Source organism: Ruegeria sp. BB7, from assembly GCF_056539365.1.
Genome location: NZ_JBQFUV010000017.1, coordinates 1 through 57,671, shown reverse-complemented (window position 1 = coordinate 57,671; position 57,671 = coordinate 1). Strand labels below are relative to the sequence as shown.

Sequence of the window (57,671 nt, the reverse complement as noted above, 5' to 3'; positions counted from 1 at the left end):
AGGAATAGTTCGAGCGGGCTTGATTCAAGTCATCACGATCTAACACAATGTATTTAAAAGCTTCTTCATGCTGGGGAAAGGTAACGGGGCCTTTGTTTTCGTCCATCCAGGGCCAGCAGAACAGGGAATTGCCATATTGTTCCCCGGCACGGTTGAGAGATAGCAGGAATACTTGGTTCTCAAGCGCTCTTGTGGTCGCGAAAGAGTGCCACGTGTGGAAGGATTCGTCTCGGTAGTAGGCGCCGCAATGCGTGATGAGATCAACACCCTTTTCAACGGCCAGAGTACGGCAAAGCTCGGGAATGCGGATATCATAGCAAATGATCGGGGCGATCCTAAAACCGCGGACTTCATATGTCAGCAGATGCGTTCCGCGTTCAAAATACTCTTTTTCCATCGAAGCGCCATATTGGGCTAGATGAAGCTTGTCGTAATGCCCGACAAGATTGCCGTCCGGTCCTACAACGGCAACAGAGATGTAGTTGCCGTCCGCGCCTCGACGCGCAAAGCTGTACGACAAAAAAACGCGGAATTCTTGTGCCACACTTCGCCACGCCTGGAATGACGCGCCGTCCAGAGGTTCGGCAATTTCGTCCAGGCGCGAAAACGCCGCGCGGGAATAATCGATACTCGATAATTCTGGTAACACAACAAGGTCCGCTGGCCGGGCCGCAAGTTCGTCGCTCACCCATTTCGTGGACTGCGACAGATGTTCGTCTCGTTCCTGTGCCGAGTTTGTTTGCGGAATTTGAATCTGACATGCGAGAATTGTCAGTGTTTCTTTATTCGACATTGCCAGATTTCCTTGTGGTTCCGGTATTCGCCCAACGATTCATCCCACACCGTCATACCGACAATTGAGCCAAAGAAAAGCAGAGCCTGACTCCGCGGCAAAAATGTGTGATTGGCCAAAACATAGCCGGAGGTCTGAACCACCGGGGTTTGCCCCGCGTTATTCCCGCCACAACCGAAGTTATTTAGCACAGTGTTTTAGATGCTCAATGAGGTCTCGGCCTTCAATGATGCAGGCCGAGATGCAGTTTTGCAGATTTGGCTTGATCAGCCGAGAATGCCAGGAAGGCGTAGACCATGCTCGCGGGCGCAGTCCTTGGCGCTTTCGTATCCCGCGTCGGCATGGCGCCAGACGCCCGAAGCGGGATCGTTCCACAGCACGCGTTCAAGGCGTTTGGCCGCATCGTCGGTGCCATCTGCGCATATCACAACGCCTGCGTGCTGTGAGAAGCCCATACCGACCCCGCCGCCGTGGTGCAGCGATACCCAGGTGGCGCCCGAGGCAGTGTTTACCAACGCATTCAACAGCGGCCAGTCGGATACGGCGTCCGAACCGTCCATCATGGCTTCGGTTTCTCGGTTGGGTGAGGCGACAGACCCTGAATCCAGATGGTCCCGCCCAATTACGACAGGCGCGCTCAACTCACCATTTTTGACCATTTCGTTGAAGGCAAGACCCAGGCGATGACGATCACCCAAACCGACCCAGCAGATACGTGCGGGCAGCCCTTGGAATTCGATACGCTCGCGCGCCATATCCAGCCAATTGTGCAGGTGTTTGTTGTCTGGCAGCAGTTCTTTGACCTTCTGGTCTGTCTTGTAGATGTCTTCCGGATCACCTGACAGTGCTGCCCAGCGGAACGGCCCGATACCACGGCAGAACAGCGGGCGGATGTAGGCCGGAACAAACCCGGGAAAGGCAAACGCGTCTTCCAGACCTTCCTCCAGCGCCATCTGGCGAATGTTGTTGCCATAGTCGACGGTGGGCACGCCATCATTGTGGAATGCAACCATTGCTTCGACCTGTACTTTCATCGAAGCGCGCGCGGCGCGTTCAACTTCTTTCGGGGCGGTTTCAGCCTTGGAGCGCCACTCGGCAACTGTCCAGCCTTGCGGCAAATAGCCGTTAACTGGGTCGTGGGCCGAGGTCTGGTCGGTCACGATATCTGGCTTAATGCCGCGCTTGTAGATTTCCGGGAAAATGTCGGCGGCGTTGCCGATTAGCGCCACGGACTTGGCTTCGCCCGCTTTGGTCCAGCGGTCGATCATCTCTAGCGCTTCGTCCAGGCTATGGGTTTTCTCGTCAACATAACGGGTGCGCAGGCGGAAGTCGGCGCTTTTCTCATCACACTCGACGGCCAGACAGCAAGCACCAGCCATTACGGCGGCCAGAGGCTGCGCGCCGCCCATGCCACCCAGGCCGCCAGTCAGAATCCAGCGCCCTTTCAGATTGCCGCCATAGTGCTGGCGACCGGCTTCCATGAAGGTTTCATACGTGCCCTGAACGATGCCCTGGCTGCCGATATAAATCCAAGACCCGGCAGTCATCTGGCCATACATGGCCAAGCCTTTCTTATCCAACTCGTTGAAATGATCCCAGTTGGCCCAGTGCGGCACCAAGTTTGAGTTGGCGATCAAAACGCGAGGCGCATCCTTGTGGGTCTTTACGATGGCAACCGGCTTGCCCGATTGCACCACCAGCGTTTCGTCCTCTTCCAGGTCCTTGAGGCTGTCGACGATCATGTCGAAGTCTTTCCAGGTCCGCGCCGCACGGCCAATACCGCCATAAACTACCAACTCGTGCGGGTTCTCAGCAACGTCCGGATGCAGGTTGTTCATCAGCATCCGCATCGGAGCTTCGGTCAACCAGCTTTTTGCATTCAGTTTCGTCCCGGTTGGTGGGTACACGTCGCGGCTATTCTTTCGAGGATCGCTCATTGTTTACTCCCTTCGGGAAAAATGACGCCTGAGAGGGCGAGGTTGTTGAGGGTCTCAAGCATCTTTTGCAGATGCGGTCGGGATACTGCGGCTCGGGCGTCATCCCACGCCCACGGAGGGGCTTCGTGCATGTAAGCCCGTTGCGAGATTTCCATCTGGATGGCGTGAATGCCGGTATCGGGCTGGCCATAGTGGCGCGTTGTCCAGCCCCCCTTGAAGCGCCCGTTCAGCACAGCGCCCAAGCCAGATGACTGCGCAATTGAATCCACTGCGGTCTCAATTTCTGGTGCGCAGGTTGTGCCCAGGTTTGTGCCGGTGTTGAAAATCGGCAGTTCACCTTCGAACAGGAACGGGATGTTTGATTGGATTGAGTGGCAATCAAACAGGATCGCCACCCCATGTTTGGCCCGAACCCGCTCTAGCTCGGCCTGCAGCGCATTGTGGTAAGGCGCGTGGTATGCGACGCGACGTGCCTCGATTTCGTCTACAGAAGGTTCCTGCCCCTTGGTCCAGATCGCCTGCCCATCGAAATCCGTCAGGGGAACCAGCGTCGTGGTATTCTGACCCGGGTACAACGACACACCAGCCGGATCGCGATTGGCATCAATCACATAGCGATGCACGTTGGACGCCACTACTGTGGCACCCGGTAGCAGGCCATCATAGAGCCGTGCGATATGCCAGTCCGTGTCAGCCAGACCGCCGCCCGTCGCATTGAACCGCGCAGCGATAGCGTCGGGTACATGGGTTCCGCCATGCGGCTGGCCCAAAACAATGGGGCTATCACCTTGTATTACGTCAAAAACTTGCATTATGCGAGTTCCGGTAGAGTGGCGCTCAACGCCTCCAGCAATGCACCCGATGCGACCAGCTCTTTCGCGGCCTTCAGGTCATGAGCCATATACCGGTCTTCCTGCAGGCTTGAGACATCCTCGCGAAGACGCGCAATGGACTTTTGCAGGAGCGGGCTGGTTTTCAGCGGAGCCCTGAATTCAACGCCGCGCGCCGAGCAGAGAAGTTCAACGCCAAGGATATTATTCAGGTTCTCAACCATACGTGTCAGGCGCCGCGCGCCATGGGCCGCCATCGAAACGTGGTCTTCCTGATTGGCCGAAGTGGGTGTGCTGTCTGTTACGCAAGGGTTGGCCAGATGTTTGTTTTCACTCATCAGCGCGGCGGTAGTGACCTCGGCGATCATCAGTCCGGAGTTCAAACCCGGATTGGGTGTCAGGAACGGTGGCAGGTCGAAGCTGAGCGTTGGGTCGACCATCAGTGCGATACGCCGCTGCGAGATCGCGCCAATTTCGGACAGTGCTAAAGCAATCATATCAGCGGCAAAGCCGACTGGCTCTGCATGGAAGTTGCCACCAGAAACAATCATGCCCGTCTCGGTCAGAACCAGCGGATTGTCCGTAGCCGCGTTGGCTTCGGTCAGTAGTGTTGCGGCGGCCTGACGCAGCACGTCCATCGCCGCGCCGGTCACTTGTGGTTGGCACCGGATACAATAGGGATCCTGAACGCGCGTATCCCCTTCGCGGTGACTTTCGCGGATCTCGGATTGGGCCAGGATCGCGCGCATCGCATTTGCTGCCTCAATCTGTCCGCGGTGTCCGCGCAGCGTATGAATTTCGGGCTGCAACGGAGCGGTGGATCCCATGATGGCGTCTGTCGACAATGCCGAGATCACCAGCGCGTTTTGTGATGAACGCCATACTTCAAACAAGCCTGCAAGTGCATAGGCCGTCGAAAACTGCGTGCCGTTTATAAAGGCCAATCCTTCTTTGGGACCCAATTCGATTGGGGACAGCCCCGCCTTTGACAGCGCTTCGGACCCCGGCAGAATCTCACCTTTGTATTCTGCCTCGCCCTCGCCGATCACGACGGCGGTCATATGTGACAACGGTGCCAGATCGCCTGACGCGCCAACCGACCCTTGGGCGGGAACAACTGGAGTAACCCCTTTTTCCAGCATGCCCTGCAAAAGCTCGACAAGCTCCCAGCGTACGCCCGACGCGCCACGGCCAAAGCTCAGAAGCTTCAGGGACATCATCAATCGGACCAGCCGGCGCGGCATCGCTTCGCCGACACCACAGCAATGGCTCAGGATCAGATTGCGTTGCAGGGTGGCAGTATCTTCTGCCTCGATCTTCAGGCTGGCCAGTTTGCCGAACCCGGTATTCACACCATAAACAGGCATCGTACCGGCAGCGGCAGCGGCAATGCGGTCCGCTGCCATTTCAACTGCTGGGCGGCAAGACGCATCGAGCTTTGCAGAAGCTTCATTCCAGTAGATATTTTCAAGCTGCGGCAGAATGGTCTGCCCGGGAACCAATGTGAGAGTGCTCACGCTTGACCTCCAAAAATGCGTTTGTGAAGGGGGTTGAATCCGATCCGGTAAGAAAGCTCAGCAGGATGTTTGACATCCCAGATTGCCAAATCAGCCCGCTGACCAGCGGCGATGACACCACGGTCTTTCAGACCAAGGGCGCGGGCGGCATTGCGGGTGACACCCGCATGTGCTTCTTCGGGGGTCATACGAAATAGTGTGCAGCCCATATTCATGGTCAATAGAAGAGACGTCAATGGCGACGAACCCGGATTGCAATCGGTCGCCAACGCCATCGGCACCTGATGATTGCGCAAAAGATCCACCGGCGGATGTTGCGTTTCGCGTAATGTGTAGAAGGCGCCTGGCAGGATCACGCCTGTAGTGCCAGCCAGAGCCATCGCGGCTACGCCATCTTCGTCGAGATATTCGATGTGATCCGCAGACAGTGCATCGTAGGACGCTGCCAGCTTGGCGCCACCCAGATTTGAGAGCTGCTCGGCATGTAGCTTTACCGGTAGGTTCAGCGCCTTTGCGGCGTCAAAGACCCGTGCGATCTGCTTGGGTTGAAAGGCGATGCCCTCGCAAAACCCGTCGACTGCATCCACCAATCCTTCTGAATGGGCGGCATGCAAGGTCGGAATAACCACTTCATCGATATAGGCGTCATCGCGAACTTTGTATTCCGGCGGCGTTGCATGGGCACCAAGATAGGTGGTGAGAACTGTAACCGAGCGCCGCTTGCCGATCTCTCGTGCGGCGCGCAGCATGTTCAGCTCGGTTTCCCGCTCTAGCCCATAACCGGATTTGATTTCGATTGTCGTCAAACCCTCGGCTATTAGCGCGTCAACACGAGGCAAGGCACTTTCGATCAATTGTTCCAGGCTGGAATCCCGCGTGGCGTGAACCGTAGAATTGATGCCTCCTCCGGCGCGGGCGATTTCCTCATATCCCGCCCCATTCAGGCGCATTTCGAATTCCTGGGCCCGATCCCCGCCAAAAATGACATGCGTATGGCAGTCGATCAAACCCGGTGTCACAAGGCGGCCGTCCAGATCTTCTGCGTCGAAGGCCGAATACTCGTCGGGAAGGTCGTTCTTTGACCCGACCCATTCAATCCGCTCGCCTGACATCACAAGGGTGCCATCATCAATCAACCCATAAGGCGTTTGTTCGTCCGCCTGGGTCGCAATCCTCGCGCCGCAAAGAATCGTTTTCCCTGTCATGAGGTTCTTTTCCGAAGTTGCATTTTTTGAAATCTAGTATACCCTTTAAGTTAAAAAGTCTACACATAATGAGATGGAAATGAAAATTCACGCTAAACACGCGTTCTCGGGGCAAACCTGGCTGAAAAATTGCCGTGTTACGTCCGTCGATGGGAGGATTGCCGAAATCGAAGAGGGTGTTTCACAAGATTCGGCTGACTATTCCGTTAATGTCCTGCTGCCATCCCTTGCAAACCTGCACAGCCATAGTTTTCAGCGGGCCATGGCTGGAATGACTGAATTTCGGAAGGCAGGAAAAGAAAGTTTCTGGACCTGGCGCGAACTGATGTATCGGTTCCTGGATCACCTAACGCCGGAGCATTTTGAAGCCATCGCCGCAATGGTTTTCATGGAAATGCAGGAAGCCGGATACGCCTCGGTAGGCGAGTTTCACTATGTCCACCATCAACCGGGTGGCAGCCCCTATGCCAAATTGTCCGAGTTGAGCGATCGTGTTTTCGCAGCTTCGCGCCAAACTGGCATCGGCCTGACCCATCTGCCTGTCCTCTACACCTATGGAGGCGTGAATCAGGAGCCGTTGACGGGTGGCCAACTTCGGTTTTCCAATGACGTGGATCGTTTCTTGTCATTGGTGGATGCGTGTAAAACCAATCTGCCTTACCTGCCTGACGATGCGCAGGTCGGTATAGCTCCGCATTCACTGCGTGGCACCTCACCGGATGATCTGGCGCAGGCGCTGCTGGCAGTGCCGCAAGGGCCGGTTCATATCCACATCTCAGAGCAGCTCAAGGAAGTGGCCGATGTCGAAGCCAAGCTTGGCCAGCGCCCAGTGGCCTGGTTGTTGGACAATGTGGGCGTTGACTCGCGTTGGTGTCTGATCCACGCGACACACATGACCGAGGCTGAAACTATTGCCATGGCTAAAAGCGGTGCAATCGCAGGGCTATGCCCGATCACCGAAGCCAATCTGGGCGATGGTCCATTCAACGGGCCGACCTATCTGAAACATAACGGAGCCTTTGGATTGGGATCGGACTCGAATGTCCGTATCTCTCTGACCGAAGAATTGCGCACCTTGGAGTATTCCCAGCGTCTACGTGACATGGGGCGCAATGTTCTGGTGGCGGGAGAGGGCTCTACCGGGCAAACGCTCTATGCTGGTGCGGCCTTGGGTGGGGCGCAGGCGCTTGGTCGCGATGCGGGCACAATTGAAGTTGGCAAATTCGCCGATCTCGTCGCCATTGATCGCAACCACCCCGCCCTTTGCGCCCTAATGGATGCCCAACTACTTGATGGGCTGTGTTTTGTCGCACCGGACGATGTTGTAACAGACACGTGGTCGGCGGGTCGCCATGTAGTGCAGGGTGGGCGCCATAAGGACCACGATGCAATTGTGACGCGCTACAAATCAGCGATTTCAGAGCTGCTTGAGGCTGCGTGATGCTTTGCGGTACGCCGATGAAACAGTTGCGCACCGCGTATTTTTTTCGATGCGCTGGCCAGGGGTGATGTAGTTGGTTTCACCGTTGCAAGTTTATGTGTATATTTAAGCTTGTTAATTCCAATTTAATACATCGGGACACGCCATGGGAAGAACTCATGAAAACATGAGCTACCGGGACATCAAGCAGGTGGTTCTGGACAGAATTCAAACCGGCGTTTGGTCCCCGGACTCGATCCTGCCAAGTGAGACAGATCTGGCGACTGAGTTCTCCAGCACCCGGACAACCGTCAACAGAGCATTGAGGGAGCTTGCCGAGGAAGGTTACCTTGAAAGAAAGCGCAAGGCAGGAACAAGAGTACTGAATTCGCCGATCAGAAAGGCCCAGTTTTCAATCCCCTTGGTCCGGGATGAGATTGCAGCGACCGGTGCGGCCTATCGATATACCTTGGTGGATAAACAAGTGCAGGCGGCGCCTTCCTGGCTTGCCGCCCGTCTGGATTTGAAACGAGGTCAAGACGTTCTGCACCTGCGCTGTATGCATTACGCAGACAACGCTCCTTTTCAGTTCGAAGTTAGATGGATCGTCACAGATGTAGTGCCAGAAGTTTTGGATGAGTCCTTCGAGCAATCGGGACCCAATGACTGGTTGGTCAAGAGAGTGCCTTTTACCAATCTGGAGTTGAGTTTTTTGGCGACCAAAGCGAACGGCGAAATTGCCGAGTTTTTGGACGCGCCATTAGGGGACCCGATTTTTACCGCTGAACGCATAACATGGCTGCGCGGCGCGCCGGTTACATATGCCAAGCTATATTTTGCCCCGGGATATCGCATGACGACGCATCTCTGATCGGATTTACCATCAGAGTTGTTGGATCTTGGCGCGCTGAGATGGTCAATAAAGCGGAAGCCCGTAACTGTATGCCCGGATATTCAGACCAACTTGCTATTCAAGATAAAGTTGCTGCACGCATCTGTCAGGTCTTTGAATCGTGATCTGTCTTTGACGTACAAAAAAACCTGGCGTTTGTCGGGCAGATCCGCCAGCTCTCGAAACGCAGTGCTTTCGGGGATGAAGCGTGCAACCGTTTGGGGTAGGATTGTAACCCACTTTCCAGTTCTAACCATGGTCACGAGAGAATGCGTGTTGTGAATAGTGACATCGGCATCTTCAACTGCTTGCACGAAACTGGGTGTCTGGATCAGATCACAAAGTGCATTTCGGACAAATGAGGACGCGATCACATCCTTTACGGTCGGTGGCTCGGTTCTTGTTATGAGCGGGTGGTCAGAAGCGCAAACGAGCCCAAACCTATCTTCGAACAATGGGATTGCCTTGATGCCTTTCATCGGGTGAAGCCCTGAGGCGATTCCAATGTCGGCCTTTCCCTCGGCAAGGGCATCCAGCACTTGTTGGGAATCCGTGTCCCTTAGCTCAACCTTGAGCCCGGGAAATCGCTGGGTCATGTGCTCGAGCACCGAAGGAAAAATCAACGCAGCTACTGAAGGAACTGATGCAATTCGGATTTGGCCATTGGAAGCATCGGCAGCCGTTTCGATGGATTGCACAGTCTGATCAAACTGACGCACCTGTTTTAAGGCCATTTCAAACACTTGCTCTCCCAAGGCGGACAGGTGGTTCTTGCGTTCTCCTACAAACAGCTTTTTCCCCAATTGGCTCTCGAACTGTTTTAGGGTCATTGAAACCGCTGATTGAGTGCGTCCCAAACGGTCAGCCGCCTCAGACAGATTTCCCGTTTGTGCAACAGCGCAAAAGCAGCGCAGCATTTCGATCTTGATGGCCATATTTCAATTTTACTGAAGTAAAGTTAAGTTGTTTGAGTTTGACTGATATTGGTTGCAAAGTCCATTCTGCCCCCAACTTTCTTTGAACTGGGGCTTATCGTGACCAACCTGAACCTGATCGCCGGCGAATGGCTGGCTGGCGAAAGCGAAATTGAAAACCGCAATCCTTCAGATCTGAGCGACCTGATCGGCAACTTTGCGCAGGCCAGTGCGGACCAGCTTGAGGCGACGCTGGATCAGGCACGTGTGGCGCAGGCCGAATGGGCAGCGTATGGGCTAGAGCGCAAGCAGGCGGTGCTGATGAACATCGGCAATGAACTGATGGCCCGCGCCGAGGAACTGGGTACCCTGCTCAGCCGCGAAGAGGGCAAGCCGCTGGCGGAAGGTAAAGGCGAGGTCTTCCGCGCCGGGCAGTTCTTCACATATTACGCCGCCGAGTGTCTCCGCCAGATCGGTGAGAACGCCGATTCCGTACGCCCAGATATTGAAGTTGATGTACGGCGTGAGGCTGTTGGCGTTGTCGCCGTGATCAGCCCGTGGAATTTTCCGACCGCCACCGCTTCTTGGAAGATTGCCCCGGCGCTATGCTATGGCAATGCGGTGGTTTGGAAGCCTGCCAATATAACTCCGGCCTCGGCCGTGGCCCTGACCGAAATTATCAACCGTCAAGACATTCCCAAGGGCTTATTCAGCCTTGTCATGGGGTCAGGCCGTTCCATCGGACAGCGATTGGTGGAAAGCCCCAAGGTCAACGCCATCTCATTTACTGGGTCGGTTCCGGTTGGCAAGGGTATCGCCGCTGCTGCCATTCAGAACCTGACAAAAGTGCAGATGGAAATGGGATCAAAAAACGCTCTGGCTGTTATGGACGACGCCGATCTCGATCTTGCGGTCTCACTTGCACTTGGTGGTGCCTTCGGAGGTACCGGCCAGAAATGCACCGCATCTTCCCGGCTCGTGATTCATGAAGCTGTTCATGATGCATTCGTGGAAAAACTGGTGGCCGGTGCGCAGGCGATGAAAGTGGGCCATGCACTGGAGGAGGGGACTCAGATGGGCCCCGTTGTCAGCGCTCAGCAACTGGCCGAGAACCTTGCATATGTCGATCAGGGCAAGTCCGAGGGCGCAGAACTGGCTTGCGGCGGACAGCGTTTGGACATGCCCCAAGACGGCTATTACATGAGCCCCGGCGTGTTCCTGAACACCACCAACGACATGCGCATCAACCGTGAAGAGATGTTTGCGCCGTTGACTTCGGTCATCAAAGTTGGCAGCTATGATGAGGCACTTGCCACCGTCAACGACACCAATTTCGGCCTGACTTCGGGTATCGTCACGCAAAGCCTGGCCCGCGCCACCCATTTCCGCCGCAACGCGCGTACCGGCGTTGTGACCGTGAACCTGCCCACCGCTGGCACAGATTACCATGTCCCGTTCGGTGGTCGTGGCGACAGCTCTTACGGGCCACGTGAACAGGGCAAAGCTGCAGCCGAGTTCTACACGACAGTAAAAACTGCATATATCAGTGCCGGAAAGCCGATCTGATGCGGATCGACGGGCTGCAATACGCCAATTGGTCCGAGAAGATCTTTCGGCAGTTGCGGGAAGGTGGCGTGGACGCAATCCATGTCACCATCTCCTATCATGAAAATTTCCGCGAAACCGTTCTGAACTTCGAAAAGTGGAACAGGTGGTTCGAGCAATACCCGGATCTGATCATGAAGGGCCAATGGGCCAGCGACATCGACAAGGCGCGGGAAACCGGTCGCACGGCGGTGTTCTTTGGTTTTCAGAACCCGTCGCCCATCGAGGACGACATCGGGTTGGTCGAAATCGTGCACACGCTAGGTGCGCGGTTCATGCAGCTGACTTACAACAATCAGTCCCTGCTGGCCACGGGCTGCTATGAATCCGAAGACACCGGCATTACTCGTATGGGTCGGCAAGTGATCAAAGAGATGAACCGTGTTGGGCTTGTTGTTGATATGAGCCACTCGGCGGATCGTTCTACCATCGAAGCGGCTGAATTGTCCGAGCGCCCGATCGCAATCACGCACGCAAACCCGCACGAGTGGGCCCCTGCCTTGCGTAACAAGCGCGAAGCGGTGATCCAGGCAGTGACTGAAAACGGTGGGATGCTGGGATTTTCGGTCTATCCTCATCACTTAAAGGACAAGTCGGCCTGCACGCTGGCCAGCTTTTGCGAGATGATCGCCCGAGCGGCCGAGAAATACGGCGTGGAACATCTCGGGATCGGCACCGATTTGTGTCAGGATCAGCCTGACAGCGTGGTCGAATGGATGCGGGTCGGACGCTGGACCAAGGAAATTGACTATGGCGAGGGGTCGGCCAGCAACCCAGGCTTCCCCCCGATGCCAGCCTGGTTTCGGGATAACCGGGACTTTGGAAATATCGAAACGGGATTACGTGCAACCGGCCTCAGCGATGACGAGGTGGCCGGTATCATGGGGGGAAACTGGTACAGGTTCTTTGACGAAAACTTCGTTGCTCAAGGGTAGCCAAATGGATTTAAAGGCGCAGACACAGATCGAAAGGCGAGACCCAGCCACTGTAATGCGGCTTTCTCGGCTAGGGTCATTGCACCAGTGTCGGCTTAGTTTCATGCGACAGTTGACGCGTCGGATGGCCCGGGAAAACTGGTCGTTCTCACGTCCCAAGTTTGACATCGATGCCAAGGGAGTCGGTTGCGCGGTCTACACAGCTCATGGGCCGGAACGGGCCTATTCGCTTGTGGCTTTTGCGCATGATTTGCCACCGGAGAAGCGTTCGGATCGGGTTATCGCTGATGCGTGGGATGCCACCTTCGCTTTGTTCGATGGCATCCCGGCTGAGGCCGATATCGAGCGTCTTTCGAAAAATGTGCCCCTGCAAGAGGCGGGGCGCATCAGCGAAAGCGAGCTGTCTTTGTCGCGCGCAAACCGCTCTGTGCGGCTTTGGACGCATGTCGTGGATGCACTGGCCGCGGGGCAGCAGCCGGATTTAGAGCAGATTTATCAAGTCGGTTACCTGATGCGCACAACAGCCGTCTATGGCTCGGGCAAGTTCGGCGCGGCAGATCGCGAGAAAGTCGCGGATCGTCCAGAGGTAAATGCACCTTTTCAGGTTGAGATGCTGTCGGTCTTTCTGACCCGAACCTTTGTGCGAGATTTAGTGCAACATATGGCGGACGCCAAAGGCGGGAGCAGGACTGTAAAACTGGACCCTGATATTGCTCGCTGGCTTGGGATTGGTAATTCCACAGGTCTTGGTATGGCGCCATTCATCGTCAACCACCCTGTTCTGTTCAACAACTGGATCATGGCGCGGGAAGAAGCAATTGCGCGTGTCAGGTCATTGGAAACCGCCAGCGAATCCGAGGTTGACCAGTTCCGAGAGCTGTTCCAACGCAGCCAATTGTCGATTTCATGGTGGCGATCGCAACATCCCATTCAGGTCGAAAAACTGGCGGCACTGACGGCTGACTTGGACACGCTTTCAGACTACCTGGATACACATGCCCAGCCTGATGCCTTTCCGTGGAACCGGTTGATGACCTGGTCGGAAACCGCACTCAGCACGGAGGGGCAGGAATTTCTGGCCTCACTGATACTGGAACCCTACGGAGAGCTCGTCGACGGGTTGGCGACATGTATGGCGGACAGCCAAGCGCAGGCATTTGTGATCGACGGGACGATGTCGATCGGACAGGCGCGTGAATTGATCCGAAACACACATGGTTGGGCACTGGAATTGGACTGGGAGGCCCGCGAAAACTGCGCCCGGGCCTGGTATGTGTCCGAAGAAAAGCTTGAACCCCGAATGGGTGAGCGGTTCGAAGAACCCATTGCTGAGTATGAACAGCCTTTGGCCCCCGCACGGGATGCAATCGCAGCCTATACCCTGATGGGTGAGTGGGACGATTCCCGGACCGTGGCCGAATTCCTGTTACTTTGTCCTGAACACCGCCACACCCTCCGCCGCGTGCAAATGAGCCGCAATGCGCCTTATGGTGAAATCCGTGACAACACGATTGGGTCTGCGGTGTTGCCGATCGACATGTTACGGGCAAAGCTGTCCTTCTTTGGCGCGACCCATTTCGATCCGCGTTCGGATCGCTGGGTGCGGATCTGCATGTATTCCGGTGCGCCCTATCCCGAAGAGCTGACCTCTGAAAATGCAGATTTCTGGGTCTATCCGCAGGTTCCGGTATGAGTTTTTCACTGAATGAAATGGAAGCAACCGCCAAGCGGGCCACCCGCGGCGCGGGCTATTCCTGGGGGCAGGCCGAAGAGGCGTCGAAAGCGACCCGCTGGCTTTGTATGCAAGGGTTGGATGGTGCCGGAACCCTGGCTCGCTTATTAGAGCGTGGTTTGACGTTGAACCTAGCCACTCATCGTCCCTCGCAAATCGAATGTCCGTGGAATGCCGAGGATGATCTGTGCCCCTTGTCCGCAGGATCGTTGTTGTCCGACAGCGTTCACTTACTGAAGACAAATCCGATCGAGATGCAGAACGTCACAATGCCCGCGCTATTGTTGCCGTTTGTGTCCAATGCGGCGCGCTTTTTGCAAGAGGCACTGACGGTTGAAATCGACGGCGTACAGGTAGTGACGGATGGCGATCGCCTGATGGCCCCCGACACTTTGCCAGATACAGCCCAAAGGGTCGTCGTATCACGAAGCGCCTCGCCGGAAGGGTCTCGCACGCGGCACACGCGCGCGTATCCCGCGCTTGAAGACTGGGATGTGCTGAACCATTTCGCCCATCGCACCTATGCCCCCGCAACTGAGGAATCCCGCCTGCTGGGTGCAGGGGCAGGGCTTTCCGACAATGACTGAGAGACATTCAAGTGACTGATACACGTACCCTGACCCTCGCCGAAATCGAAGATCTGTCCTTCCGCGCGCTGGTGGCGGCTGGCACATCCGAAGCCAACGCGCGTCCGCTGGCTCAGGCTACGGCGGCAACCGAGGCGGACGGCGTCGCAAGCCACGGGCTCGCTTATATTCCGATCTATTGTGAACACGTGCAGTGCGGCAAGGTTGATGGTCTGGCAGAGCCCATTCTGTCACGTCCAAAACCAGGCGTTGTTGCCGTGGACGCCGCAACCGGATTTGCGCATTCTGCCATTGATAAAGGGTTCGACGCCTTGATCCCTGCAGCCCGCGAACAGGGTGTGGCGGTTTTGGCGATCCGGAACAGTTATAATTGCGGTGTTTTGGGCTACCATACTTACCGACTGGCTCAGGCCGGACTGGTTGGTCTGGGGTTTACCAATGCGCCCGCCTCGATCGCGCCGTCCGGGGGGTCAAATCCTGTCGTTGGCACCAACCCGTTTTCGATCGCCACACCCGGCGTTGATGGTGAACCTGCTCTGCTGATCGACCAAAGTGCCAGCACCATCGCCAAAAGCGAAGTTATGAAGCATGCGCGCGAAGGCAAACCGATCCCTGTTGGCTGGGCACTGGATGCCGACGGCAATCCAACCACTGATCCAGAGGTTGGCCTTAAGGGCTCAATGGCGCCATCTGGCGGATACAAGGGTGTCGGTGTCGCAGTGTTGGTCGAGCTTTTGGCTGCGGCCCTGACCGGTGCCACGCTGGGTATCAATGCCTCGCCGTTTTCCGGAACTGCAGGGGGGCCGCCGAAAACCGGCCAGTTCTTTATCGCGATTGATCCCGGTGCAACCGCGCCCAATGCGTTTGAGGCCGGAGTCTCTGGTCTGGTAGATGCGATCCGAGCGCAGGAAGGCGCTCATTTGCCTGGGGACGGGCGTCGCGCCAAGCGAGTGAGAGCCCGTACAGATGGAGTCCCTGTAAGTACGGCGACACTCACCAGAATCGAGGCAATGGTTTCGTAGCGCCAGAGACTAGCACAATGTCGTTCACAGGTAGCCATTTCCAAAAGGAGGTGATCATTTGCCTGTGCTGACCACTTGTCGTGCAGAGGTTATGAGAAGAATTTAACGCACTTGCCCCTCGGAAATCACTATAAACAGTAGAGAATGCGAAGGCCGAGGGGCTGCGTTAATTGTAGTCAGAGTTGGTTAGTCGTAGGCGGCCGTCACGATCATTTCGACCTTCAAAACGTCACGGGCGAGCTTGGATTCTCCGCAGGCGCGGGCAGGTGCGTGGCCTTCGGGCACCCAGGCGTCCCAAACGGCGTTCATCTCGGCAAAGTCTGCCATTTCGGCCAGCCAGATTTCACATTTCAAAATACGTGTCTTGTCGCTGCCTGCTTTGGTCAGCAGATCTTCTACCTTGGCAAGGATATCGCTTGTTTGTTCTGCCACTGTAGGTGCGTCTGATGTCTGACCGCAGAGGTAGGCAACGCCGTTGTGCTTGACGATCCGGCTCATGCGTTGGCCGGTTTCGATACGGGTGATAGTCATGTTTCGAGTCTTTTCTGTTAGTGGATATTACGGTGGTTTTGGGTGGTTTTATGGTAGGTCGCTTGCCAACTCGTTTTGGTACCCGAAAAGTGCAGGCAGTCCACCTGTGTGCAGCATTACAACTTTTTGCCCGGGTTGGATTTCTCCTGTGTTTACAAGATGCAACAACCCCGCGAAGGTTTTCGCGGAATAGACGGGATCAAGGAATATTCCCTCGGTGCGGGCCATTTTTTCCAAAGCAGCACGGGTCATTTCACTGAGTTTGCCATATCCGGGGGGCAGTGCTTCATCCAAAACGTTGATCCTGTTCAGCAAGGGTGCTGCGTCGATGCCCAGTAAATCCGCCAGTTTCTGCAGAACGGTGGTCATGCGGGCCCGTTGCTTGTCGCGATCGCGGCGCACGCAGACCCCAAAAACAGACGAGTCACTTTCTGCCAGTGCTACCCCGGTCAATAATCCTCCATGCGTGGCGCCACTACCCGAAGGGACGATGACCGCATCGAAATCTGGCATTTGATGGCACAGTTCTTGTCCGCCGACGACATAGCCCAAGGCACCCAAAGGGGGGTGGTTTAATCCCAGGTGAATGACGTAGGGCGTACGTCCTTGAGATTTCAGTTCCTCGGCGCGCGCGTGCAACGCGGCATCTGCGCCGGTTTCGTCCTCGCCCTCGGGATAGCTCATGTGCTCGGCGCCCAGGATTTTTGCCAACAATACGTTGCCGGAACTGTAATACGCCTCGCCCATATCCGGCACGCGCTCTTCAAGTTGCAACACGGATTGCATTCCCAGTTTGGCCGCTGCGGCGGCGGCAGAGCGAACAAAATTGGACTGGACTGCGCCAGTGATCAGTATCGTGTCTGCACCTTGCTGAAGCGCATCTCCAAAGTAGAACTCAAGCTGACGTGTTTTGTTCCCACCAAACCCAAGCCCGGTGAGATCGTCGCGTTTCAGCCAGAGATCTATACCCAACTCTGCAGACAGCCTGTCCAGTCTCTCCAATGGAGTTGGGCCCGACATGAGTTGGGCACGTGGAAATCTGTCCAAATTGTCTTTTCGTGCCATCTTGTGACCTTCGAGGTTATGCCATCGTAAATGCGCGGTGAAAGAGAACGAAGCAGGCGATCAAAGACACCACGCGGATGGCTGTTTTGACGAGTGACTGTGGCAGGCAGGGGCCTATGGCGCGTCCGAGTAAGCTGCCAATCAGTGTGAGCGCGACGAAGACCCATAGTTGCGGACCATATGAGAAAGCCTGCGCCTCTGACAGGCTGTGCAACAAAAATGCGATACCGTAGGCTACCAAAGCAATGGGTTGGACCAGCTTTGCAACGTCCTTGACCGAGCGACCCTTCGCAATCAGCCCAAATACCATCAGGGGGCCGGGTGTTGCCGCCCAAACGGTTGCCAGTCCGGACAATCCCGAAACAGTTGAAAACCCCACCGTTCCAATTGAGCGGTGCAAAGGCAGTAAGGTCGTAATCACACCGATCATCAGCAGGCTAGCTGTCAGCATAAGGACGAACGCCTCGCTCAACAAAGGATAGACGGCGAGGCCCGCAACAACGCCGACAAGGCATCCAATGATCGCGGTGCGTATTGTCTGACTTTCTGTTTTCAATACGTGCCGGTCGGTCGCGACTGCTGAAACAAGGGTGTTCAACAAAAGCAGCACGGGAACTGCGGTCGAGGTGCCAAGCAGGATCATCATCGGCGGCCCGGCGATAATGCTGAACCCTATACCAACGCCGACTTGCAGCGTTGCGCCGAGGCCGATGGCAACCATCAGGATGGAAAGGTCAACGGACACTTCTATCCCCCATGGCCGCAGTTCCCTATTGCAAGGTTATCAGTATTCCGAGTTTCAGGTTGGCGTCCATGCAAATTCGACACTGAATATCTTGTCCCGCGCTGTCCTTTTTAGGCCCAAGGCATAATTCCGTCATAAGCCTTACGCGTTGCAACGGAATGCGCCATCTGCGCCAGCGTCGTCAGGTCAAAGATTGGGAGTTGCAATTCTTCTTGAAGTCGCCCGGCATATGGTGGCAAATCGGTGCACTCCAGCACCAGAGAGCGAATGTCCGGTGCCTTGTGTTTTAGTTGGCGCGCGGCCTCCAGAACTTCGGCTTCGATCAAATCGGTGTCCATGCGGGTCCGTGTGTTTCGCAAGATTACGTCAGCGAACTCACTGGTGTCCTCCAATCCTTGCACCGCGACGGGTATACCGGCCGCTCCGACACCTTCGAAATGTTTTGGCGTTAGTGCTGAAGCATTAGCGGTCAGGATACCCACCGGAGCATTGGCGCCAGTCATATGGAAGGCGAGGGGAACTTGGATCAGGCTGGATGCGAAGACCGGGACAGAAACAGCCGCCGACAATTCCTTTTGAAACAGGGCCAGAAAACCGCAGCTTCCGGTAATGGCGCGCACACCCTCAGCCTCAAGCCGCTGCGCGCCTTTGATAAATGGGGCCAGCAATTCCAGCGTAGGATTGTTCAAAAGCTTAGGGATGGTGACGCCGTCGATCATCTCGTAAAGCACCGGAAACGGCAGGCTGGACGGGTTCTTGATGTGCCCCGGAGGTTTCGGGAAATAACTTTCAAGGCACAATACCCCGATCGAAGCTCCGCAGATATTTTGGCCGCCATTGTAAACCGGCATTGTGTCAGGTCCTTTCGGGTTGGAGGTTCAAAACCGAGCCAGCGAAAACGGGGCCAGATCGATGTTTGGTCTGCGATCGGACACAAGATCCGCGACAAGCTCGCCAGTTTTCGGAGCCATCATCAACCCGTAATGAGAATGCCCAAAAGCCGTGAACAGCCCGTCTTGGCCACTAACTGGTCCGATTGCGGGCAAACTGTCGGGAAATGAAGGGCGCCTTCCCATCCAGAACTGAACTCCGTCTGTATCAAGGTCGGGCACCAGCGATTTGGCCTGATCCGTCAGTATCTTTTCCTTGCGCGGATCAGGTGGCGCGTCGATGCCACCAAATTCTGCCGTGCCAGCCACCCTCAGGCCACATTGCATCGAACTTGCAACCACCTTAGCGTCCACATCCATGATTGAGTTGTTCAGCACGGCAGAGGGGGTCGGGAATTCAACATGATAACCACGCTCGGCCACAAGCGGCACGGGCAGTCCCAGCGGTTTAAGCAAGTCAGCGGACCACACCCCGGCGGCAAGCACGACATGGTGCGCATGCAGCGTCTCTTGCGACGTGCCAATCTGCCATCCACCATCTTCAGCGCGGGTCAGCTTGGTGACTTCAGTCCGAACGACTTCGGCCCCTTGCGCGCGTACTTTTTCGGCCAGAACGGCACCCAATCGCCCCGGTGAGGTAGCCCTTGCCTGACCTTTGATCACAATTGCGGCCTTAAAGTCTTTTGACAGTGCCGGCTCAAGACGCCGTAACTCAGCGCTGTCTATACGCTCCAGCTCGCCGCCCTTTTCCCGGCGGATCAGATAACCAAGCTCGTCTAGATCGGCATGTTCCGGGTTGCGGAACGCGTGGATATAGTAGCTGTCAGTTATCAGGTTTTCGTGTTCAGTACCTTGCAGATGCCGACGGTACAGGTCGATGGATGGGCGACATAAAAGTTCCATCGCATCTGAAACTTCGCGAACAGTTTTTTCGCCGGACTTACCCAAAAAGCGCAGCCCCCACGGGATCATTTTTGGCCAGAAGGACGCCCGGACTGAAAGCGCGCTTTTGGGGTCCAACAACATTTGTGGAAGTTTCTTCCAAATGCCCGGAACCGCCTGCGGAATGATTGACCAGGGGGACACCACGCCTGCATTCCCGAACGATGTTTCCTGCCCCGGTTCACCCCGGTCCACTAGTCGGACCGGGATGCCTCGCTCTTGCAGGGACAGTGCGCAACAGATGCCGACGATCCCTGCGCCGATGATGGTAACTTGCTCGGTCATCCTGTCAGGCCGGGGAGTGGCTGCGATTGCGGGCGATCAACTGGGTTACAATAACCGGTGAGGCCACAGCCAGCGCGATCAGATCGGCCGTCAGGCTTGGCGCCACAAAGATTATGCCTGCGACAGCCATCAGGATGCGGGACACAATGTTCAGCGGCTTCAGCCAATATCCGACCACTGCGGCGGATAGTGCGATAACCCCTGCAATGCAGCTGGTTGCGGTATATGTGAACTCCCACAGATTGAACCCGGTGGACGACACGAACAGCAGGACCGGCGCATAGACAAAGGCCATCGGTGCGATCACCTTGCCCAAGCCCAGTGTAAAGGCCGACAATCCGGTTCGGAACGGGTTCGAGTTGGCAATCGCCGCCGCAGCATAGGCCGAGGTACAGACTGGTGGCGTAATCTCGGACACCACACCATAGTAGAGCACGAACAGGTGGCTTGCGATCGGCGGAACACCCAGTTGCGCCAGCGCGGGCTGCGCCACTGAGACCAGCATGATGTAAAGTGCGGTTGTCGGAATGCCCGCGCCCATCAGGATGCAGACGATGGCAATGAAGACCAGCGAGATGAACAGCTGCAGATCTTCCATCGCAAACAGCTGGAAGCTGCCGAACGAGATCATGTTGTAAAGATCCGATGCCAGATTACCTGCGCCCTGCGTCACCATGAATCCGATGCGGAAGCCGATGCCGGTGGTGTTGATCACGCCGACCACGATGCCCACTGCAGCAGCTGCGGCACCAACGGCCAGCGAGTATTTCACACCCAGTTCAACCGCTTGCAGCATCTCGGGCACTTCGATCCGTTTTTGCGGATTCAACGTCGCAACTACCGATAAGGCACAGAGAATCGCGGTCATGGTTAGGTCGAACCCGCCATCCGAGAATTTCCAAAGGACAAAGGTCAGGAATGCCGCTGCGTAAATCAAAGTCGGTGGCTGTTTGATACGAGACATACCCGCAATCACCGCCAGCGAGATACCGCAGAAGGCCGACATGAATGGTGTATAACCGGTGAACAGAACCACCAGCAGACCAATCAAAGGTACAATGTTGGCCCACCCCTCAGCCCAGACGGCCTTGAGTTGCGGCAGTTGGTCTTTGGTCAGACCCTTCAGGTCCAGTTTGCGCGCCATCAGGTGTACGACGGCAAAGACACCGACGTAGTGCAGAAGTGCCGGAAAGATAGCCGCGATCACGATTGTGGTGTACGGGACCTCAAGGAACTCGGCCATGATAAACGCCGCAGCGCCCATGATCGGCGGCGTGATCTGGCCACCAGCCGAGGACGCGGCCTCGACCCCGCCCGCAAAATGGCCGGGATATCCAAGGCGCTTCATGTTGGGAATTGTCAGCGCGCCGGTCGAAACGGTGTTGGCCACCGAAGAGCCCGAGATCGTGCCGAAGAAGGCCGAGGATACCACCGACACTTTTGCCGGACCGCCAGTATAGCGCCCCGCCAAAATCGTTGCGTTGTCGATGAACAGTTGCCCCAGTCCGGTGCGTTGAGCGATGACGCCGAACAGGACGAAATGAAAGACGATGGTGGAAACAACCCAGAGCGTGACGCCATAGATGCCTTCCTGCGGGAAATACATAGACGACACGAAGGTTTTGAAGTTCACACCCGGATGTTGCAGCAAGCCGGGGAAATACGGCCCCAGCAGTGCGTAAGAGATAAACACACAGATGATCAGCGGCAGTACCCAGCCCAGTGTTCGGCGCGCGATGTCCAGCACCAGAAGGATGATGATCACGCCTAGAAAGACGTCATAGCCATTGGGGTTGCCCATACGGAACGTCTGTTCCTCAATCCCCAGGAACGGGATGCCCCGCCAGGCGACGCCGACGTACAACGCAGCGATGATGCCAAGCGCCATGAACACCAGATCGTAAAGAGGGATATTGCCGATCCGGAACCGGCTGACCTTGAGAGCATAAAGGCTTTTGGAGCCTATGATCGGTATGGTGGCATAGACCAGAATAAACAGCAGGGCCAGATAGATGCCCATGTGCCAGTGGTCGGCAGGCAGGCCAAATCCGGCGGTAAAGAATTCATAGAATGCAAAGATCAGAGCGACAACGCGCAGAACCTTGCCGGTGGTTGGAGTGACCTGCCGGACAGCGGCACCTTCGTCGAACTGTTCTTCGATGGCCGCAAGTTCTTCGGCCGTCAGTTCGTGGTCATCAAGTTTCTGGGTCTCGGACATGATGGCCCCCTGATTTCGCAAAGTTCAAGTGTGCGGTGCCCCAATAGGGGCACCGGACGATAAGTTACGGTGAGATACGATTACTGCAGAAGACCAGCTTCTTTGTAGAACTTCTCGGCGCCCGGATGCAGCGGAACACCCAGCGCTTCAACGCCGTTCAAGGCCGTGTCGGCCGTGATTTGCTTGCCTTTAGCGTGGCCGTTATCCAGCAGCTTGCGGGTGTTGTCGTTCCACAGGGCCTTGGTCAACTGATAGACCAGATCATCCGACAAGTCGGAAGAGACAACCAGCATCGCGCTGACCGCAGGTGTTTTGGTTTCGCCGTCGATGCCTTCATACACTCCGCCCGGAATGACCGAAGGGATATAGGCCGGAATGATCTCGTTGATCTTGGCCAGATCTTCGTCGCTGAAGGAATGCAGGTTCATGCCCTTGGTCGAGGACAGCTGCACCATAGCGGCAACCGGCCAGCCTGCGGCATAGAAATAGGCATCCAACTGACCGTCGGCCAGGCGCTCGGCGCTTTGGCTATTGTTCAGTTCGGCTTCGTCCATGTTGTCACGGTTGACGCCCCAGGCGTCCAGCATTTGCAGCACGGCAACTTGTGTGCCCGACCCCGCCTGCGCGATGCCTACGCGCTTGCCTTCCAGATCACCCAGATCGTTGATCGTAGCGTCGGCAGGCAGAACAAGGTGCAGGTCTTCGGGGAACAGGTTTGCCACGATACGCAGTTTCGGGTGCGGTTTACCCTCAAACTTGCCTTCGCCCAGATACATCGAGCGGGTAACGTCGGCAGCGGCCAGTCCGGCCTCAAGTTCTCCATTTTGCACGGCGGCGTTGTTGAAAACCGATGCGGTGGTGGATTGTGCAATCGCAATCAGACCCGGAACGCCGCACTGGCCACCTTCTTCACATGGGCGCGAGCCCGGAGGGGCGGAAATACCGTTTGCAATGGTCCCGCCAATGGGGAAGTAGGTGCCGCCGGCGCCGCCTGTTCCGATGCGGAAAAAGGTCGGGTCCTGCGCCAATGCAGGCGCTGCAAGCACGCTTGCCAATGCCAGACCAGTCAAGCATTTCACAAAATTCATCATCGTCTCCCTTGTTGGATCGTCAGATTCGGTTTGGCCGAATTTAGATCATGCAAGCCTAGTGGTAATTTGCATAAATACAAATTTGTTATATTTAACTAAACTAAAGCATAGCTTATGTAGAGATCATGAACCTTACTCAACTTACCGTTTTTCGCGAGGTGATGGAGACAGGCTCCATCTCTCAAACCGCGAGGAAACTGAACCGCACACAGCCGGCGATCAGTTTGGCATTGAAGAACCTGGAAAAGTCGTTGGGCCTGACGCTTTTCGAGCGTAAAGGGCGCCGGTTGGTCCCCGTTCCCGAAGCGCATTATCTTTTGGCCGAAACCACAGGTATACTGGATCGTCTCTCGACGATTTCAAACACGATGGAGGGGTTGATCAAGGGCCATTCCGGCAGTCTTAACATTGCCACAATGCCCGGACCATCCGCCTTTTTATTCCCGCGTTTTATTAGTCAATCGGTCGGTGAAAACCCCGAGATTCGCATTACGCTGTCCACGCGCAGTTCACCTCAAATCATGGAGCTTGCGGGGACGCAGAACATCGATTTCGGTTTTGCAGATTTTGAGTACTCGGTAGGAAGAGAGCCGCAGTATTCAGCCGAATTGATCCGGGCAGACTGTTTTTGTGCTGTGGATCGTGAAAGCCCGCTTGCCTCTTGCACAAGCTTGACAATTTCCGACTTGGACGGGGTGCCAATGGGGGGATTGCATGCAACGCATCCATTCCAAAAAAAAATTCGGCGAGAGTTTCAGGATGCATGCGCTGACTACAACCCTACGGTAACCTGCCAGTACTTTCTCCCGCTTATTCCATTTGTAAGCTCTGGTCAGTGCTGTTCGATTGTGGATCCTCTAACTGTGGCAACCGAACACGAAATGAATCTGTCCAACGGAAAGGTTGCGTTTGTACCCTTCAAAGAACCACTCAGATATGAATATGCGCTTCTCGAACCTAATCACCGACCGCCGTCTCAATTGGCGCTGAAGATCAAGGCGGGCTGGAAGGCCGAAGTTTTGAAGATGCTGGAAGGCGTGAATGCCAATCCTCGCGCCAAATATATTGCTGAGGCAGAAGGCAAGCAAAGTTAGATCCCTGCAATTTTGTGGTCTTTACATCGAGTATTGCAAGGGGCTGGTATGTTTACTCATGGCGATTGTTCAATTGCAGGGTTTGGCGTGGCGCCCAAGCCGGCCTGAGTTCAATGGTTAACCACCTAATTTTCGTCGCGGTCGCGCAGTATTGTGTTTTTCCTGGAAAAGTGTGCCGTGCTCATCAAAATGCAATCGGAGCGCGACAGCTTCGTGCACAGTGAATTCGGTCCTTAGTGCCTTTTCATGACTGTGCTTCAGCTTTGTCGGAGAAGCTCAATGCACCTGGCTCCCGAAGTTTAATGCTCGACCCAAAACGCATCTGTCGCTACTGATTGTATCTCTGGTCGAAGTAAGTCGGTCGCTTAGGAAATTTTCAGTGGCCACTGACTTTCTTGTAAAGCGAAGACTTATAGCCGAAGGGGATGCCCAGAACGCCGACGAGCCATCCTGCGGTACGGGCTATCTCGATCAGTCTTTTCTGTGGCTGGAAGGGAAGCAAAATGACCAAGGCTGCCAGTACGATTATTCGTAGGGGCGCAGTGGCGATATGTATCAACGCTTTGACCGGTCGCTGTTCCATCTTTCTGCGCATATGTGTGTTGGCCTGATCTCGGCCACGCGCCGCCTGATACCAGAAAGACAGTCGTTCGGCTGGTATGTATTCATAAACAAACGCGTCGTTTACCCAGCCGGTCGCTAGTCCTGCGGCGACTGTTTCGGCGTAAAACTTGGCATCAGTTCCACCTGTCATCCGCATCGTTTCGTCGAACCAGATGTCGTGATCGGTGAACAGCCGAGTTTCCCCCAGCCAGTTGTTGGTAACGATTGTCACTCCTCCAGTATCTTCCAGCGTGGCCCGCTTGGACGCTGCCTTCTCTTTTGTCAGATACCGATGTTTGATGTTGCTCAGCATCAACCGCTGCAGTGCGGTTTCTTTTCCCGAAGGCGGTGCGGCCCGCAATGGCGCGCCCAAAAGAACGGCCGAGCTGGCCCTGTATCCCGCTATCAAGCGATCCAGCCAATCCGAAGCCACAGTTTCGTCATCATCGATAAAGCAGAGCAGATCAGACTCTTGAGCGATCGCTATGCGGGCGGCACAATTTCGGCCAAATGGGATGCCGGGCTCCGTCTCTAGCGCATAGGAAAGAAGCGCACCATTCGGCAGGGTATCTCCATATGCACGAACCGCAGCTTCGCTGTTCGGCGCGGAGTCATTTTCGACCACAAGGCAACGGACAGAACAGTTTTCTGGAAGAATCATTTCGCCCCAGCTTTTCAGTAAGCTCGATAGCATGTCCGGACGCTGCCTGGTCAGGACCGCGACTGTGATCTTTAAATGAGATGAACGACGATCCATGGGGATTGCAAAAACCTCTCGTTTTAATACGGCTGCGCCGGTGTTTTGTGGCATCCGCTAAAATACTGGCGTTTGAGAAGAATTCTAGGGTTCTAAGGTGCGATCAGCGCCCAATGCCAACATAAGTTTCAAACCCGGCTTTTTGAGCACTGCCTTGAGAGTTGATGTTCCTGAGATCTACCATCATTGGGCGATCCATGGTTTTGGTCAAATCACTAAGGTTAAGGGCACGGAACTCGTTCCACTCGGTTAGCAACACGACGGCATCTGCGCCCTGAGCTGCCAGATAGGGATCGTCGCACCATTTCACGCCGGTTAACAGTTCCTCACCCTCGGTCCGACGCTGCGGGTCGACTACCCTTACTTTGGCTCCGCCATCGACCAGCGCGGGGACGATTGTCAGGGAAGGTGCCTCACGCATGTCGTCAGTGTTGGGTTTGAAGGTTACTCCCAGCACTGACACTGTCTTGCCGTTGAAACTGTCTTCGCTGGCTTCTCTGATTTTCTCGATCATCCGCTTCTTCACACTGTCATTTAAGCGAATAACCGTTTCGGTGATCTGCATTGGAAACGCATTTTCCTGTGCGATCCGGGCCGGGGCGGCGGTATCTTTAGGGAAACACGAACCGACGTAACCGGGTCCTGCGTGCAAAACCTTGTTGCCGACAAGGCCGTCAACACATCCAGGCCAGGCTCCTAGATCAGTAGATTGTCAACTTGAAGCTTTCGAACCGTTCTGAATTTTCGACGCAGACCACGTCATGGCCAAAATCCGAAAAATACACCCATGAAACCAATCCGACATAGCCTGTGCCGATAATTGCAAAGCGCAAAATTCAATGCCTTTCCCTAAATGTGACCAAGGTCACTTGCGCGTTCGTAGTATCTGGTGCCGGTACAATTGAAGACGTGTAAAACAGATCCCGTAGGTCTAGGCTGCTCCGATACTCAGGTCGCGCAATCAGTTCCGCAAATGTACAAGAAGCTCTTGAGAAATAACGCTTCTTAAAGCTTTTGCCCCAAACGACGTATTCGGCTAGCCCTGTTGCTTTAACAACGCCTGAATTGGCCGATAAGGAATTGTTCAAACTGTTCAGAAGGGGCGGATCGGAACCGATTTATCTATCGTGCTCGGTGCATTCCACTAGCGAAAAAAGCTGTGCGGCTGTTGAAACTGTACATCCGAACCCCAAATAGCCACGGATCTGGCAGATAGTCTCATTGCCGATAAAGCTGCGGTGAGCACCTGAATAGCCAAATCAGGTTACAGATAATGAGAAAAAACTTTGAGCGTCGTCCAGCTAAGGGCATGCGCAAGTAAACCGGGTTGCATCGTAGCCTGAATTCAATCAGGTATACGGCACTTCAGACAGGTTGGAATTTTGCTTTGCAAAAAACAAAACTGAAAATCGCGGCGACGCTGAACGATTCCATCTTATGGCGGCTGCTGAGGGAAAACCTACGATCTCAGATGCCTCTTTACATCATTGCGATCATTGCAATGGTTTTAGTTGCAGGTACGACCGCCGCTGTCGCGTGGATCATGAGAGATGTCGTGGATTCATTGTTCGAAGCGGATAATGCGTCACAGGTCTTGGGCGTTTCGATTGCAGTTTTTGTGATATTCTTAGTCAAAGGGGTTGCAACCTATGTACAGGTTGTGGCGTTGACGCGTGCAGGTAACCGGATTGTTTCGCGTCAACAGATAAAGCTCTATGATAAATTGCTGCGTCAGGGCGTGTCTTTTTTTAACCTTACTGAAAGCTCAAACCTTCTGACGAGGGTTACCCAATCCGCCCAAGCAGCTCGCCAGGTTATTGAGATTATCGTTACCACAGCGGTTCGCGACACGCTCAGCTTAGTCGGGCTGCTGGCAGTTATGTTTTATCAGCAACCGCTTTTGTCGCTTTTTACTTTGGTGATTGGTCCGCTTGCGATCTGGGGTGTTCGTAAGTTGTTGCGAAGAGTGCGTGAGATTGCCGACATGGAGATGCAATCTCTTGGGGCGATCATGCAAGTGATCCAGGAAACGTCCGCGGGTATCCGGGTCATCAAGTCATTTGGGCTGGAAGAGCGGATGGCCAATCGCATGAACGAGTCGGTCAAAAGTGTTGAGAAGCGCCGAAATAAACTAGCGCGTCTGCAAGCTGCAACCAGCCCACTGATGGATATCCTCGCGGGCTTTGCCATTGCGTCGGTCATCGGGCTGAGCGCGGCCAACATATTCGGTTCCGGTGGCTCTACACCCGGTGAGTTGATGTCTTTTGTGACTGCATTGATGATGGCGTATGAGCCGGCCAAAAGACTGTCTCGTGTTCGCGTTAAACTTGAGCTTGGATTGCGGCGGGTGAGAATGCTGTTCAATCTACTGGATCAACCTGAAACCTTGGCAGAAGAGGAAGATCCGCAAGTGCTGCCTCTTGGTCCAAGGGAGGTCAAGTTTGACAATGTCACATTCGGCTATCGTAACAGCGAGCCCATACTTAAAAACCTTTCTTTGACTTTCGAAGCCGGGAAAACCACAGCGTTGGTCGGTTTGTCCGGAGGGGGCAAGTCAACCATTCTAAACCTTGCGCTTCGGCTATACGATCCGCAAAGCGGGCAGGTTACAATTGATGGCCAGGACGTTAAGTATGCTTCATTTAAAAGCTTACGCGCGAACACGTCGTTTGTTGGCCAGGAAACGTTTTTGTTCTCAGCATCTATTGCCGACAACATCCGGCTTGGCAGGGAAGGGGCTTCACTAGAGGAAGTCATCGAGGTGGCAAAAGCGGCCAATGCTTACGACTTCATCACAAATCTGGAAAATGGGTTTGACACGCTCGTAGGTGAAAACGGAGCATTCTTGTCTGGTGGGCAAAAGCAACGCCTGGCAATTGCACGCGCCTTGTTGCGGGACAGTCCTATTTTGTTGCTGGACGAGCCGACAAGCGCACTTGATTCCAAGTCTGAACACCTTGTGCAAGAGGCCTTCCAGAGGCTGACTGCCGGGCGGACGACGATTATTGTTGCGCATCGTCTATCCACAATCCTTCACGCTGACCAGATCGCGGTGATTGAGGCTGGCGAGGTTGTCGAAAAAGGAAGCGCCAGCGAGTTGCTTGAAAATGACGGTGCATTTCGTGCCTTGTACGATCACCAGTATTCCAATTCAGCTCATTCTGAGTGAACACTTATCTATCAAGAGAATGTGTGGCCACTTCTAGGTTCACAATCGACGGCGACGCATCTTCTCGCAATATTAGAACTCCTCTGCGGAACCTTGATTGCAGGAACGGATATGGACGCATCAATTATCATTCCAACTTACTATAGCTGGGACAAATTGCAGTCCTGTCTGGATTGCCTCGCTTCTCAAACTGTTGGGGCGGAAAGGTTTGAGATCATTGTGGTGAACAATGCGCCCTCGGATCCCACGCCGGAAGACTTTCGACTTCCTTCAAATGCTCAGGTACTTACAGAAGATAAGCCTGGCTCATATGCCGCTCGAAACAGAGGGATCGCCGCAGCGCAGGCCAAGCTATTGTTTTTCACAGATTCAGATTGTCTTCCTGTTCCGGAATACGTGGAAAGCGGCTTGCGTATCGCACAGGACCATCCAGATATCGGCCGATTTGGCGGCGACGTCGTGCTTGTACCCAATGGCCCCGAATGGACATCGGTTGAATTGTACGACTACCATTTCTGCCTTGAGCAAAAGAAATGGGTAGAACGTGGTCGCGCCGTTACGGCCAATCTCATTGCACGTCGTTACATGTTTGATCGGATCGGTTTGTTCAATGGTGAAGTGTTGTCGGGTGGCGATATGGAATGGAATGACCGCGCAACAGCTGCTGGCGAGCCGATAGTTTTTGCCGCCGACGCGATTGTCCAACATCCTGCCCGGGGTAATTTGCAGGAATTTGCTACAAAAGTGCGCCGCATCGAGGGCGCAAGAATTCGCCGAAATGCCCGACGCGGAGCATTAAACTATGTTCCTCCAATTCAGAAACTGATTCCTTCGTTTCGGATCTTCAAGAAGATGCGGAAGGATCCTGACCTAAATCTCCGCCAGGCTTTGGGGATTTGGCGCGTTCAATATATTTTGCGGTTGGTTATGATCTCTGAAACAGTCCGGTTGCTTTGGTTTAAGCAGTCGGATGTCAGGAAGTAGGTTTGACGCGCGTCAGACGCGCGTCTTCCCTAATTGCTTTTGGGTAAGTGCCTTGAAGGGTCCGATTCCGGCAAGATGAGCCCGACACTAACGGGGCGGTTCTGTCAAGGCGAAGCCAGTCCGCTGGCTCCGGTCTCTCAAAGATTAAAGCTTACTTCTTGCGAACTGGCACTGCATTACCACCTTTTTTCGACATGGCCGCACGAGCGCGATTTTTCTTGCTATTTGGCTTGCCTTTTGGTGGTGGTGGACCTTTTGGACGGTCGCTGGCGTTTTTTCGATTTGGTTTCTTGGCCTGTCCAGTGCGATTGGTGTCATCACGGTTAGGCTTGGCATTTTTTTCCGTTTTTTCGGGCCGCGCTACAGCTTTCTTCTGTCGCGGTTTGGCAGGTTGCGGCTCAACAAGGCGAGGCGGTTTTCCCTCGGCTTTTGCCGGGCTTCTTTTGCCTTTTGTGCCGCGCTTTGGACCCGACTTACCAGATTTTGAAAGATCGGGTGCTGTCTCCAACCTTACGATGTCTTTCGTGCGTTCGACCTTCATATCTGGTCCGATGGCCTTCAAGAAACCGGGTACGCTGCTTTCACGTATTTCTATGTAGGTCACGTCCTCTGCGATGCGGATCGCGCCAATATCGGCCTTGGTGATATTCCCGGCCTTACACACCATTGGCAGAAGATAACGTGGAGACGCATTTTGATTGCGCCCCTCAGACAATGAGAACCACACGCTCGGCCCAAAATCTGCCTGTGACCTTGGCGCAGCTGTAGCCACGTCGCTCAACTCTTCGGGCGCGGAATGTTGGCCTTTGTATTGCCGGACATATGCGGCAGCAAGTTGCTCTGGCGTGAACTTCGCCACCAGTTCATCCACCGACGCGCGCTCGCTGTCGGCAATGTCTGCCTCCCAGTCATCAGAACCGAACATCCGCGCCAAATCCTGTGCATTGACTTCGTCAGCCGACGGTGCCGCGCCCCATTGGGCGGTAAGTTTGGCGAATTTCAAAAGCCGTTCGGCTTTTTTGACCGAACTCGGAGCAACGATCAGAGTGCTGACACCTTTGCGCCCGGCACGTCCGGTCCGACCAGATCGGTGCAGAAGGGTTTCATGGCTGTTGGGCAGTTCAGCATGGATCACAAGATCCAAATTCGGCAGATCAATCCCTCGTGCCGCGACATCTGTTGCGACACAGACCCGGGCGCGCCCGTCGCGCATCGCTTGCAGGGCATTCGAACGCTCGCTTTGCGTCAGCTCTCCTGAGAGGGCTACAACCGAAAATCCACGGTTTGACAACCGGGCCGTCAAGCGACCCACCATGGCGCGGGTGTTGCAAAACACGATGGCGTTTGGGGCCTCGTAGTACCGCAAGACATTGATGATCGCGTTTTCCCCATCACGAGGGGCCACTTTCATTGCCCGGTATTCGATGTCGGCGTGCTGGGTCCGTTCACTGACGGTGCTGACACGTTCAGCATTCTGCTGGTACCGGGTGGCAAGATTTGCAATGGCGCGTGGGACTGTGGCTGAAAACAGCAGGGTCTGCCGGTCCGTCGGTGTTTCTTCGAGGATGAACTCCAGATCCTCACGGAACCCAAGGTCGAGCATTTCGTCGGCCTCGTCCAGCACCACCGCACGCACCGCTGTCAGGTCGATCGAGCCGCGCATGATGTGATCGCGCAGGCGCCCCGGTGTCGCTACAACGATATGCGCACCACGGGCCAGTGCACGGCGTTCATCGCGCATATCCATGCCGCCGACACAGGAAGTAATGAAGGCACCTGCATCTGCGTAAAGCCAACCAAGCTCTCGCTTGACCTGCATAGCAAGCTCGCGTGTTGGGGCGATAACCAGCGCCAAGGGCGCCCCGCTGGTGTCAAATACTTCTGCCTCGCCCAAAATTGTGGATGCGATGGCCAGACCGAAACCTATAGTCTTGCCTGATCCGGTCTGAGCCGAGACCAGCAAGTCCCGGCCCTTAAGTTCTGGGTCTGATACGGCCTCTTGGACTGGAGTCAGTGTGGTATACCCTTTGCGCGAAAGGGCATCTGAAATTGTCTGTTTCATGGTTCGGCTCTTTTGGGTGCTGCGGCCACCCTCAGAGCGTCCAACAGACGGATCAACGTCGAAGCGCTGTCCATACTGAGAGAAGAACCGGATGTATAGTGTTGATGATTGTGGGACGTGAGAACGACCATTGCGTTTAACCGGCACAGAAACTGATTGCAGTCTGGAAAAACCATTTGACCCAACTCCAGTTCTCGGGCACTCGTTCCCCAGATGGTCCCCGCGGGTGCTAAAGCGGGGTGAAAAGGGAATACGGTGAGGTTGGCCGACTGGCACCAAGTCCGTGACTGCCCCCGCAACTGTAAGCGGTGAGCGACGCCAAATACCCACTGACCCAGAAGGTCGGGAAGGACGGCCAAGCATCGACCCGCAAGTCAGGAGACCTGCCATCAAGTGTTTTAACCAACCCGGGGCGGGGCGTCCTGGAAGGAGGCTTTGATGGCACGTTTCATGCGTGTTTACATGATCGGCACCTTCTGCTTGCGCTTGGCAACAAGTGGAGTGGGTAATGTTGGATACACCTGATCATTTCCTGCTGATTTGTTCGACCTGCAAAGGCGAAGACAACGCAGACGCATTGTGCCAGGCATTGGCTGCGAAGCTGCCTTCGGGTTTTGCACTGCGCAAAATCGCGTGCATGGCGGGTTGTGCACACCCAACGACTGTTGGGTTTCAGGCATCAGGAAAGGCGCAATATCTGTTCGGTGACATTGAAACGGAACAGGACATCAAAGCTTTGGCTGAATTCGCCGGGCAATTTCGCCTCAGCGAAGATGGGTGGACCAGCGCAACAGACAGGCCACCACAGTTATTCGAAAAGACGTTGTCTCGGCTGCCGCGGCTTGAGTTAGGGGAGTGTCGATGAATTCCTCATCCTTCTTGGTTGCCCGGGATCTTGCATATCATGCCCTCAATGGTGACGCCTTGCTGCAGCAGGCATCTTTTGAGTTAGATGAGGGGGCCATTCTGGCCATCGCCGGGCCAAACGGTGCTGGTAAGACTACGCTTCTGAACCTTTTGTGCGGCGCAGTGGATCTGGCGCTGGGGGATGTTCTGGTCAAAGGGCGCAGTCTTCGGCAGATGTCGGCAGTTGAACGCGCACGAAAAATCGCAGTCGTCAGCCAGCAGGAATACCCGGACGGAAGGTTGGCATTGCGGGACTACGTTGCTCTTGGTCAAATTCCGATTCGATCCGATCGCTCGACCGATGAACATGCTACGGAATTGTCGAGAATTTTGCGGCTGACCGGTCTGGGCGCTCTTGCGGATAAAAAAATGGCTGTCCTGTCTGGGGGTGAGCGTCAGCGGGCGCATATTGCGCGTGCCTTGGCGCAGAACCCCTCATTGCTGTTTTTGGACGAGCCGACCAACCATCTGGACCCGGATGCCAAGGGACGGATGCTGTCTCTGGTTGCCGAGTTGGGGATCACCGTGGTGATGATCGTCCACGATTTGGTCATGATCCCTGAATTCGCTACTCATGTGGCGTTGATGAAGTCATCCCGGCTTACCAGTTTTGGCCCTGTGGACGAGGTTCTGACGCCCGAACATGTACGTGAGACTTTCGGTGTCGACTACCTAAGCTTCCACCACGAAGGCCGTGTTATCCCGGCGCTGGATATCCGAAAAACAACTGTTTCAAACTAGACAAAGGAACCTCCTCAAAATGAAGCACATCTGGTCCGTGGCACTTGCCACTGCCATTGCAGGCGGCGCATCTGCAAATGAAGTAACAGTCGATAATTGCGGCGAGCCGCTGGTGTTCGAAACCCAGCCCGAGCGTCTGGTTGTGCATGACATGAACATGACCGATATGGCTTTTGCTTTGGGTTTGCAGGACAAGATTGTCGGTCTGACCGGCATCACAGGTTGGTACAAGACCAGCCCTGAGTTTGATACGCTTCGCGGTGACATCCCCGAGCTTGCGCCAAAATACCCGACGGTTGAAAACCTTGTCGCGGTTGCGCCAGACTTGTTTTTCGCCGGTTGGTACTATGGCATGAAGCCGGGTGGTGACGTCACCCCGGACACGCTGGAACCCTTTGGCATCAAAACCATGATCCTGACGGAAAGCTGCGTGCATCTGGATAAGGACCGCCCCGAGGCCAGCATGGACCTGTTGTTCGACGACGTTCTGCGTCTGGGCAAGGTGATGCATGTCGAAGACAAGGCCGAGGAATTGGTGAGCGGCTGGAAAGACGAACTGGCAGCCATTGAGGCCCAAACCGCGGAATTGCCGAAACCACGTGTCTTCTTGCTGGATGGTCCCGCAGATGCGCCCTTCACCGCTGGTAAGTTCGCTATTCCCGACGCGATGATTACAGCAGCTGGCGGCGAAAACGTAACTCATGACATGGAAACCAGCTGGGGCCGCACGTCGTGGGAATCCGTGGCTGCATCAAACCCGGAATTCCTGGTGCTTTTGGACTATCAGACCGGTAATGGGGCGGCCGATACCTTCAAGTTCCTTCAGGAACACCCGGTTATGTCCCTGACCGACGCCGTGAAAAACGAGCGCTGGATCGGTTTGCGCTACGAAGAGCTGACACCGGGGCCGGCCAATATCGAAGCGATCTCGAAAATGGCTCAGGCCATGCATCCGGGCGTCAACTGATATGGGCCGATTTGGCCTCTTACTCATGTTGAGGGCGGTCGGTCTGGCCGCCCTTTTGCTGATTTCAACCGTGTACGGTACAACTCCAATTCCTACCGTGGATGCATTCGACGCTGTCCTTTTGGGCACTGGTCTGGTCGACGGAGAAATGGCCCCCGCGCATCGGATCGTCTTTGACCTGCGCTTGCCGCGTGCTTTGTTTGCTGCGGTGATTGGTGCCGGATTGGGTATAGTTGGCGTCGTTCTACAAACCACGACACGCAATGATCTGGCCGATCCGTTTCTATTCGGCTTGTCCTCGGGGGCGGCTGCCGGAGCGGTGTTTGTCATCACGGTTACAGGGGATCTTCTGGGTTTCTGGACTCTGCCGCTGGCCGCCTTTTGCGGTGGGTTAGTGGCGTCAGGAATTGTGCTGGCGCTGGTCCGCGGGCTACGTACGAGTGCACCGGAAAAGCTGATCCTTGCGGGTCTGGCGGTGTCGTTCCTGTTCTCGGCCATAACAAATTACCTGATCTTTGCAGGCGACAGCCGTGCCGCGCATTCAGTCATCTTTTGGATGCTGGGTGGGCTAGGGTTGGCGCGTTGGGAAACCTTTCCGCTTGTCTGCGCTGGTTTGTTGCTGATCCTGACCTATGCGTTGTATCGCAGCCGTTGGCTCGATGCCCTTCTGACGGGGGACTTGACGGCTTCGACATTGGGTGTGCCAGTGCAGGGCTTGCGGTTCAGCATGTTTTTTGTGGCGGCCTTGGCCACTGCGGTTTTCGTTTCGGTCGCTGGTGTTATTGGCTTTGTCGGTTTGATGGTTCCCCATATCGCCCGTGGGATTGCCGGTCCATTGCATAATCGCCTGTTGCCAACGGCTGCATTGGTGGGTGCAGCGCTGCTGACCGGTTCGGATATTCTCAGTAGACTTTTGTTAGCCCCGCAAGAACTTCCAGTTGGGATCGTTACAACCTCAATAGGATCTGTTTTTGTGTTTATACTGCTGTTTCGGACTGCAAAGTATCAAAGAAAGTGAAGCCCGCAGCGTCTTTGTTGGGTCAGGAACGTCCGGCGGTTCAGGCGCCAGTCGCGAATTTTCAGACAAATCATTTATTGTTCGAAGGCAGCTAACTTGATGCGGCGTGGTCTGGATTTGATTAGGTCAACCCCAACCGGTATATCTTGAAAGCCGTGTATGGACAGAAGCGCTCCGGCTTCCTTCGCTCAAATAGCACGTGGGCTTTGCCCCCGTTTTTTTTGTGAGAGTTTTGGGCGACTGCCTCATATATCTTTTCGGAATGATGCCCTTGCCTGGATGGTTCCAGATGCCAGCAACTGACGCTCGAAACTCCGAGCAAAGCCACGATCGATGCCTTAAAGTCCACTGCGGTTTGCAATGTGGGCTGCGCGACACAACGAAAACAAACTCCTCCAGCGACTTTTACAGGATGGATACCCTATGAAAACTCATGCACAAGCAGTCGTAATCGGTGGCGGACTGGCCGGATGTTCAATCCTGTATCACTTGGCCAAGCTGGGTTGGACGGACGCCATCCTGCTGGAACGGGACGAGCTGACCAGTGGCTCAACATGGCATGCGGCGGCTAATATTCACGGGCTGCATGACAACAACAATATCACGCGCATCCAGCACTATACGATGAACCTGTATAAAGAGCTGGAGCAGGAAACTGGTCAAAGTTGCGGTGTGTTCCAGCCCGGGTCGCTGTATCTGGCACAAACCGAAGAGCGTGAGCACCAATTGCGCCTGCAAGAGGCCAAGGCTCGGTTCTATGAGCTGAACTTCCACGAAGTCAGCCGCGAAGAGGCCAAGGAACTGCACCCGCTGGCGCAGTTCGATGACATCCGCTGCATCATGTATGAACCCGATGGCGGCAATGTGGACCCGTCTGGCGTACCGCATGCTTATGCTGCGGGTGCGCGGGCGATGGGAGCTACGATTGAGCGGTTTTGTCCGGTCACGGGAACCGAGCAACAGGCTGACGGCAGTTGGATCGTCCGCACGCCCAAGGGTGATATTCGCACGCAGTGGGTGGTCAATGCCGCCGGGCTTTGGGGGCGGGAAGTTGCCGCGCTGGCGGGCCTGACCCTGCCGCTGCAACCAACCGAGCATCAGTATTTCGTGACCGAGTCCATTGACGAAGTTGCCAATCTGGGCCGCCGTCTGCCGTCGATCGCGGACCGGGATGGTGAGTATTACTTCCGTCAGGAAGGCAATGGTCTGCTGATCGGTGCCTATGAGAAGGACATGAAGTTCTGGGCCGAAGAAGGTACTCCGCTGGATTTTGCCCATGACTTGTTCCCCGACGATCTGGACCGGATCATGGAGAACGTAATCCGCGCCACCGAACGGGTGCCGGTTGCGGCCAACGCCGGGGTAAAACGGGTGATCAACGGCCCGATGATCTGGTCGCCCGATGCCAACATGCTGTGGGGTCCGGTTCCCGAGCTAAAGAACTATTTCATCTGCGGAGGATTGATCCCAGGCTTCTCCCAGTCGGGTGGGCTGGGCCTGCTGGCGGCGCAATGGATGATCGAGGGTGAGCCGAAATACGACATGTTCGCCTGGGACGTGGCCCGTTTTGGCGAATGGGCGGACAAGGCCTTCACCAAGGCACGGGTCGAAGACGCCTATACCCACCGTTTCGCCATCCATTTCCCGAACGAGGAACGCAGCGCCGGCCGTCCGGCCCGTGTACGTCCGGCCTATGAGATGCAACGGGACATGGGCTGCGTCTTTGGCCTGAACTGCGGGTGGGAACATCCGCTGTGGTTCGCCGACCAGCCGGGCACCGAAGAGACCAACGGCTTTACCCGCCAGAACTGGTTCGAACCGGTAGGCCGCGAGGTGAAGATGCTACGCGAAAATGTGGGCGTTATCGACATCTCGAACTTCGCCAACTACGTCATCAAGGGTCCGGGCGCGCACGACTGGCTGGACAAGCTGGTAGCCAACCGGGTGCCGACCGAGGTGGGGCGCTCCTGCCTGACGCCGCTGATCTCGGTCCGCGGTGGGGTGGCGGGCGACTTCACTATTACAAAGGTGGCAGATGACGAGTACATGATGATCGGCTCGGGCATGGCTGAACGTTATCATCAGCGGTTCTTCAACATGATCGAAATGCCCGAAGGCACCACCGTCGAGGTCGCGACGGACCGGATCGCGGGATTCAATGTTGCAGGACCCAAATCGCGTGATCTGTTGCAGCGGCTAACCAATGCGGACCTGTCGAACGAGGTCTTCCGCTTTATGCGCTCGGCAACGATCGACGTCGCGGGTGTGACCTGCTTGGCGATCCGCGTCAGCTTTACTGGTGATCTGGGGTGGGAGTTGCACTGCGCCGAAGAGGACCAGATCAGGCTTTATTCTGCACTGCTTGAGGCGGCTAAGGATTGCGACGGCGGACCGGTGGGCGGTCGTGCCCTAGGGTCGCTGCGGATCGAAAAGGGCTATGGCTCGTGGGGGCGCGAGTATTCGCAGGAGTATTACCCGCAAGAGGTCGGGTTGGCGGACCTGATTAAGTTGGACAAGGATTTCCTGCACAAAGAAGCCTATCTGACCATCAAGGATACTGCGCCGCGCGAAGTGCTTTCGATCTTTGAGGTTGGTGTCACCGAGAACGCCGATGCAACAGGTGGTGAGCCGATATTTGCCATCGACGGCAGACCTGCAGGTCGCGTGACCTCGGGTGCTTACGGTTATTCGGTCAGGAAATCTCTGGCTCTGGGTTACTTGGATCCCAACGTGGCCCAGCCTGGGGATACGGTTGAGGTCTATATCTTGGGCAAACCACACAAGGCGACAGTTCTGGCAGAAGCCCCATTTGATCCCAAAGGGCACCGTCTACGTGATGTCAAACCAGCCATGGAAGGGGTCGTTTGATAGGTTAGTATACATACAAGCCGGTCCGACGAGGTTCTTGTTGAGGCGCATAAAGCTTGCGTCAGCATACAGGACTGATGCTCTCAAAGCAGATCGAATAGTTGGCCGGGGGTATTCCCTTGACGGGGCAAGCCAAGCGCGCGCATCAGCGCGAACATGAGCGCTTGGTTGGAGGTCACAACTGGCTTACCTAGTGCAGCTTCGATCCGGTCTATTGCCTCGACCGCACGCATGTCGGTGCAGCTGAGCACAATGGCTTCGGCCTCGGGGTGGTCAGCCTGACAGGCCAGTTCGAACACCTCATCCGGGGTCAGCTCGCTCTGTCCGTAATTGCCTAGATTGCGGCCAATATCCGCGCATTTGACAGTTGTGACTTGATTTTGCGCCAGAAAGTCCACGGCCTGTCTGTTGATCTCGCCCAGATAGGGCGATGAGAACCCGACCTTGGTAACGCCCAATGTCTTGATCGCGCTCACCAACGCCCCGGCGGCGGTAATGGACAGCGCGCCTGACCCGGCCTTGATGTCCAGCGCCAGTTGCTTGTCGAAGGATGGGCCATGGGTCAGTGTAGCCGACGTGCAGCCATAGAGCACCACATCGGGCCGCACGCCCGAGATCATCTTCAAGTCATGGCTGATATCCGAAGCCCCAAGACCGGCCATCTGATCCGATCCGGGGATTTTATCTACGTCATATCCCCCTATTCGCTGAAAGTGCAGGGTCGTATCCCGGCAACGCATCAACATCATATCCGCTTCGAGATTGGTGTTTGTGAAGGGTACCAAGACGCCGATCTTGGCCCGTGCCCGGGTCTCATGGGTCATGACGTCACCTCTTTTAAGACTGCAAGGCAGCGGTCCATCACCGCCTCTTCACAAACTGTTGCGCGCAGGCATTCGGTTAGGCCATAGCCTCCCATTCCGCGCATCAAAAGGCCTTGGTCGCGCAATGCGGCGTCTGCGTTTCGTGCCATTTCAGCATCGGCAAAACGGATCAGCACGAAATTGGTATGGCTTTCGGGCACGCTCAGCCCAAGATCGCGGCAGTCTTGGGCGAACCGGTCCCGAATGGCCGCCGTGCGGGCCACCACATCGCGCATATACACCTGATCGTGCATCGCCGCCGTGGCTGCCGCCTGCGAGGCAGTCGAGATATTGTTAGGGTTTAGAAGTTTGCGCAACTCCTTCATGATACCGACGGGGAAATAGCCCCATCCGGCGCGTGCGCCAGCCAACCCGTAAGCTTTTGAGAGGGTGCGCGTGATCACTGTATCCTCTCGGTCCGCCAGTGCAAAGATCTCTGCCGGATCGTTGTCGTGGTCGGCAAACTCGGCATAGGCTTGATCGACGACCAGCAGTATATCGGCGGGCAGAGCGGCGCGCAGGCGCAAGATTTCGGCATTTGGGATCAGTGTGCCTGTTGGATTGCCCGGATTGCAGATGAACACAATGCGGGTCTCTGGCGTGACAGCAACCAAAACAGCATCGACTGAGACGGTTAGGTCGTCCTCGGGCGCAGCGACGTATTGTGCCTGTGCCTGTGCGGTGGCCGAAGCCACAAATGCATAGCCGTATTGCGTGCCCAGCACTTGATCGCCGGGTCCTGCAAAGGCACGGATCAGGCAGCCGATCAGCTCCATCGACCCGGCCCCGCACAGCACCCGCGCCGGGTCCAACCCGTGCACATCAGCAATCGCGGCCCGCATCTCGGGCCAATCAGGATCGGGATACAATGTAAGGCCAGCCAGCACCGCTTGCCCCGCTGCCACGGCGGCGGGGCTGGCCGGAAAAGCGCTCTCGTTCTGGGCCAAAGAAACGGTGTCCGATCCACCCAGATCGGCTAGCGCATAGGGGGCCATCTGCCGGATGTGGTCTACGGCCCGGATCATGATACACCCCCGTAGGCTTTCGCGCCTTCTTCCGTGACAAGTCCGCGTTTCAGATCCAACGCCAGGGCTGCCGGGTCCCGTTTGGCCGGGTTTCCAAAACCGCCTCCGCCGGGGGTGTCAAAAATCAAGTAGTCATCTCCTTCGACCCGCAGTTCTCCTTTACCCGGAATATCGCTGTCTCCGTCGCGGAACCGGATACGCCCCAGAGCACCGGGTTGACCGCCCATGCGCCCCAAAGCCGGGAATTTCAGCCGCTCGACTGACAGGAACACGATAAATGGTGCGTTGTTGGATGAAGTCATCTCGATCCTCTGACCCAATCCGCCACGATACTGGCCCGCGCCTCCGGAATCCGGCAGCAGCTCGCGCCGCCACATGATAACTGGGGCCATACTTTCGGTGATCTCAACCTGCGAGCCGAATACGCCGGACGGGTAAGCCGTGGCGGATAACCCATCCGCATGGGGTCGCGCGCCGGTGCCTCCGTTGTGCACGGGTTCGATGGCAAACTCACGTCCCCCGTTCGCCGCCACTTCGGGCGCGTGACGCATCGGCAGATCGAACATGCATGAGGCACCCTCGGCCGGAACCTGATCCGGCAGTGCCTGATGCAGGCAACCCAATACCAGATCGGGGGTCACTTGACCCAACGTGTGGCGCATGGCCACCGGCACGGGGCGTTGCGCGTTCAGGATACAGCCCTTTGGTCCATCCACCGTAAACGGTTCCAGCGAACCGGCATTGTTCGGAATGTCAGGCCCGACGATACAGCGCAGGGCAAAAACGGTATAGGCCGTCGCATAGTTCAGCGGTACATTGATGCCTTTTTTCGAGCAGCCCGAAGTGCCGGTGAAATCCACGTGCATCCCGTCCTTGGCGACGGTCAAGGTCGCGTGCAGCTCCAGCTCATTCTCATAGCCATCCATTCGCAGCACGTTCTTGTAGACGCCTTCGGGTACCTCGGTGATAGCCTCCAGCGCGCCTTTGCGAGAGGTGTCGATGATGTAGCTACCAAGCATGTCCAGGTCGTCGATCTCGAACTCGTCCATCATCGAGATCAGACGTTTTACCCCTGCCTCGCAACAGGCGATCAGGGCGTAGATGTCGCCTTCATTGGCGATCGGCTCGCGCGAATTGGCGCGGATGATGTCCATCAACAGTGCGTTGGGGGTTCCGGCCTCGACCAGTTTGCAGGGCGGGATCAAAAGCCCTTCGTCATAGATATCCGAGCCTTCTGGGCCCATGCCCAGACCGCCCAGATCAACCAGATGCGAGGTGCAGGAAGTAAAGCCCACCACCTTGTCATCCTTGAATGCGGGCATCATCAGCAGGAAGTCATTCAAATGCCCCGAGGCCAGCCATGGATCATTGGTCATATAAATGTCACCGGGCTTCATGTCTTGCAGTGAAAAACGCTCGCGCAGATGCAACACGGCCTCGGCCATGGTGTTGATATGACCGGGAGTGCCGGTCACTGCCTGGGCCAACATCCGACCATTCACGTCGAAGATACCTGCCGAGATGTCACCACATTCCCTTACGATAGGTGAAAAGGCTGCGCGGATCAGGGTCTGACCCTGTTCCTCGACCACCGCCAGCAGACGGTTCCACATCACTTGCAGGCGGGCAGGGGAAAGTTCAGCGGTCATCATGCGCCTCCTTTCTGGTGTTGGGTCAGGACAAGGTTGCCTATTGAATCCATATGCGCAGAGAAATCCGCGGATACGAGTGTGGTGGTCTGCGGCTCATGGATAAGTGCCGGGCCCGATACGTGGTTGCCGGGCTTCAGGTCGGCGCGGGCCACAAAGGCGGCATCCTTGGTTGAGCCATCCACATCACAGGTGATCTGGCGCGTTTCGGTAACATTGAACGCGGTGCATTCTGGTGTCTCTGGCACCGGCAATAGGGCAGGGTCCGGGGTTGCCACCCGCACGGCCCAGTTCAGGATTTCGATCTCCATCCCCGGAACCGGACGCGAGAACTGCTTGCGGTATTCCTTTTCGAACGCGGCGGTTAGGGGGGTAATATCCTCGGCAGTCAGGGGGCGATCCGGCAAGGTAATCTCGATCTCGTGCCCCTGTCCGCTATATCGCATGAAAGCGGTCCGCAGGGTTTCCGTCGGAGCGTCGCCAGCACCTTGGCCCACGACCTCTTTTGCCTCGGCTATCATTGTGTCGAACAGGTCGTTCACCCCGTCCAAGCCCAGACTTTCAAGCAGTGAATAGCGTGAACGGACAATTTCGAAAGAGATTGGAGCGAATAGAAATCCGATTGCGGACCCAACGCCCGGATTGGGTGGGATCACGATGCGGGACACCCCGGCTGAACGTGCCACCCGGCTGGCGTGTAGCGGGCCATTGCCGCCAAAAGCGATCATTGTACGTGGGCCTAGATCTTTGCCGCTTTCTACCGCATGCATCCTTCCGGCGCTTGCCATGCTTTCATCCACGATGCGGCTGACTCCATCGGCCGAGCCGATCGCGTCCAAGTTCAGCCTGTGGCCTATCGTGCGGGTCAGGGCGGCCTTGGACGCTTCGGGATCAAGCTTTATATGCCCTTCGGCAAAAGTATCCGGCACGATGTAACCCAAAGTGATGTCACTGTCGGTCACAGTAGGGTCAGCACCGCCGCGCATAAACGCCACCGGCCCGGGTTCGGAGCCAGCGGATTTTGGGCCGACAGTCAGGCGACCCAGACGGTCCACACCCGCAATCGAGCCGCCGCCTGCGCCGATCTCGATCATCTCGATCACCGGAATGCGAACCGGCATGCCCGAACCCTTGATAAACCGGGCGGCGCGCGCGATTTCGAATGCACGCGAGGTTTGCGGGCGGGCCTTGTCGATCAGGCAGAGTTTGGCCGTGGTGCCACCCACGTCAAAGGAAAGGACCTTGTCCAGCCCAGAGCGTGCCGCGATGCGCGCCGCCAGAATTGCCCCGCCTGCAGGGCCGGATTCGACCAGACGGATCGGGAACCGGGCGGCAGTTTCCACGGTGCACATACCGCCACCTGCAGTCATCATCAGAATTGGACAGGTAACACCTGCGGCCTCGAACTGGTCGACAAACCCGGACAGATAGCGTTCCATCAATGGCTGAATATAAGCGTTCGCCACGGTAGTGCACAGGCGGTCAAACTCGCGCGCTTCGGGGCTGACATCAGATGAAATCGAAACCGTCAGATCGGGGCGACGTTCAGTCAGAATTGTGCGCAGCCACTGTTCGTGGGTGGGGTTGGCGTAGGCGTGCATCAGACAGATCGCTATCGCTTCGGCCCCGCTTGCGTCGATATCAGCCAGAAGTGCATCGATTTGGGTTTCGTCCAACGGGATCAGCACATCACCTTCTGCGGACATACGTTCGCTAATGGTCAGGGATCGTTCGCGCGGAACCAGCAGATCTGGTTTTTCCAGATTGATGTCGTATTGGGAATATCGCCGCTCGTACCCGATTTCGAGGATGTCCCGAAATCCTTCGGTGCAGATGGTTGCCACAACCGCGCCGCGTCGTTCAATCAGCGCGTTGGTCGCCAGTGTCGTTCCATGGATGAAGCCAGTAACTTCGGTGAGTCTTCGACCGGATTGCTGCATGACCCGCCGCGCGCCTTCCATCGCGCCTTCGGCCGGATTTCCGTGAGTGGTCAGCGTTTTGGTTGAGGCAAGGATCGTGTCTTCATCGGAAACCAATACTGTATCTGTGAAAGTACCGCCGATATCTATGGCTAGGCGCAATGTCTGTATTGTCATGAAGTCTTCCGAAGTTACCGTGGTTGCAGAGCAAGCAGTTGGCAAAATGCCCGGCAATCAGGCAGAAGGCACCAGATCACAGCCGGTGGCGCGGCGTTCCATCGGATTTGGAATGCAAGTCTTCATCATTTTCAAACTTTGGGGGGTTATACACGCCACCGCTAGCGAGATTGCGACACACAGGTCCACAAGCGACATGAATTACCGCGGCCGGATATCAAACGGTGTTTAACGGTTGTTTAGTGCTTTAACTCAAAGAAAGGAGGCTTGGCTCCAATCCTCAATAATAGGCTATGCTGAAAACCAACGGATTTCAGAAAGTTCAAATGCCACCTGTACAGGTTGACCTGAAACTATCCAGCCAACGTCCAAAATTAACCCAATCCATTCAAGGATCAAAGCTATGTCACACCCTTCGTCCGCAGCCACTATGAACGATCTGATGAACCATGAGCTCAGGGCCGCACACCTGTATTGGCAGGCGGGCGCGTGGTGTGCAGAACGCAACCTAAATGGCTGCTCGGAACTGCTGCTGACTCATGCGGATGAAGAGCTGACGCATATGAAGAAGATGCTCAACTATCTTATAGACTGCGAATGGCCGATCCGATTCCAGGCCCTGCCAGAGCCAAAGGTCGAAACTGACACGGTTCAAGGTTTGTTCCAGATGATCCTTGATCACGAAAAGAAAGTGACCGATGGGATCAACGCGGCCGTGAAAGAAGCGCAAGCCTTGGATGACCACAGCACATTTGAGTTTTTGCAGTGGTTCGTGATGGAACAGCGCGAGGAAATCAAGACGTTTCAAGGCATTATAGATCGGATAAAACTCATAGGTGACGGGCCGCACTCGCTCTACTATATCGACAAGGAAGTTGCAGAAATCTCTGCAAACATGGCGTCTGGCGGGGGCGTTCCAACGGCGTGAACTTGGCTGTAGGTCGTCAGGCATTGGATTATCAGCGCGTGTTTGAAAATGCGCTGTCGACATACTGTTGAGCAAAGAAAACAGTTGGTCGCCAAATCCTGATACATGCAGGGGCCGCAACGTTCGCTAAGATTTCAGGTCGTTAATCGGTTTTACCTAACGTGCTGCCGGTTAACACTGACAGCGAGACCTGCTCCATGAATTCGAACCCATTCACCAACCGCGTTTCCAGTCTTTCCGGTCCAGCGCGTGATATCGTACCTGCCATACTTTCTGACACGATGGATATGGCGGATGCAGCAATCGGTCTGTACGTTGAAACAGGCGGATCGGTTGTCTTGACCACAGTGCGAGGTGAGACCCGAACCGTTCAGGTGGCGGATTTTTCAATCTTACCTGTGGGCGTCATTCGCGTGCATTCCACAGGCACGACGGCTTCGGGGATACACGCATTGGTTCTGGAATGAAAATGATCTGAAGGTATGCCAACCAACGCATCCTAGAATAGAATGATTGATGCCTTGTCCTGTCGTTCCCTTTCGAGCGGCAGTTTTTTAATTTTCGTGGCTTGGCCCCGTAGGTTCCGTCACATCTCTGCCGAACTCTGTTTTTGAACTATGGATGTGGTATCCATACCGTGACCTTTTGGGTTGAAAATCACAATTATCGGGCTCAACAAAGATTAATTGATTTCGATTTAGGCAGGGGCAGCAATATGCAGAGCGTTCTCATAACCGGATCGGCCGGTTTCATCGGCTTTCATTTAAGTAAACTGCTGCTACAGCATGGCTACTGCGTGGTCGGGCTGGACGCGCTAAACGACTATTATGATGTGACACTGAAAGAGACCCGCCATGGTATGCTGGCGCGTCAACCTAATGGAGAGAATTTCACACCCGTGATCGGAAAGGTCGAGGCCCCCGATTTGGTGATGAACCTGTTTCGCGAGCACGAATTCGATTTTGTCGTGCACCTCGCGGCTCAGGCTGGTGTGCGCTACTCGATCGAGAACCCGCGCTCGTATTTGGAAAGCAATCTGAACGGGACATTCGAAATTCTGGAAGCCGCCCGTGCGTATCCTCCGAAACACATGCTTCTGGCGTCTACATCTTCTGCCTTCGGGGCCAATACCGAGATGCCTTACAAGGAAACTCAGCGCGCTGATCACCAATTGTCCTTCTATGCGGCCACCAAAAAAGCGACCGAGAACATGGCGCATTCTTATGCGCACCTTTTCGACTTGCCGGTCACCATGTTCCGCTTTTTCACGGTGTACGGCCCTTGGGGACGGCCGGATATGGCCCTGTTCAAATTCACTAAGGCGATCCTCGAAGGCAATCCGATCGACGTTTATAACCATGGCGATATGAAGCGGGATTTTACCTATGTCGAGGATTTGGTAGAGGCTATCCGCCTTTTAATGGATGCAATACCAGTTCGGCCTACAGATGGGCGCGTACCCGAGGGTGACAGTCTATCACCTGTTGCTCCTCATCGGGTGGTAAACATCGGCAACAATGACTCTGTGCATTTAACCGCGTTTATCGAGGCAATTGAAAGGGCCACCGGCATCAAGGCGGAAAAGAACATGATGCCAATGCAGGCCGGAGACGTGCCCGCAACCTGGGCTGATGCTTCATTGTTGAACGACCTGACCGGATATCAACCCAAGACCTCGGTTGACGATGGGGTCGCCGAGTTTGTGAAGTGGTATCGTGGATTTTATCGCCCCAATGCCGCTGGAGCTGACGCAAGCAAAAACTAACGGGTGTCCATTGCCGTGAAGATAGCGCATATCAAATGTGATTAATGGGAGGGAAGAGTGCCATAGGAAAGGCCATCAGTCTTGACCCCCTCTGCTGCTCGTCACGGTTTCCCAATCCAACCCAAATTTCTGCAGATATTTTCGCAACCGATCTGCATCGTTCTGAGTTTTGCGCTTTTGCCGAGACATTGCAAAAAGCTCACGGCCCGCCGCACTTAGATTGGGAGTGTTCTGACAGGTGTGTATAACCCGGGCCAACTGCACAAGGTCAAATGGATCAATATCTAATGCAGCGTCACCAAGCACGTGGTGTACCGAGGTAAAGTCCGTATCTGACGTGGCAGCCGCCCAACTGGAGCGCAGATTTGCAATCTCTTCCTCAACCATGGTCCGCGTGATCCGACCTCGGGGTGCGAGGGTGCACAGGCGTTTGATCGAGCCGCTGAAATCCCTGAAGTTGCCGGGCCACTGCGTGGCGGGGTTGGTGGCAAACTTTAGATAAGCCTCATGTGCATCTGCGTTGAAGCCCACCTGAGTGCCCAGTGCACGCTCAGATCGGGCAAGTTCGAATTTTAGGTTGGCCTCAATATCTTCCTGACGCGACCGCAGCGCGGGCAGAGTAAAACGCCACATGCTCAAGCGTGCCAGTAGATCAGGACGGAACTGTCCGGCAGCGGCTAAGACGTGCAGGTCACGGTTAGCCCCAGCGATGATTTGAAAGCGGCTGGCTATTTCGTGGTCGGACCCCAGGGGATAAAACCGGCCAGTTTCGATCGCATGCAACAGGACCGATTGTTCATTCCAGCCCAGTTCATCAATTTCATCCAGAAATAGTACACCACCATCGGCTTCACGCAGTAAACCGTTGCGCTCGGTCCCGGCCTGACCCAGATAGCTGCGCCGCTGGCCAAACAATGTGGCCAGCGCATCCGGCCCATTAAGCGTGGCGCAGTTGACATGAACCAAACGCCCCTTGACCCGCCGTCGATCAAGTTTGAGCGTATAGATCCGCTCTGCCAATTGTGTCTTGCCGGTCCCGGTTTCGCCAAGCAGTAGGATTGGTTCGTCCGAGTTGCTGGCGATCAGCTCGATCCGGTCGATCTGTGCATTATATTGAGGATTGCGCGTTTCGATTCCGTTTTTAAGCTGATCGCTATATTCCCGCGACAATTGGTCGAACCGCTGCTGCAGTGCGTTATACCGGCTGAGGTCCAGATCAATGATGTCGAATTTCGGGATGTCTTCGTTCGGACCGGGTGGGCCAGTCTGAATCAAGCGTGCAGGGATGTGGCGGCTTTCAGTTAGCAGGAACCAGCAGATTTGCGCAACATGGGTGCCGGTGGTCAGGTGGACGTGATATTGCTCGCGCTCTTCATCAAAACCGTATCCGCGCGCGAAATCGAACAGCTTGCCATAGACCTCCTGAAAATCCCATGGATCGTCCAGATCCATTTGGTGCAGCAGGACTTCGGTTTCAGGAGATAATTCTTCAACCTCCCGTTTGACCTGATGGGCGAGCCGGTTGAATTTCAGATCGTAAAGAATTTCAAGCCGATGAACGTCAAAGTGGTCATGGGCGACAAGGCTGGGCGTCGGTTTCCACCGCCGTTTCTTACCCATATCCAACTGGGTGCCGAGGAATCCGATGACAACGTTTTTCATATCTTAGCGAAAACTATAAAAGGCGATATGAAAATATCGTACTGATAGGAGATCAATTAATCAATTCTCAAAAAAACAGTTTAAAAACAGTGTAATACGTGAATATCGCTTTTTTCTCTGCTCGGTAGCCGTCCCATGGCAAAACCGTCTCATAGCAAATGAGGACAAAGAAATGGCGAACAAATCCGTGTTTGCATCGATGAAAGGCCGGTTGCTGCCGAAGGCAACTGCAAGGAACGCCCATGGCGCACCGGCTTACGCTTATTCCGATGCCCATGCTCTGGCTCAGGTCGCCGTGACCGGGACTTTTGGGGGTATGTTTTATCAGTCGCCACAGGAAGAACTGGAATACGTTCTGGATGTGGCCGAAGCCGTTGAACCGAAGTTTCTGGCGCAGGCGACTATCTATGCCCGTCAGTCGGGGTACATGAAGGATATGCCCGCTGTGTTGCTGGCCGCTCTGGCCCGGCGAGACCCGGTTCTGTTTCGGGCTGTTTTTGGACGTGTCGTTGATAACGGCAAGATGCTGCGCACTTTTGTGCAGGTCATTCGGTCAGGTCAGACGGGGCGTAAGTCTCTGGGGTCGGCACCGAAAGCGATGGTGCAGAACTGGCTGAACACTGCGTCCGATCGGGCGCTGCTGAACGCCAATATCGGGAACGACCCGTCTTTGGCGGATGTGATCAAGATGGTGCACCCGAAACCGGTCTCGGCCGAGCGGGAGGCGCTGTTTGCCTGGATCGTCGGGCGGCCGTGCAATCTGGCACGGCTGCCGCAGGCTCTGAGGGATTGGATCGCGTTCCGTGAGACCGGAAAGGGTCCGGTGCCGGATGTGCCGTTTCAGATGCTGACGCAGCTAGAGTTGTCGCCGGAACACTGGGCGCGGATTGCGCGCAAAGGATCGTGGCAGATGCTGCGGCAGAACCTGAACACGTTTCAGCGTCACGGCGTTTTTGACGTGGCCAAGAATGTGGATCAAGTGGCAGCACTGCTGCGGGACCCGAAGGCCATCGCCAAGGCGCGAGCGTTTCCGTACCAGTTGATGGTGGCAGCGCAAAACGTGGCCGGGGATATGCCGCAAGACATCGTGGACGCACTGCACGATGCGATGGAAGTCGCTGCGCAGAACGTGCCGCAGGTTGCGGGGCAGGTTGTCGTGTGCCCGGATGTTTCGGGTTCAATGACTTGGGCCGTGACCGGGTACCGTCCGGGGGCGACCTCGGCAGTGCGTCACGTGGATGTGGCCGCGCTGGTTGCAGCGTCGTTCCAGCGGGCGAACCGCGGGTGTCAGGTGCTGCCGTTCGACTTCGATGTACGTGATGTGCGTCTGGAGCCGCGCGACACGATCCTGACCAACGCCGAACGCCTGGCCGCGTTGGCCGGAGGTGGGACGAACTGTTCCGCGCCGCTGGCTTGGTTGAACAAGCGCGGTCGCGCGCCGGACCTAGTGGTGTTCGTGTCCGATAACCAATCCTGGGTGGACGCCCGGAACGGTGGGCAGGGCACAGCGATGTTGAAAGAATGGGAAGTGATCAAGCTTCGCAACCCGAAGGCCAAGCTGGTCTGCATCGACATCGCCCCATACGGGACCACGCAGGCGCAGACGCGTGCCGATGTGCTGAATGTCGGCGGGTTCTCGGATGCGGTCTTTGATCAGATCGCGGCCTTTGCCGAAGGTAAAACTGGCCCGGATCATTGGGTCGGTGAGATTGAAAAGATCGACGTATAATAAAGGTTCGGGCGGTGTACCGCCCGACCAGCAAAACAACATCAGGCAGAATGCCGGTGGGACTACATCGCTGAACCCGATCCGCGCCCGAAGAGGGCGCCGTCTCACCATTCCTTGTCTGCCTGACCCGAATGCGAGAAAGAAAAAGGAAGGAACTCGCACTTAGCGCAGACAGCGCGGGGCCTTATACGAGGCAACCTGGGGGTTCGACTCTCCCACCTGGCGGGCGTTCTCTGGCATGGACGGGACCTCATACCGTGCTGTCTGCCCTAAGTGCAAAAATTCTCGGCGAATGCCGGTGGAACTACAGATTGTTAATCTCCTGGTCGCGGGTTCGAATCCCGCTCGTCCGAGCCCCTCGGGGGACGGGCGGTAGCTCAGTCGGGTAGAGCAGGGCGTTTCACCATGGTCGTGCTTTGCACGCAAACACGACCGCCTTGTCGTCGAGGCCAAAAACGAAAGGAAAACCCGGCGAATGCCGAAGGAACTACATGGCACCACAGGGACAGGTCGAGCGGGTTCAACTCCCCTCCGTGCCGGCGCCCAGACGGCAAACGCATCTGCCCATTCAGATGCGGGGCGGGCCTCCCAACTGTTTCTTCAATCTTTGTCGCCGGGGCCAATGACGTGTTGGGCGAATGCCCGCAGACCTACTGGTAGACGCACCCGAAAGGGGGACATGGGTCACCATATCGTGCTGGTTCAAGTCCAGCCCGGAGCGATCCGGTGGCGGAAAAATGGTTTGCGAACATTTTGTCGCCCAAGCAGGTTGGAAATGTGAGTGAAGAAGATGGATGAAAAGATTTTCGACCCGGTGACCGGGGAGCATCTGAAAGACTGGGGACATCGCCCCGGCAAGCAATTCCCCGCCCTGCTGGCGCGCGCGAATGAAATGCGGGCCGAGGGGTTTGGACTGGTTCGCATCCGGCAGGAGCTGGAGGGTGAGATTCCGCCAGTCCCGGTGACGATGGACCTGCGCGCGCCTGGAGAATTGGCGTTTCACGAAAACATCGACGCAGGCCACCCGGATGAGGAAGACAACGTCCAGAAAGTGCGCGAGACGATGACTGCGCTGATGCGGACGCCGACGATTGAGGCCGGGTCGATTATGCCCGATGCTTGTCCGGCGGGTCCGGTCGGCACAATTCCGGTGGGCGGAGTAGCGGCGGCCCGGAATGCAATCCATCCGGGGATGCATTCGGCGGATATCTGTTGCTCGGTTATGATCACTGATCTGGGCAATGCTGACCCGAAAGCTGTGTTGGATGCTGCGCAATCGGTGACGCATTTCGGTCCGGGCGGGCGACCGCAGGGCAAACGGTTTACGACTTCGCTGAAACTGATGGACGCGTTCCGCGAGAACCCGTTTCTGGACAACCCCAAGTCGCTGCGCATGGCGCAGGAGCATATGGGGACGCAGGGTGACGGGAACCATTTCCTGTTTGTCGGTCGGTCGCGCAAGACCGGGCGAACGGCGATTGTAACCCATCATGGCTCACGCGGGCCGGGGGCGGTTCTGTACAAGAACGGCATGGCAATGGCCGAGCGGTTCCGCAAGGAACTGTCGCCGCAGACATCCAAGCAAAACGCCTGGATTCCTGCGGATACGCAGGAGGGTCGTGACTATTGGGAGGCGCTGCAACTGATCCGCAAATGGACCAAGGCCAATCACAACGCGATCCATCAGGCGACGGTCGAGGCCGCGCGTGTGGGCGATGTAGGGAATCGGTTCTGGAACGAACACAACTTCGTCTTCAAACGGGGTGACCTGTTCTACCACGGCAAGGGCGCGACTCCGGCTTGGGGGGATTACGCCGCGGACGCCACTGGTCTGACACTGATCCCGCTGAACATGTCCGAGCCGGTTCTGGTTGTGCGCGGCAAGGATGCTGGACACGGTCTCGGATTCAGCCCGCATGGTGCCGGGCGGAACTTTTCACGTTCCGAGCATAAGCGCCGGATGGGTTCGGTGACGCCGGAGCAGATGCTGAAGGCGGAAACCGAGGGTCTCGATATCCGGTTCCATGCGGGTGGCGTCGATGCGTCTGAACTGCCATCCAGCTACAAGAGTGCGGACAACGTTGTGGAGCAGATTAAGTCCTATGATCTGGCCGAGATTGAGGACTACATCGACCCTTACGGCTGCATCATGGCCGGAGATGTCCCGCCGTTCTGGAAGAACCGGAAAAAGGGCCGGAAATAGAATTCCTGCCCCTTTGTCCAGCACGGGCGGAGGGGAGTATGCTCAAACGTTGGTCTCGGTAAGTATGCCTTCAACATTCTGGACATGTTCCTGGATCAGGACATCCAGAAACAATTTGGCGACGCGCGACATTCCTGGTTGTTTCCGCGTGGCAGCAGCAAATCTGGTTCGATAACGAATTTGGTTAGGCAGAATTCGCTTCATAATTTGCCTCTCGACAAATTTCTGCGCCAAATGATCTGGTAGGAAGGCCAAGTAACGGCCAGATAAAATCAGGATCGCCAGGGCCTGTTCATTCTGTACCTTGGCTGCACGTCTGAACCCTAGTTGCTGACCAACGATTAGGTTGGGAGAGTTCACATTTAGCCCTGCATAGCTGAACTGGTTAATATCCGCTGGTCCTAAATCGGTGTCCGAAGCATCAAACAATGGGTGGTTTTTGCCGCAATAGAGGTACATATTCTCACCATAAAGCGGCGAGTATTGCAGGCTGCTTGACGGGCGATGCAATGCAATGATCCCGATATCCAGCTGCCCCCCGATGACCATGGTTTCAATCACATTTGGCGGTTCCAGAGACAGTTCGATCTGCACGGCAGGCGCGGCTTCATTAAAATTGTGGATAGCGCGGGCAAGGTGGGATTCCGGGTTTGAAGCGCATTGATCGAACAGGGCTACTCGAACGGTACCAACCAACTGCTCTTTAATCTCGTTAACCTCGGTTCTGAATTGCGACACCGAGATGAGCAGTTCTTCGGCCGCGCGAAGAACTTTGTCGCCGTCATCGGTCAAGGAAAACCCTGATGGCCCGCGATTGCACAGCTTCAAACCAAGTCGCAGTTCCAAGTCAGATAAATGCTTCGAGATGGTGGACTTGCCGATATTCAATTCTGCCTCGGCAGCCGAAAGACCACCGCATTCGACGACTGACTTGAAAATCCGCAGCAGGCGGATGTCGGTATCCCCTATTCGTGTGGCGAGCGAATTATGATTCATCTTGTAAGTTCGATATATGTGAAACCTATCGCGCAAACTTTAACAACGAAGAAACACTTTGTGCAAGCTAGGTTCTTCTCGCCGAGGCAGAATCGGACTGGCTTACTCTCTCCCCAAGCTGGCGCGCACCTCGAAAAATCCGACAACTGGGAGGACATCCATGTCATTTATCAACAAGCTTGGCACCTTCACCGCCGCCGTTTCCGTGGCAGCGCTGATGGTCGCAGGCGCGGCAGATGCAAAGAACTTTAAGATCGCGGTAGGCGACAGCGCCGGCAGCGCACAAGAAGCCCTGGGCATCGCATTCGTCAAAGCGCTCGAGGAAAAATCGGGCGGTGAACACACAGCGACTCTGTTTCTGAACGGTCAACTGGGTTCAGAGCAGGACACCGTGAACGAAGCGGCCATCGGCACGCTGGACATGTCGCTGCTGGCCATCAACAACATCACGCCGTTTTCGCCGTCGGTAGGCGTATTCACCCTGCCTTATGTTATTCTCAGCTTGGAAGACGCCGAGAAACTGACACAAGGGCCAATCGGTCAGGAGTTGGTCGAAAACACCATTCGCGACGCTGGCGTGCGTATCATCGGATGGACCTATACAGGGTTCCGTCGCCTGACCAACTCGAAGAAACCGGTCAGCTCGGTTGCCGATCTGCAAGATTTGATCATCCGCGTTCCCAAGAACGAGATCATGATCGAAACCTATAAGGCATGGGGTATCAACCCGACTCCGATGGCTTGGTCGGAAACCTTTACTGGTCTGCAAACCAAAGTGGTCGACGGTCAGGACAACCCATATCTGACCATTAACGCAATGAAGTTCTACGAGGTTCAGGACCACGTCACCAACCTGCGTTACATCTTCTCGATCGAACCGCTGATCATATCCGAGGCTGTGTTCCAAGACCTGTCCGCAGAAGAACAGCAGATGATTCTGGAAGCCGGTCAGGAGGCAACTCTGGCGTCAGCGCAGTTCCTGCGCGACTCAGAAGCGGCGATCAAGGAAGAGCTGACCGCCAAAGGAATGGAAATCATCGATCCAGAGAACGATGAGGCCGAGTTCATCGAACTGGCAACTGGCGCAGTATGGCCGCAGTTCTACGAATCCATCGGCGGTGTCGAGAAACTGAACACAGTTCTCGAAGCCATCGGCCGCGAGCCGGTCCAACAATAATCGCCGCAGAGCGATACCGGAAAGAGCGCCACGGCGCTCTTTCCAACTCAGGGAGGAGGGAAACCATATGTTCTGGAAATTTCTGGACAATATAGAAAGTGTCATCTGCCGAATATTGTTATCGGGCTTCGTTTGCCTGCTGTTCGTGCAGATCGTCGCGCGCGAAGTTTTTGGGTTTTCGATCAGCTGGATCGAGGAACTCTCGGTCTACATGTTTGTTTGGTTCGTATACTTTGGTGCCAGCTACGCGGCCTTAAAGGGTGCCCATAACCGTGTGACGTTCCAGTTCAAGTTTCTGCCCAGCGGTTACATCAAATACATCGAAGCCTTCGCCGATCTCTTCTGGCTCTTCTTCAATGTCTATTTCCTGTATCTGGCCACGGATTTCGTTTTCAACAAGATGAACAAGTTCTGGAAATCTCAGACCTTGGGCGTTGAGATGAAGTACATCTACATGGTGCTGCCTTTGGCCTTCGCACTGATGACCTTCCGCATCATCCAGGTGAACTATCGCCGCCTGATCAAGGGCGAGGATATCCACGATCCCGATCAAATCGATCTCGACGAAATCAAAGCCGCCACCGAAGCGGCCAAGAAAGATTAAGGGCAGGGAGGACACATCATGGAATCCGAAATCGTCACAATTCTGTTTGGCTCATTCCTGCTTTTGCTGCTGATCGGCGCACCGATCACAGTGGCGCTGGGTGTGGCTTCGCTGTTTTCATTCTTGTACCTGGATGAAAACCCCATCAAATTCGTGCAGATCGCCTTTACCTCAGTCGGGGCTTTCCCGCTGATGGCGCTGCCCGCCTTTATTCTGGCCGGTGCCTTGATGGAGGCAGCCGGTATATCAAAACGCCTGATCAATGTCGCCGAAAGCCTCGCCGGTCCGTTTACTGGTGGCATCTCGGCTGCAACGGTCATGGCTTGCCTGTTCTTCGGTGCAATTTCGGGCTCGGGCCCGGCAACAACCGCGGCGGTGGGGATGCTGATGATCCCCGCAATGATCGACCGTGGATATGAGCGCGGCTATGCCTCGGCGATTACCGCTTCGTCAGGTGGCCTCGGGATCATTATTCCTCCCTCGATCCCGATGGTGATCTTCGGCATTGCCGCGCTCGGTATGGCACCTCCGCCGGAAGCCGTCGAAAAGTTCGGCACCTTCCAGTCGGTTTCGATCTCGAAACTGTTCATCGCGGGATTTGTACCCGCCTTCCTGATTGCCACCAGCTTGCTGATCCTGAACTTTTTCATGTCGAAAAAGCGTGGTTACAAAGGCGTTGCCGAAGGCTGGTCGATCCGTCACGTCGGTTGCGAGATGTATCGCGGGTTCTGGTCGCTGATGGCGCCGTTGGTGATCCTGGGCGGTATCTATACCGGCTTCTTCACGCCAACCGAGGCTGCAATCGTTGCCATCTTCTATACGCTGGTTGTAGGCGTCGTGATCTATCGCGAACTGACATGGCAATCGCTGTTTCAGTCGCTAGAGGCCACAACTTGGCTGACCGGGCGGGTGTTGTTGATCCTGTTTACCGCAACTGTGTTTGGTCGACTGCTGGTGGAAAACCAGATCCCAGCGATCATCGCGGATTCGATGCTCAGCTTCACGGACAACCTCTATGTGATCTGGGCATTGATCATCTTCTTCCTGCTGTTTGTCGGCATGTTTATGGAGACTTTGGCCACCATCCTGATCCTGGTGCCGGTGATGCTGCCGGTGGCCTATTCAGTGGGGATCGACCCAATCCACTTTGGCGTGGTGATGGTCTGTACCTTGGGCATTGGCTTCCAGACCCCGCCGCTGGGTGAAAACCTGTTCATTGCTTCGGGGATTTCGAACATCACGATCGAACAGATCTCGGTGCGCGCGCTGCCTTTTGCGGCTGCAAACACGATCGCGATCTTCATCATCGCCTTTTTCCCTGAATTGTCGCTGTGGCTGCCACGGCTGCTGGGCTACTGATCTGGAAAGGATGACGACATGAAAAAACTGGTCACCAACATCCTGTTTGCAACAGACTTGTCGGCGAATTCACCCCATGCCTTGCGATATGCCGCCAGCATTGCGCAGGGCACCGGGGCGCAAATTCACGTGCTCCACGTCAATGAACCTTTGTCGGACGACGCCAAAATCACGATGGAGATGTTCATCCTTAACGAAGAAACCCGCAAAACCGCTTTCGCGCGCCGTCATGAGATGGTGCGTAAGGTACTGGCCGAACGGCAGGCCAACTTCTGGGCGCGTTTCGAAGGAGATGATGCAAAGATCCGTGATCAGGTAACCTCGGTTGAGGTTACTGACGGTCACCCAGCCGAAGTTATTCTGCGCCGCTCGGTCGAACTGAACTGTGACCTGATCGTCCTGGGGGCGCATGATCACGGCTTCTCGCACACATTTCTGGGGACTGTCGCCAAACGCGTTCTGCGAAGGTCCAGAATACCAACGTTGATCGTGCCAAATCCGGACGATACCTGAACGTCCCGCTTTTCTGGGCACCGCTGAAAGCACAAGCCTGTGACCGCCGGAAATTGGCGGCCACTTTCTATGAGATCAATAAACCACTCAGCAGCGCGTTTGCTGTCTGCAAGTAAGGAAACACACCAATGAAGATGACGACGGAAGAGGCTTTTGTTAAGGTTCTGCAGATGCATGGTATCGAACATGCGTTTGGGATTATCGGGTCTGCGATGATGCCGATTTCGGATTTGTTCCCGAAGGCCGGGATCATGTTCTGGGACTGCGCGCATGAGGGCAGCGCCGGCATGATGGCGGATGGTTACACCCGCGCCACCGGCAAGATGTCGATGATGATCGCGCAGAACGGCCCCGGCATCACCAACTTCGTGACCGCGGTGAAGACCGCGTATTGGAACCACACCCCGCTGCTGCTGGTCACCCCGCAGGCGGCGAACAAGACCATCGGTCAGGGCGGTTTCCAGGAAGTCGAACAGATGAAACTGTTCGAGGACATGGTTGCCTATCAGGAAGAGGTCCGCGACCCGTCCCGCGTTTGCGAGGTTCTGAACCGCGTGATCATGCAGGCCAAACGCGCCAGTGCCCCGGCTCAGCTGAACATCCCACGCGATATGTGGACCCAGGTGATCGACGTCGACCTGCCCGCGGTTGTTGAATTCGAGCGCCCCTCGGGCGGCGAAAGTGCCGTGGCACAGGCGGCCGAGCTGCTGTCGAACGCCAAGAACCCGGTGATCCTGAACGGTGCCGGTGTGGTTCTGGCCGAAGGCGGCATCGACG

47 protein-coding genes, 2 pseudogenes and 1 riboswitch (1 of these 50 running past the window's edge) are annotated in these 57,671 nt (G+C 55.7%); of the genes and pseudogenes, 25 read left to right on the top strand and 24 right to left on the bottom strand.

All coding sequences use genetic code 11. The annotated features are described in order from the left end of the window. The 5 genes from ACR0D7_RS17650 to hutI all read right to left on the bottom strand — a co-directional run. Positions 1-793, bottom strand: partial view of a carbon-nitrogen hydrolase family protein gene (locus ACR0D7_RS17650; protein WP_480680199.1) — the 5' portion only. Its footprint begins 74 nt before the window's first position; only the first 793 of its 867 coding nucleotides appear in the window; the start codon lies at positions 791-793; the stop codon falls past the left edge of the window. A gap of 266 nt (positions 794-1,059) precedes the next feature. Then, the gene (gene hutU / locus ACR0D7_RS17645) at positions 1,060-2,730 is read right to left on the bottom strand and encodes a urocanate hydratase (protein ID WP_480680198.1); all 1,671 of its coding nucleotides are present in this window, start codon (positions 2,728-2,730) and stop codon (positions 1,060-1,062) included. Continuing rightward, entirely contained in the window at positions 2,727-3,542 is an 816-nt protein-coding gene (gene hutG / locus ACR0D7_RS17640; RefSeq protein WP_480680197.1) for an N-formylglutamate deformylase, read from the bottom strand. The genes hutU and hutG overlap by 4 nt, the downstream gene beginning before the upstream one ends. Next, complete coding sequence (hutH, locus tag ACR0D7_RS17635) at positions 3,542-5,077, bottom strand: histidine ammonia-lyase (RefSeq protein ID WP_480680195.1); 1,536 nt, start codon at positions 5,075-5,077, stop codon at positions 3,542-3,544. Before hutH ends, hutG begins: the two co-directional genes overlap by 1 nt. Further along, positions 5,074-6,282: an imidazolonepropionase gene (gene hutI / locus ACR0D7_RS17630; RefSeq protein WP_480680193.1), complete on the bottom strand. Its 1,209-nt coding sequence runs from the start codon at positions 6,280-6,282 to the stop codon at positions 5,074-5,076. The genes hutH and hutI overlap by 4 nt, the downstream gene beginning before the upstream one ends. Before the next feature lie 79 nt (positions 6,283-6,361). On the opposite strand from hutI, the gene ACR0D7_RS17625 reads away from it, so the two are divergent. Together ACR0D7_RS17625 and ACR0D7_RS17620 are read left to right on the top strand one after the other, a co-directional pair. After that, the gene (locus tag ACR0D7_RS17625; RefSeq protein ID WP_480680191.1) at positions 6,362-7,723 is read left to right on the top strand and encodes a formimidoylglutamate deiminase; all 1,362 of its coding nucleotides are present in this window, start codon (positions 6,362-6,364) and stop codon (positions 7,721-7,723) included. Between the two features lie 145 nt (positions 7,724-7,868). After that, entirely contained in the window at positions 7,869-8,573 is a 705-nt protein-coding gene (locus tag ACR0D7_RS17620) for a GntR family transcriptional regulator (RefSeq protein WP_480680190.1), read from the top strand. Positions 8,574-8,656: 83 nt separating this feature from the next. On the opposite strand, the gene ACR0D7_RS17615 is transcribed toward ACR0D7_RS17620, so the two are convergent. After that, positions 8,657-9,328, bottom strand: a complete 672-nt coding sequence (locus ACR0D7_RS17615) for a LysR substrate-binding domain-containing protein (protein WP_480680201.1) — start codon at positions 9,326-9,328, stop codon at positions 8,657-8,659. A gap of 33 nt (positions 9,329-9,361) precedes the next feature. Then, positions 9,362-9,511: pseudogene (locus ACR0D7_RS17610) on the bottom strand (LysR family transcriptional regulator); the annotation flags it as partial. 117 nt (positions 9,512-9,628) lie between these two features. On the opposite strand from ACR0D7_RS17610, the gene ACR0D7_RS17605 reads away from it, so the two are divergent. The 5 genes from ACR0D7_RS17605 to ACR0D7_RS17585 are packed head-to-tail and all read left to right on the top strand — an operon-like array spanning position 9,629 to position 15,389. After that, positions 9,629-11,074 (top strand): aldehyde dehydrogenase family protein, encoded by a 1,446-nt coding sequence (locus ACR0D7_RS17605; RefSeq protein ID WP_480680189.1) that lies wholly within the window; start codon positions 9,629-9,631, stop codon positions 11,072-11,074. Beyond that, on the top strand, positions 11,074-12,048 hold the full coding sequence (locus ACR0D7_RS17600) for a membrane dipeptidase (RefSeq protein WP_480680188.1): 975 nt from the start codon (positions 11,074-11,076) through the stop codon (positions 12,046-12,048). The genes ACR0D7_RS17605 and ACR0D7_RS17600 overlap by 1 nt, the downstream gene beginning before the upstream one ends. A 4-nt stretch (positions 12,049-12,052) precedes the next feature. Beyond that, a complete protein-coding gene (locus tag ACR0D7_RS17595) occupies positions 12,053-13,741 on the top strand; it encodes a hypothetical protein (RefSeq protein WP_480680187.1) in 1,689 nt (562 codons plus the stop codon). Beyond that, the gene (locus ACR0D7_RS17590) at positions 13,738-14,367 is read left to right on the top strand and encodes a DUF3726 domain-containing protein (RefSeq protein WP_480680186.1); all 630 of its coding nucleotides are present in this window, start codon (positions 13,738-13,740) and stop codon (positions 14,365-14,367) included. The genes ACR0D7_RS17595 and ACR0D7_RS17590 overlap by 4 nt, the downstream gene beginning before the upstream one ends. 11 nt (positions 14,368-14,378) lie before the next feature. Beyond that, positions 14,379-15,389 (top strand): Ldh family oxidoreductase, encoded by a 1,011-nt coding sequence (locus ACR0D7_RS17585; RefSeq protein WP_480680185.1) that lies wholly within the window; start codon positions 14,379-14,381, stop codon positions 15,387-15,389. A 186-nt stretch (positions 15,390-15,575) separates the two neighbouring features. Here ACR0D7_RS17585 and ACR0D7_RS17580 read toward each other — a convergent pair whose 3' ends face one another. From ACR0D7_RS17580 to ACR0D7_RS17550, 7 genes are all read right to left on the bottom strand, one after another. Then, entirely contained in the window at positions 15,576-15,920 is a 345-nt protein-coding gene (locus ACR0D7_RS17580) for a RidA family protein (RefSeq protein WP_480680184.1), read from the bottom strand. Between the two features lie 48 nt (positions 15,921-15,968). Then, positions 15,969-16,985 (bottom strand): D-cysteine desulfhydrase family protein, encoded by a 1,017-nt coding sequence (locus tag ACR0D7_RS17575; RefSeq protein WP_480680183.1) that lies wholly within the window; start codon positions 16,983-16,985, stop codon positions 15,969-15,971. A 16-nt stretch (positions 16,986-17,001) separates the two neighbouring features. After that, a complete protein-coding gene (locus ACR0D7_RS17570) occupies positions 17,002-17,730 on the bottom strand; it encodes a hypothetical protein (protein ID WP_480680182.1) in 729 nt (242 codons plus the stop codon). Positions 17,731-17,840: 110 nt separating this feature from the next. Then, entirely contained in the window at positions 17,841-18,581 is a 741-nt protein-coding gene (locus tag ACR0D7_RS17565; RefSeq protein WP_480680181.1) for an aspartate/glutamate racemase family protein, read from the bottom strand. Between the two features lie 27 nt (positions 18,582-18,608). Then, on the bottom strand, positions 18,609-19,847 hold the full coding sequence (locus ACR0D7_RS17560; protein WP_480680180.1) for an NAD(P)/FAD-dependent oxidoreductase: 1,239 nt from the start codon (positions 19,845-19,847) through the stop codon (positions 18,609-18,611). Between the two features lie 4 nt (positions 19,848-19,851). Further along, complete coding sequence (locus tag ACR0D7_RS17555) at positions 19,852-22,065, bottom strand: TRAP transporter permease (protein WP_480680179.1); 2,214 nt, start codon at positions 22,063-22,065, stop codon at positions 19,852-19,854. An 80-nt stretch (positions 22,066-22,145) separates the two neighbouring features. Continuing rightward, the gene (locus ACR0D7_RS17550; protein ID WP_170384070.1) at positions 22,146-23,153 is read right to left on the bottom strand and encodes a TAXI family TRAP transporter solute-binding subunit; all 1,008 of its coding nucleotides are present in this window, start codon (positions 23,151-23,153) and stop codon (positions 22,146-22,148) included. A 128-nt stretch (positions 23,154-23,281) separates the two neighbouring features. Here ACR0D7_RS17550 and ACR0D7_RS17545 point away from each other — a divergent pair, with 128 nt between their 5' ends. Continuing rightward, complete coding sequence (locus ACR0D7_RS17545) at positions 23,282-24,250, top strand: LysR family transcriptional regulator (protein WP_480680178.1); 969 nt, start codon at positions 23,282-23,284, stop codon at positions 24,248-24,250. Positions 24,251-24,626: 376 nt separating this feature from the next. Here ACR0D7_RS17545 and ACR0D7_RS17540 read toward each other — a convergent pair whose 3' ends face one another. The 3 genes and pseudogenes from ACR0D7_RS17540 to ACR0D7_RS17530 all read right to left on the bottom strand — a co-directional run bounded on the left by ACR0D7_RS17540 (position 24,627) and on the right by ACR0D7_RS17530 (position 26,443). Further along, positions 24,627-25,610 (bottom strand): glycosyltransferase, encoded by a 984-nt coding sequence (locus ACR0D7_RS17540; RefSeq protein ID WP_480680177.1) that lies wholly within the window; start codon positions 25,608-25,610, stop codon positions 24,627-24,629. 103 nt (positions 25,611-25,713) lie between these two features. Continuing rightward, a pseudogene (locus ACR0D7_RS17535) lies at positions 25,714-26,289 on the bottom strand (UDP binding domain-containing protein); the annotation flags it as partial. A gap of 22 nt (positions 26,290-26,311) precedes the next feature. After that, positions 26,312-26,443, bottom strand: a complete 132-nt coding sequence (locus ACR0D7_RS17530; RefSeq protein ID WP_480680176.1) for an NAD-binding protein — start codon at positions 26,441-26,443, stop codon at positions 26,312-26,314. Between the two features lie 554 nt (positions 26,444-26,997). On the opposite strand from ACR0D7_RS17530, the gene ACR0D7_RS17525 reads away from it, so the two are divergent. Together ACR0D7_RS17525 and ACR0D7_RS17520 are read left to right on the top strand one after the other, a co-directional pair. Then, on the top strand, positions 26,998-28,779 hold the full coding sequence (locus tag ACR0D7_RS17525) for an ABC transporter ATP-binding protein (RefSeq protein ID WP_480680174.1): 1,782 nt from the start codon (positions 26,998-27,000) through the stop codon (positions 28,777-28,779). Positions 28,780-28,890: 111 nt separating this feature from the next. Further along, positions 28,891-29,763: a glycosyltransferase family 2 protein gene (locus tag ACR0D7_RS17520; RefSeq protein ID WP_480680173.1), complete on the top strand. Its 873-nt coding sequence runs from the start codon at positions 28,891-28,893 to the stop codon at positions 29,761-29,763. A 151-nt stretch (positions 29,764-29,914) separates the two neighbouring features. On the opposite strand, the gene ACR0D7_RS17515 is transcribed toward ACR0D7_RS17520, so the two are convergent. Then, the gene (locus ACR0D7_RS17515; protein ID WP_480680172.1) at positions 29,915-31,825 is read right to left on the bottom strand and encodes a DEAD/DEAH box helicase; all 1,911 of its coding nucleotides are present in this window, start codon (positions 31,823-31,825) and stop codon (positions 29,915-29,917) included. Positions 31,826-32,022: 197 nt separating this feature from the next. After that, positions 32,023-32,230, top strand: a riboswitch (cobalamin riboswitch). A 103-nt stretch (positions 32,231-32,333) separates the two neighbouring features. Between ACR0D7_RS17515 and ACR0D7_RS17510 the strand changes: the two genes are divergently transcribed. From ACR0D7_RS17510 to ACR0D7_RS17490, 5 genes are all read left to right on the top strand, one after another. Further along, the gene (locus tag ACR0D7_RS17510) at positions 32,334-32,690 is read left to right on the top strand and encodes a DUF1636 family protein (protein ID WP_480680171.1); all 357 of its coding nucleotides are present in this window, start codon (positions 32,334-32,336) and stop codon (positions 32,688-32,690) included. Next, the gene (locus ACR0D7_RS17505) at positions 32,687-33,472 is read left to right on the top strand and encodes an ABC transporter ATP-binding protein (RefSeq protein ID WP_480680170.1); all 786 of its coding nucleotides are present in this window, start codon (positions 32,687-32,689) and stop codon (positions 33,470-33,472) included. The genes ACR0D7_RS17510 and ACR0D7_RS17505 overlap by 4 nt, the downstream gene beginning before the upstream one ends. Before the next feature lie 19 nt (positions 33,473-33,491). After that, positions 33,492-34,439 carry an ABC transporter substrate-binding protein gene (locus ACR0D7_RS17500; protein ID WP_480680169.1) on the top strand — a complete coding sequence of 316 codons (948 nt, stop codon included), beginning with the start codon at positions 33,492-33,494 and terminating at the stop codon, positions 34,437-34,439. A 25-nt stretch (positions 34,440-34,464) separates the two neighbouring features. Continuing rightward, positions 34,465-35,457, top strand: a complete 993-nt coding sequence (locus ACR0D7_RS17495; RefSeq protein WP_480680168.1) for a FecCD family ABC transporter permease — start codon at positions 34,465-34,467, stop codon at positions 35,455-35,457. Between the two features lie 423 nt (positions 35,458-35,880). Further along, complete coding sequence (locus ACR0D7_RS17490) at positions 35,881-38,325, top strand: GcvT family protein (RefSeq protein ID WP_480680167.1); 2,445 nt, start codon at positions 35,881-35,883, stop codon at positions 38,323-38,325. 83 nt (positions 38,326-38,408) lie between these two features. Here ACR0D7_RS17490 and ACR0D7_RS17485 read toward each other — a convergent pair whose 3' ends face one another. Genes ACR0D7_RS17485 through ACR0D7_RS17470 form a run of 4 tightly spaced genes read right to left on the bottom strand, consistent with a single transcriptional unit; the run spans position 38,409 to position 43,958 of the window. Continuing rightward, positions 38,409-39,149, bottom strand: a complete 741-nt coding sequence (locus tag ACR0D7_RS17485) for a maleate cis-trans isomerase family protein (protein ID WP_480680166.1) — start codon at positions 39,147-39,149, stop codon at positions 38,409-38,411. Further along, positions 39,146-40,213: a pyridoxal phosphate-dependent aminotransferase gene (locus tag ACR0D7_RS17480; protein WP_480680165.1), complete on the bottom strand. Its 1,068-nt coding sequence runs from the start codon at positions 40,211-40,213 to the stop codon at positions 39,146-39,148. Before ACR0D7_RS17480 ends, ACR0D7_RS17485 begins: the two co-directional genes overlap by 4 nt. Then, positions 40,210-41,862 (bottom strand): hydantoinase B/oxoprolinase family protein, encoded by a 1,653-nt coding sequence (locus tag ACR0D7_RS17475; RefSeq protein ID WP_480680164.1) that lies wholly within the window; start codon positions 41,860-41,862, stop codon positions 40,210-40,212. Before ACR0D7_RS17475 ends, ACR0D7_RS17480 begins: the two co-directional genes overlap by 4 nt. After that, complete coding sequence (locus ACR0D7_RS17470) at positions 41,862-43,958, bottom strand: hydantoinase/oxoprolinase family protein (protein ID WP_480680163.1); 2,097 nt, start codon at positions 43,956-43,958, stop codon at positions 41,862-41,864. The genes ACR0D7_RS17475 and ACR0D7_RS17470 overlap by 1 nt, the downstream gene beginning before the upstream one ends. A gap of 403 nt (positions 43,959-44,361) precedes the next feature. On the opposite strand from ACR0D7_RS17470, the gene ACR0D7_RS17465 reads away from it, so the two are divergent. The 3 genes from ACR0D7_RS17465 (at position 44,362) to ACR0D7_RS17455 (ending at position 46,651) form a co-directional block, all read left to right on the top strand. After that, positions 44,362-44,886: a ferritin gene (locus ACR0D7_RS17465; RefSeq protein ID WP_480680162.1), complete on the top strand. Its 525-nt coding sequence runs from the start codon at positions 44,362-44,364 to the stop codon at positions 44,884-44,886. A 197-nt stretch (positions 44,887-45,083) separates the two neighbouring features. After that, a complete protein-coding gene (locus ACR0D7_RS17460) occupies positions 45,084-45,353 on the top strand; it encodes a spike base protein, RCAP_Rcc01079 family (protein ID WP_480680161.1) in 270 nt (89 codons plus the stop codon). Between the two features lie 248 nt (positions 45,354-45,601). Further along, positions 45,602-46,651, top strand: a complete 1,050-nt coding sequence (locus ACR0D7_RS17455) for an NAD-dependent epimerase/dehydratase family protein (RefSeq protein ID WP_480680160.1) — start codon at positions 45,602-45,604, stop codon at positions 46,649-46,651. Between the two features lie 75 nt (positions 46,652-46,726). On the opposite strand, the gene rtcR is transcribed toward ACR0D7_RS17455, so the two are convergent. After that, positions 46,727-48,313, bottom strand: coding sequence for an RNA repair transcriptional activator RtcR (gene rtcR, locus ACR0D7_RS17450; protein WP_480680159.1), 1,587 nt, complete (start codon positions 48,311-48,313; stop codon positions 46,727-46,729). A 172-nt stretch (positions 48,314-48,485) separates the two neighbouring features. On the opposite strand from rtcR, the gene ACR0D7_RS17445 reads away from it, so the two are divergent. Then, positions 48,486-50,042 (top strand): vWA domain-containing protein, encoded by a 1,557-nt coding sequence (locus ACR0D7_RS17445; RefSeq protein WP_480680158.1) that lies wholly within the window; start codon positions 48,486-48,488, stop codon positions 50,040-50,042. A gap of 790 nt (positions 50,043-50,832) precedes the next feature. Then, positions 50,833-52,245: an RtcB family protein gene (locus ACR0D7_RS17440; RefSeq protein ID WP_480680200.1), complete on the top strand. Its 1,413-nt coding sequence runs from the start codon at positions 50,833-50,835 to the stop codon at positions 52,243-52,245. Between the two features lie 42 nt (positions 52,246-52,287). On the opposite strand, the gene ACR0D7_RS17435 is transcribed toward ACR0D7_RS17440, so the two are convergent. Beyond that, positions 52,288-53,241 (bottom strand): LysR family transcriptional regulator, encoded by a 954-nt coding sequence (locus ACR0D7_RS17435; RefSeq protein WP_480680157.1) that lies wholly within the window; start codon positions 53,239-53,241, stop codon positions 52,288-52,290. A 160-nt stretch (positions 53,242-53,401) separates the two neighbouring features. Between ACR0D7_RS17435 and ACR0D7_RS17430 the strand changes: the two genes are divergently transcribed. From ACR0D7_RS17430 to ACR0D7_RS17410, 5 genes are all read left to right on the top strand, one after another. Further along, positions 53,402-54,418 (top strand): TRAP transporter substrate-binding protein, encoded by a 1,017-nt coding sequence (locus ACR0D7_RS17430; RefSeq protein ID WP_170384036.1) that lies wholly within the window; start codon positions 53,402-53,404, stop codon positions 54,416-54,418. A gap of 67 nt (positions 54,419-54,485) precedes the next feature. Then, positions 54,486-55,022 carry a TRAP transporter small permease gene (locus ACR0D7_RS17425; protein WP_170571830.1) on the top strand — a complete coding sequence of 179 codons (537 nt, stop codon included), beginning with the start codon at positions 54,486-54,488 and terminating at the stop codon, positions 55,020-55,022. A gap of 18 nt (positions 55,023-55,040) precedes the next feature. Then, complete coding sequence (locus ACR0D7_RS17420; RefSeq protein WP_480680156.1) at positions 55,041-56,381, top strand: TRAP transporter large permease; 1,341 nt, start codon at positions 55,041-55,043, stop codon at positions 56,379-56,381. An 18-nt stretch (positions 56,382-56,399) separates the two neighbouring features. Beyond that, entirely contained in the window at positions 56,400-56,894 is a 495-nt protein-coding gene (locus ACR0D7_RS17415; RefSeq protein ID WP_480680155.1) for a universal stress protein, read from the top strand. Between the two features lie 128 nt (positions 56,895-57,022). After that, on the top strand, positions 57,023-57,671 hold a 649-nt coding region (locus tag ACR0D7_RS17410), incomplete at its 3' end, for a thiamine pyrophosphate-binding protein (protein WP_480680154.1).

Bases quoted from the DNA above. Each gene is read 5' to 3' on its own strand.
- hutU (WP_480680198.1), bottom strand. From the start codon at position 2,730: ATGAGCGATCCTCGAAAGAATAGCCGCGACGTGTACCCACCAACCGGG.
- hutG (WP_480680197.1), bottom strand. From the start codon at position 3,542: ATGCAAGTTTTTGACGTAATACAAGGTGATAGCCCCATTGTTTTGGGC.
- hutI (WP_480680193.1), bottom strand. From the start codon at position 6,282: ATGACAGGGAAAACGATTCTTTGCGGCGCGAGGATTGCGACCCAGGCG.
- ACR0D7_RS17625 (WP_480680191.1), top strand. From the start codon at position 6,362: ATGAAAATTCACGCTAAACACGCGTTCTCGGGGCAAACCTGGCTGAAA.
- ACR0D7_RS17620 (WP_480680190.1), top strand. From the start codon at position 7,869: ATGGGAAGAACTCATGAAAACATGAGCTACCGGGACATCAAGCAGGTG.
- ACR0D7_RS17615 (WP_480680201.1), bottom strand. From the start codon at position 9,328: ATGGCCTTAAAACAGGTGCGTCAGTTTGATCAGACTGTGCAATCCATC.
- ACR0D7_RS17600 (WP_480680188.1), top strand. From the start codon at position 11,074: ATGCGGATCGACGGGCTGCAATACGCCAATTGGTCCGAGAAGATCTTT.
- ACR0D7_RS17595 (WP_480680187.1), top strand. From the start codon at position 12,053: ATGGATTTAAAGGCGCAGACACAGATCGAAAGGCGAGACCCAGCCACT.
- ACR0D7_RS17590 (WP_480680186.1), top strand. From the start codon at position 13,738: ATGAGTTTTTCACTGAATGAAATGGAAGCAACCGCCAAGCGGGCCACC.
- ACR0D7_RS17580 (WP_480680184.1), bottom strand. From the start codon at position 15,920: ATGACTATCACCCGTATCGAAACCGGCCAACGCATGAGCCGGATCGTC.
- ACR0D7_RS17575 (WP_480680183.1), bottom strand. From the start codon at position 16,985: ATGGCACGAAAAGACAATTTGGACAGATTTCCACGTGCCCAACTCATG.
- ACR0D7_RS17565 (WP_480680181.1), bottom strand. From the start codon at position 18,581: ATGCCGGTTTACAATGGCGGCCAAAATATCTGCGGAGCTTCGATCGGG.
- ACR0D7_RS17560 (WP_480680180.1), bottom strand. From the start codon at position 19,847: ATGACCGAGCAAGTTACCATCATCGGCGCAGGGATCGTCGGCATCTGT.
- ACR0D7_RS17555 (WP_480680179.1), bottom strand. From the start codon at position 22,065: ATGTCCGAGACCCAGAAACTTGATGACCACGAACTGACGGCCGAAGAA.
- ACR0D7_RS17550 (WP_170384070.1), bottom strand. From the start codon at position 23,153: ATGAATTTTGTGAAATGCTTGACTGGTCTGGCATTGGCAAGCGTGCTT.
- ACR0D7_RS17545 (WP_480680178.1), top strand. From the start codon at position 23,282: ATGAACCTTACTCAACTTACCGTTTTTCGCGAGGTGATGGAGACAGGC.
- ACR0D7_RS17540 (WP_480680177.1), bottom strand. From the start codon at position 25,610: ATGGATCGTCGTTCATCTCATTTAAAGATCACAGTCGCGGTCCTGACC.
- ACR0D7_RS17520 (WP_480680173.1), top strand. From the start codon at position 28,891: ATGGACGCATCAATTATCATTCCAACTTACTATAGCTGGGACAAATTG.
- ACR0D7_RS17515 (WP_480680172.1), bottom strand. From the start codon at position 31,825: ATGAAACAGACAATTTCAGATGCCCTTTCGCGCAAAGGGTATACCACA.
- ACR0D7_RS17510 (WP_480680171.1), top strand. From the start codon at position 32,334: ATGTTGGATACACCTGATCATTTCCTGCTGATTTGTTCGACCTGCAAA.
- ACR0D7_RS17505 (WP_480680170.1), top strand. From the start codon at position 32,687: ATGAATTCCTCATCCTTCTTGGTTGCCCGGGATCTTGCATATCATGCC.
- ACR0D7_RS17500 (WP_480680169.1), top strand. From the start codon at position 33,492: ATGAAGCACATCTGGTCCGTGGCACTTGCCACTGCCATTGCAGGCGGC.
- ACR0D7_RS17495 (WP_480680168.1), top strand. From the start codon at position 34,465: ATGTTGAGGGCGGTCGGTCTGGCCGCCCTTTTGCTGATTTCAACCGTG.
- ACR0D7_RS17490 (WP_480680167.1), top strand. From the start codon at position 35,881: ATGAAAACTCATGCACAAGCAGTCGTAATCGGTGGCGGACTGGCCGGA.
- ACR0D7_RS17485 (WP_480680166.1), bottom strand. From the start codon at position 39,149: ATGACCCATGAGACCCGGGCACGGGCCAAGATCGGCGTCTTGGTACCC.
- ACR0D7_RS17480 (WP_480680165.1), bottom strand. From the start codon at position 40,213: ATGATCCGGGCCGTAGACCACATCCGGCAGATGGCCCCCTATGCGCTA.
- ACR0D7_RS17475 (WP_480680164.1), bottom strand. From the start codon at position 41,862: ATGACCGCTGAACTTTCCCCTGCCCGCCTGCAAGTGATGTGGAACCGT.
- ACR0D7_RS17470 (WP_480680163.1), bottom strand. From the start codon at position 43,958: ATGACAATACAGACATTGCGCCTAGCCATAGATATCGGCGGTACTTTC.
- ACR0D7_RS17465 (WP_480680162.1), top strand. From the start codon at position 44,362: ATGTCACACCCTTCGTCCGCAGCCACTATGAACGATCTGATGAACCAT.
- ACR0D7_RS17460 (WP_480680161.1), top strand. From the start codon at position 45,084: ATGAATTCGAACCCATTCACCAACCGCGTTTCCAGTCTTTCCGGTCCA.
- ACR0D7_RS17455 (WP_480680160.1), top strand. From the start codon at position 45,602: ATGCAGAGCGTTCTCATAACCGGATCGGCCGGTTTCATCGGCTTTCAT.
- rtcR (WP_480680159.1), bottom strand. From the start codon at position 48,313: ATGAAAAACGTTGTCATCGGATTCCTCGGCACCCAGTTGGATATGGGT.
- ACR0D7_RS17445 (WP_480680158.1), top strand. From the start codon at position 48,486: ATGGCGAACAAATCCGTGTTTGCATCGATGAAAGGCCGGTTGCTGCCG.
- ACR0D7_RS17440 (WP_480680200.1), top strand. From the start codon at position 50,833: ATGGATGAAAAGATTTTCGACCCGGTGACCGGGGAGCATCTGAAAGAC.
- ACR0D7_RS17435 (WP_480680157.1), bottom strand. From the start codon at position 53,241: ATGAATCATAATTCGCTCGCCACACGAATAGGGGATACCGACATCCGC.
- ACR0D7_RS17430 (WP_170384036.1), top strand. From the start codon at position 53,402: ATGTCATTTATCAACAAGCTTGGCACCTTCACCGCCGCCGTTTCCGTG.
- ACR0D7_RS17425 (WP_170571830.1), top strand. From the start codon at position 54,486: ATGTTCTGGAAATTTCTGGACAATATAGAAAGTGTCATCTGCCGAATA.
- ACR0D7_RS17420 (WP_480680156.1), top strand. From the start codon at position 55,041: ATGGAATCCGAAATCGTCACAATTCTGTTTGGCTCATTCCTGCTTTTG.
- ACR0D7_RS17415 (WP_480680155.1), top strand. From the start codon at position 56,400: ATGAAAAAACTGGTCACCAACATCCTGTTTGCAACAGACTTGTCGGCG.